Below are 56,825 nucleotides of genomic sequence, written 5' to 3'. Positions count from 1 at the left end.
CTCGTCGGCTACGACTTCGACCGCGGCCGCCTCGACGTCTCCTCGCACCCGTTCACCTCCGGCAACCAGTTCGACTGCCGCGTGACGACCCGGTTCGACGAGGAGGACCCGCTCGGCGCCGTCGGCTCGACGATCCACGAGTTCGGTCACGCGCAGTACAACCTCGGGCTCCCGCAGGAGCACTTCGGCACCCCGCTCGGGGAGTCCCGCGACCTCTCGGTCCACGAGTCGCAGTCGCGCCTCTGGGAGAACCACGTCGGCCGCAGCGAGGCGTTCTGGGAGCGGTTCCTCCCCGTGTTCCAAGAGCACTTCCCGCAGACGGAGGATGCGACGGTCCGTGACGCCTACGAGGCGTTCAACCAGGTGTACGAGGACAACTTCATCCGCGTCGAGGCCGACGAGCTCACCTACCACCTCCACATCGTCATCCGGTTCGAGATCGAGCGCGACCTGATCCGCGGCGACCTCGACGTCGAGGACGTGCCCGAGGTGTGGAACGACAAGTACGAGGAGTACCTCGGTATCCGCCCCGACACCGACAGCGAGGGGTGCCTCCAGGACATCCACTGGAGCCACGGCAACTTCGGCTACTTCCCCACCTACTCGCTCGGCTCCGTGATGGCCGCCCAGCTGTTCGACGCCGCCGAGGCCGACATCGACGACCTCGACGGGAAGATCGCCGAGGGCGAGTTCGACGACCTCCAGGACTGGCTCGGCGAGAACGTCCATCGGCACGGCTCCCGCTACGAGACGAACGAGCTCGTGAAACGGGCGACCGGCGAGGACTTCTCGGCGGACGCCTTCCTCGACTACGTCGACGAGAAGTACGGCGAACTCTACGGGATCTGAGTCGCTCCGTTCCCGCGACGTTTCATTTATATTCCCAGTCGGAACCCCGTCATCAACACGATGAGCGCGAGCATCACGGCGCCCTCGAACAGGCCGACGACGAGGTTCTGCTTCTCGATCGATTCGAGCCGCGAGGAATCCGGATCCGGCGACAGCGTCTCGTAGTACGCGCTGAGCTGGAGCCGGTGGGGAACCGCCAGCCCGAACGCGAACAGCCCCCAGCCGACGCCGAGCGCGAGCCCCGACCACGTCCCGCCGAAGCCGTACCCGAGCCCGAGGTCGGGCGTGAGGAGGACCGTCCCGGACAGCACCGTCGTCAGCGAGAAGCCGACGAGGAAGAAGACGGCCTTCGGAATCAGCGTCCTGTTCACCGCGGCCGACGCCTCCTCGTCGAGGCCGCCGAGCGTCGGACCGATGAGGGCCGGGAAGATGACCGCAAAGCCGAACCAGACCGCGCCGGCGGCGACGTGCGTGTAGAAGAGCAGTTCGGTGCTCGCGAGCGCGAGGCTCGCGGCGAAGAACGCCAGCGGCACGAGGAAGCTCCCGGCCGCGAACGCCGGGTTCGCGGCGTCTGCGAGGTGACGAACCCGGTCGACGAATCCCGACTCAGCGACGTGACGGCTACCTTCGTCAGCGACTGCCATGGACACCGGATCCGGAGTCTCCGTGAAATGCGTTCGGGTCGACACGATCCGGGCCGGTTCTCCGCGCCCCGAGCGCGATCGGAGTCGCGGCCGCGCGACCGCGACCGCCTCACTTCTCGATGATGCTCTCCTCGACGGCCTCGCCGAAGTGACGCGCGACGTCCTCGTAGAACACGAGCGCCTCGTCGCCGGGCTCCACGTCGGTGACGGCCTTGCGCCCCTCGCTCGTGGCGATCTTCACGGTCTCGGCGTTCTGGATGAGCGTCTCGATCCGGTCGGTGCCGTCGTCGGTCTCGATCTCCGCCTGGATCCGGAACATCGGGCGCTTCTCGATCTTCACCCGCCCCACCACCGCCTCGCGAGTGTGGCCGTCGGTGTCGACGACCTGGACCTCGTCGCCGCTCGACAGCTCCGCGAGGTAGTTGGTGCCGCCCTCGGGGTTGCGGACGTACGCGTGGACCGCGCCCGCGTTCACGCGGAACGGGCGCGACTCGACGTACGGCGACTCCGCGGTCTCGGCGTGGACGAAGAAGAGCCCGCGCGACATCGAACCGACGAGCATCCCCTCGCTGTCGTCCATCAGCGATCCCGTGTCGATGCAGACGCGGTCCGCCATCCCGGTCTGTTCGATCTCCGTCACCTCGGCGCGGCGGAGGTCCAGCGTCTCGCGGTCGGCCGCGTCGCGGGCCTCGACCGCGCCGCGGATCTCGTCGGGCGAGTCGGAATCGAGGAGGACGCCGTCGGCGCCGATCTCCAGCGTCTCGAACGCGGTCCGGGCCTCGGCGGCGGTCGTCGCGCCCGCGACGAGGTGCGTCTCCTCGCCGACGCGGGCGATGAGGTTCTCGAGCGGGATGATCGACCAGTCCTCGCCGACGACCACGGTGAACTCGGCGTCTTCGGCCGCCGCCTCGGCGAAGCGCTCGTACTCGGTGCCGAGGACGCGGACGTACGCCCCCTGTGCGCGGTCGTCGCGACGGCGCAGCGTTGTCAGGTCCGCCGACCCGGAGAAGTCCTCGGGCATCGATATCGTCCCGTCGCCCTCCCCGCCCTTCCCGACGAAGTACGCGTCGGCCTCGACGTCGGTCTCGGCGTCGTCGATCACGTCGGCGTCGGAGCGGAACGCCGCCACGTTCACGTCGCCCAGCTCTCGGACGCGACCCACGTCGTCCTCGTCGACGAGCACCCAGTCCGCGCCGGCCTCGATCGCGGTCGTGACCCGTCGCTTGCGCGCCTCCCAGTCGCCGACGTCGCCGTCGGCCTTGACCCAGACCGTGCGTGTCATTACCGGAACCTCACGGCGCGACGGCTTGAAAACTGCGAAAGGAACAGCGGACCGGGCCGAACCGCGGCCCCGCGGTCAAGCCCTGCCCGACCTCACGCCTCGACGAACCCGCCCGCCCGGAGCGCCTCCTCGACGCCGGCGTCGTCGTGGACGACGGCGGAGACCGCCCGAGCGATCCCCTCGGGGTCGTCGTGCTGGAAGATCGACCGCCCCATCGACACGCCGGCGGCGTCGCCGTCCATCGCGCCGCGGACCATCTCCACCGTCTCGCGGTCGGTCCCCTTGGAGCCGCCGGCGATGACCACCGGCAGGCGGGTCGACTCCGTGACGCGTTCGAAGGAGTCGCCGTCGCCGGAGTAGCCCGTCTTCACCACGTCCGCCCCGAGCTCCTCGGCGAGCCGGACGGCGTGCCCGAGGGCCTCGGGATCGGACTCGTCGACGCCCGGGCCGCGCGCGTACGCCATCGCGAGGACGGGGAGCCCGAGGCGCTCGGCGTCGGCGGTCAGCTCCGCGAGCTCCTCGATCTGGTTCGGCTCGTACTCCGAGCCGACGTTGATGTGGAAGGAGACGGCGTCGGCGCCGGCGCGGACCGCGTCCTCGGCGGTGCCGGTGACGCGCTTGTCGCTCTCGTCGGGCCCGATCGTCGTCGACCCGTTGAGGTGGACGATGTAGCCCGCGTCGTTCTTGTTCTCGTGGACGCGGGGCGCGATCCCACGCTGGGTGAGCACCGCGTCCGCCCCGCCGCCGGTGACGCCGTCGATCGTCGACTCGATGTCGACGAGTCCCTCGACGGCGCCCATCGTGATCCCGTGGTCCATCGGGACGATGAGGTATCGGTCGTTCGTGGAGATGCGGTCGAGTCGTGCCGAGAGTCCTGCTGTCATGGTGTGGTGGGTCGTTGTGTGAGAGTGTGGCAATCGGAGGTAAGTCGGTTTCGTTCGGGGACGTATTGTGTCGTTTCGGTCCGCGGGCGTCCCGGTCCGACTCAGGCGGACTCGACGGCCTCGGTCCGCGAGCGGTAGCCGCGCTCGGCGCCCGCCTTCAGCTCTCGCGAGAGCGCCTCCAGACGGTCGGCCACCTCTTCGGTCGACAGGTCCTCCGCGACGCCCTCGGCGACTACGTCGACGAGCGCCGAACCGACGATGATCCCGTCGGCGCCGCCCGCGACGATGCGCTCGGCGTGCTCGCCGGTCGAGATGCCGAACCCGACCGCCTTCGGCACGTCGTACTCGCGGAGCCGGTCGAGGCTCTCCGTGGTCTGGTCGGAGACGTCGTCGCGGGCGCCGGTGGTCCCGAGCCGTGCCTGGACGTACACGTACCCCGACACGCGCTCCATCAGCCGGTCGAGGCGGTCCGCGCGGGTCGTCGGCGCGACGATGAAGACGAGGTCGAGCCCGAACTCGTCGCACGCCTCGCGCAGCGGGTCCGCCTCCTCGGCCGGGAGGTCGGGGACGACGAGCCCCTGAATCCCCGCGGCCGCCGCCCGCTCGACGAACGGCCGGGGACCGGTGCTCGCGGCTTCGCCGCTCGCGTTCGAGGCGCTTTGCGCCTCGCCGTCACCGTACTGGTAAATCAGGTTGTAGTAGGTCATACAGACGAGCGCGGCGTCGACCTCCACCTCCTCCGCGAACGCGAAGAACCGCTCCGGCGTCATCCCCGCGTCGAGCGAGCGGACGAGCGCCTCCTGGATCGTCGACCCCTCCGCGATCGGCTCGGAGAACGGGAGGCCGAGCTCGATCACGTCGGCGCCGCCGCGGTCGAGCGCCTCGACGTACGCCTTCGACGACTCGTAGTCCGGGTCGCCCACGACGAGGTACGGGACGTAGGCGGGGCCGTCCGCGAACGCGGCGGCGACGGCGTCGGAGTTGCCCGTCTCCCCCATTCAGATCCCCCCCGTGAACATCGACATGTCCGGCGCGTTCGGCACGTCGCGCCGGTCCGTCTCCTCGATGGCGGCGTCGAGGTCCTTGTCGCCGCGCCCGGAGACGTTGACGACGACGCGGTCGCCGAGGTCCTCGTGGTGCTCTTCGAGGTAGCCGAACGCGTGGGCCGTCTCAAGTGCGGGGATGATCCCCTCGGTGTTCGAGAGCCGGTGGAACCCCTCCAGCGCGGCGTCGTCGTCGACCGCGACCGGTTCGACGCGCCCCTCGTCGACGAGGTACGCGAGCTCGGGGCCGACCCCGGCGTAGTCGAGCCCGGAGGAGACGGAGTGGCTCTCCATGATCTGCCCGTCGGAGTCTTGGAGGAGCTTCGTCCGCGCGCCGTGGAGGACGCCCTCCTCGCCGGCGTACAGCGACGCGGAGTTGGGCGCGACGCCCGCCTCCTCGTCGACTTCGAGCGTGGAGCCGCCCGCCTCGACGGCGCGGAGCGCGACGGACTCGTCGTCGACGAACTCGGCGAAGGTCCCCATCGTGTTCGAGCCGCCGCCCGCGCAGGCGACCACGTCGGTCGGAAGCCCGCCCGTCTTCTCGATCGCCTGCTCGCGGGCCTCCTCGGAGATGACCGCCTGGAAGTCGCGGACCATCACCGGGAACGGGTGCGGCCCGACGATGGACCCGATCACGTAGTGGGTGTCCTCGACGGTCGCCGCCCAGTCCCGCATCGTCTCGGAGATGGCCTCCTTGAGCGTGCCGCGCCCCGTCGTCACCGGCTTCACCTCCGAGCCGTTGAGCTTCATCCGGAACACGTTGGGGCGCTGGCGGTTGATGTCGCGCTCGCCCATGTAGATCGTACAGGGCATGTCGAGGTGCGCGGCCGCCATCGCGGTCGCGGTGCCGTGCTGCCCGGCGCCGGTCTCCGCGATGATGCGCTCCTTGCCCATGTACTTCGCGAGCAGCACCTGCCCGAGCGCGTTGTTCAGCTTGTGTGCGCCGCCGTGGAGGAGGTCCTCCCGCTTGAGGTACACCTCCGTGTCGTAGCGCTCCGAGAGCCGGCCGGCGCGCTGGAGCGGCGTCGGCCGCCCGCCGAAGTCGGCGAGGCGCTCGCGGAACTCGTCCATGAACCCGTCCTCGTTGTTCAGGACGTAGCGCTCGTAGGCGTCGGTCAGCTCCTCGATGGCGGGCATCAGCGCCTCCGGAACGTACTGGCCGCCGTAGCGGCCGAACTTCCCGTCGTCGCGGCCGCGCTCGCGGCCGGGGCGCCGCGCCCGCTCCGTTTCCTCCGTCGTCCGCGTGTCGGTCTCGCTCATGTGGGGGTCTCCGTGGTGTCTTGGGTGTCGCTCACGTCCTCCTCGTCCGCGACCGCGCCGCCCTCCGCGGCGCCGTCACCGTCCGCCTCCGTCCGCACCAACTCGCGCGTGTTCGCCTCCACGTCGCCGTCCATTATCGCGCTGCCGACGAGCAGCGCGTCGGCGCCCGCCGCCCGCATCCGGCGGACGTCCGCGGGCGATCCAATGCCGCTCTCGGCGATCAGCGTCACGTCGTCCGGGACGCCGGGCGCCACGGACTCGAAGGTTTCGAGGTCGACGACGAGCTCCGCGAGGTCGCGGTTGTTCACGCCGACCGTCGTCGCGCCCGCGTCGAGCGCGCGTTCCAGTTCCCCGCGGTCGTGGACCTCGACGAGGACCTGAAAGCCGCGGTCGCGGGCGGCCGCGAGCAGGTCCGGGAGGTCGTCGCCGACGAAGCGAGCGATCAGGAGGACGACGTCGCTCTCGACGGCGTCCAACTGTCTCTCGTCGACGACGAAGTCCTTCCGGAGGACCGGCACGTCGACGGCGTCGCGCACGCGTTCGAGCGTGTCGACGCTCCCGCCGAAGTGCTCCGGCTCGGTGAGCACGCTCAGCGCCGCCGCCCCGCCGGCGACCATCCCCTCCGCGAGCGCGACCGGGTCGTCGTCGCGAGCGCCATCGGTCGTCGGGCTCGTCGGCTTCACCTCGGCGATCACCGGGACGCGCCCGTCGGTCTCGGCCCGCTCGAACGCGGCCGAGAGGTCGCGGGAAGCGACCGAGACGCTCTCTCCCGAGCCCGCGTCGGCGCGCTCCCGAGCGGCGGACAGGATCGATCTGACCGCCGGCGCCAGCTCATCTGGATCGTCCATTACTATACACTAATGTACGTATCTGTTCATAAGGCTTGCGGGCCTCGCCGATCGACTCGGAATCGACGCGGGGCCGGGTCGGGGACCCGCGCCTGCGATCCAAACTCGGTCTCGCGGCCGGTAATTTAAGTGTTCGACCCTTCCAATGGAGGGTATGAGTATGTCGGGCACGTCCGGCGTTTTCGCCCGGGAGTTCGACGAGATCGGTCGGACCGTACAGGTCGGGTTCGCCGGCGGGCGCGTCATCTCGGTGTCGTTCCCCGCCGATCCGCCGGCGGACGCAGAGACCGATCACGAGTTACTGGACCGGATCGACGCGTACCTCAACGGCGAGCGCGACGAGTTCCACGAGGTCGCGCTCGGACTGACGGTTCCCACCGAGCAGCGGGAGGTGTTGGAGTCGCTTCGGAGCGTGCCCTACGGCGAGGACGTCTCCGTGAGTCGGCTCGCGCGGCTCGCCGGGTTCGACCCCGACGACGCCGACGACTTGGAAATCGTGACCGACGCGCTCACCGACAATCCGATACCCGTCCTGCTCCCGGACCACCGAGTGGGCGGCGGACCGCACGCGACGCCGAGCGACGTCCGGAGCGCGTTCCGGCGCGTCGAGGGCCTCTCTCAGTGACGGTGCCCCGCGTCGGCGTGCGAGACCGGAGAGCCTCGCATGAGAACTCTCTGTGATCGTTCGGTATCGGCGGCGACGAGGCGTTGCGACTCGACGCTCGGTCGCCCGCTGAACGACGGCAGACACCGGGCCGTCAAGTCCGCTGCGCTCGCGGACTCAGATCTCGAAGTCGGGGGTGTCGAACGCGCCCTCGTCGGCGTCGACGTCGTACCCCTTGATGCCGGTGAGCGCCAGGTCCAGCGTCGCCTCGGCGTCCCACCGGCCCGTGTTGACCACGAGGTCGTAGATGGAGCGGTCGCTCAGGTCGATCCCGTAGTATGACTTGTAGCGCTGCTCCTCGATGACCTCGCGGACCTGCATCTCGGAGGTCATCTCCTCGCGCTCCGCCGTGCGGTCCGCGCGGACCTCGTCGGGCGCGTCGAGCCAGATCCGAATGTCTGCGCGGTTACCGGCGATCCAGCCCGCGAGCCGCGACTCCAGCACGAACGCCTTGTTCGCGGCACCCCACTTCTCGGCGATCCGGCGGAGCCGGCGGTCGAGCGCGCGGTCGATCTCCTCGGACTCGCCGGTCTCGGCGATGAGCTGCGAGAGGCTCATGTCCCGCTCGGCCGCGATCTCGCGGAACAGCTCGCCGCCGGAGACGTAGCCGCAGTCGAGCGCCTCGGCGATCCCCTCGACGAGCGTCGTGGCCCCGCAGCCCGGCGGGCCGGAGACGGTGACGAACAGGTTCCGGTCGATCCGTCGGTCGGGCTCCGGCGAGGTGCCGCTCATGCGTGTGGCGCCACGGATGGCCGCCGGATAAACGGGTCGGTTCCGCGAACGTCCGCGGAGCCGACGCAACCGATTTCCCTTCCCGAGCCCTCGTGAACGTCGTGAGCGAGACCACGGATCGCGGCGACGAGGCCGCCGCTCGGGCGCTCCTTAGCGACGCCGTCTCTCGCGGCGCTATCCCGGATCCGAACTTCGATCCGGAAACGGTCACGATCGGTGACGCCGACGTGCTCGCTCGGCTCTCGCCGCCGGTCCGTCGCTGGTGGGTCGAGCGGTTCGGCGGGTACGTCGCCGAGAACGGCGGCTTCTTCACGCCGCCGCAGCGCGAGGCGATCCCCCACGTCGACGCCGGCCGGAACTGCCTCGTCGCCGCGCCGACGGGCAGCGGGAAGACGCTCGCCTCCTTCCTCGCGGTCCTCGACGACCTCTTCGCGCGCGACCGCGCCGGCGAGCTGGAGAACTCCGTCTACTGCCTGTACGTCTCGCCGCTGAAGTCGCTCGCGAACGACATCGAGCGCAACTTGGAGGCGCCCTTGGCGGGGATCGGCGAGGCCGTCGCCGCGGCGGAGGCGGACGGAGACGGTGCGGACGCGACCCGGGAAGCCGCTCTCGACGACGCCGGAGACCCTTACGAGCCCGGCGTCAGGCAGGCGATCCGGCACGGCGACACCTCGAAGGCGGACCGGCAGGCGATGCTCTCGGAGACGCCGCACGTCCTCAACACCACGCCCGAGACGCTTTCGATCCTGCTCAACTCGCCGAAGTTCAAGGAGAAGCTCCGCACCGTCGAGTACGTGATCGTCGACGAGATCCACTCGCTGGCCGCGAACAAGCGCGGCACCCACCTCTCGGTGTCGCTGGAGCGGCTGACCGAGCTCGCGCGGAACGGCGAGGGGGAAAGAGAGACCGCGATCACTCGGATCGGCTGCTCTGCGACCGTCGAACCGCTCGACGGGATCGCCTCGTTCCTCGTCGGGCGCGAGCGCGTCGCGGGCGAGGCGGGCGACGTCGACGGGTTCGAGACGCGCCCCTGCGAGGTGGTCGACGCGCGGTTCGCCCGCGAGTTCGACCTCGAGCTCCGGACGCCCGCCGCCGATCTGATCCACACGCCGCGGTCGGCGGTCACCGACCGCTTCTACGAGTCGCTGCGCGAGCTGATCGACTCGCACGAGAACACGCTGGTGTTCACGAACTCCCGGTCGGGCGCCGAGCGCACGCTCCAGGAGCTCCGCCAGCGGTTCGACTACGACGAGTCGGACTCGGGCTGTCACCACGGGAGCCTCGGGGAGGCCCAGCGCACCCGGGTCGAGGAGGGGCTGAAGTCGGGCGAGCTCGACGTGGTCACCACCTCGACGAGCCTCGAGCTCGGCATCGACATGCCGCACCTCGATTTGGTCGTTCAGGTCGGCTCCCCGAAGTCGGTCGCGGCGCTGCTCCAGCGCGTCGGCCGCGCGGGCCACAGCCCGGGCGAGACCGTCGAGGGGCGGGTGTTCGCGCTCGACCGCGACGAGCTGATCGAGTGCGCGACGCTGCTCGCGCGCGCCGAGGACGGGTTCGTCGACCGGGTGTTCCCGCCCGAGGGAGCCTACGACGTCGCCGCCCAGCACGTCTACGGAATGGCCATAAACCGGATCCGACCGGACCGGGAGGTCCGCGAGGTCCTCCGTCGCGCGCACCCGTACCGCGACTTCGACGGCGGGGCGTACGAGCGGCTCATGCGGTACCTCACGGGCGACTACGACGGGCTCGAAGCGAAGAACGTCTACCCGAAGGTGTGGCGCGACGCCAACGACCCGCCCGACGGCGAACACCACCATCCCGAGTACCCCGTCGGTGAGACGCTGGTCGGGAAGCGCGGGCGGCTCGCGCGGGTCATCTACATGACGAACGTGGGGACGATCCCCGACTCGTTTACCTGTGACGTGTTCACTCGCGACGACCGGTGGGTCGGCACCCTCGACGAGTCGTACCTCGACACGCTGGAGTCGGGCGACGTGTTCGCCCTCGGCGGCGAGCGGTTCGCGTTCCGCTACCGCCGCGGCTCGAAGGTGTACGTCGACCGGACGAGCGAGCGCCCGACGGTCCCGTCGTGGTTCGCGGAGCGCCTCCCCCTGTCCGCCGACCTCGCGCGGGAGGTCCTCGAGTTCCAGGCCGAACTCCTCGACCGGCTGGCCGGCGACGGCCCGAACGCGGGCCCGGCCGCGGTCCGCGCGTGGCTCCGCGAGTTCCCCCTCGACGGGAACTCGGTCCGCGCGCTCGCCCGGATGTACGACGAGCAGGTCCGGTACGCCGGACCGGAGGCCGTCTCGACGCCCGACCGCCTCGTCGTCGAGGAGGAGCTCGACCGCAACGAGTACAAGCGCCGGTTCTACGTCCACTCCGTCTACGGCCGGCGGTTCAACGACGGGCTCTCTCGGCTCGTCGCGGCCGCGGTCGCGGACCGGACCGACGCCAACGTCGCCGTCGCGGTCGCGGACCGCGGCTTCAGCCTCGCGCTCCCGCTGAACCGAAAGGTCGACGTGGCACGGATTCTGGCCGATCTCGACCCGGAGACGGTCCGCGAGGACCTCCGCGAGGCGGTTCAGGGAACGGACCTGCTTCAGCGCTACTTCCGGATCGACGCGGGGCGATCGCTGATGATCCTGAAACGGTACAAGGGGTACGAGAAGTCGGCCGCCGAACAGCAGGTGTCCGCCGAGATGCTGCTGTCGTTCGCGGCCGACTTGGAGGAGTTCGCCGTGCTGGAGGAGACGTACCGCGAACTGCTGGAAGACCGGCTCGACGTCGAGGGGATCCGCGAGATCGTCGGGCGGGTTTCGGCCGGCGACCTCGCGGTCGAACACCGCGTCGTCGACTCGCCCAGCCCCCTCGCGTTCGGCCTCGCGACCCTCGTCGACTCCGACACCGTCATCGCCGACGACGAGTCGGCCGTACTCCGCGAATTCCACGCCCGCGTGATGGAGGAGATAGGCGAGGCGCCGCCGGGCGCCGACGGCGGTGCCGGTGACGAGGGGGACCGCGACGCCGAACCGCCCGCGGACCGCGGACCAGACTGACATGTCCGGTCCCGAGTCGCCTCCGGCCGCGTCCGCGCCGCCTCGGCTCCGTCTGCGGTTCGCCGGGAGGGTCGCGCTCGGCGCCCTCGGACTCGCCGTGCTGCGGGGCCCGCTCGGGACCGCGTGGGTCCTCGCCGCGGCCGTCCCCGGCGCGTACCTCGCCGCGTACGCGCGGACCAACCTCGACGCGAACCGCTCGCCGGACGGCGGGGAGCCGTTCGCGCGGCTCGGCACGGCGAACGGGATCACCCTGTTCCGCGGCTGGCTCGCGGCGGTCCTGGCCGGCGCGCTGGTCGCGTCCCCGCCGGACCCGCGGATCCCCGTCGCGCTCTTCGCCGGCGCGGTCGGCCTCGACGCGGTCGACGGCGCGGTCGCCCGACGCACCCGCGAGACGGTCCTCGGCGCGCGGCTCGACGGCGCGACCGACGCGCTGGCCGTCCTCGTCGGCGCCGCGGTCGCCGTCGCGCTCGGGTCACTCCCGGCGTGGTACCTCCTCGCGGGCGCGGTCTGGTACGCCTACGCCGGGTCGCTGTGGCGGCGACGGCGGAACGGGGAGCCGGTGTACGATCTCCCCCCGAGCCGGATCCGCCCGTTCGTCGGCACCGCGCAGTTCGCCGTCGTCGCGCTCGCGCTCCTCCCGAGCGTCGGCGGCGCGGGCGGAACCCCCCGGCTCACCGCGCTCGCGGGGGTCGCGCTCGCGGCGCTGTTGGGGAGCTTCGCGCGCGACTGGGCGGCCGCGACGGGGCGGCTCGGCCGCGACGACCCGCCGCTCGCGTCCGGACGGGGCGGCGACTGAACGGGGCGGTGACGGACTCGGCGCGGAGTCGGCCGAGTCTACGATTCTCTCGACAACAGGACCGCGAGGACGCCGATCAGCAGGATCTGCGCGACCTTGTCGACGGCGCCGTAGATTCCGATGTCGGCCGGGAACGAGTACGTCCCGGCGACGAAGTTGATGACGTACCACAGGACGATCTGTCCGGCGGTGAACGGGATTCCGAGCGCGTACGTCAGCCGCCGCCGGTAGCCGGCGATGATCGCCGTCACGCCGGCGCCGAAGCCCAGGGTCGCGACGAAGAAGGAGATCCCCAGCGCCCCTCCGACCTGAACCCCGAGCACGGCGTGTACGATCCCGGACACGGTCGCGGCGAGGATTCCGATCCAGTGGAGGGGAGTCAGCGATTCGACATCGACGCCGGCGTCGGAGCGTGCCATGGACACGTGGAACACGGACTCGGACGGCTTATGTCTACTCCTCGTCACCGGGGTCGGCGGACGGGATTCCCGTCCCCGTTACTGCCGTGGGTTTATGCCGGATCGGTCCGTGTAATCGCTAATGACACATCGTCTCGGTCGTCGGTCGCGGACGGGTGAGTCCGCGTGAGCGACGGCGACGCGGAACGAGCGGTGGAGTTCACCGGGCCGGAGCGCGTCGAGGTCGTCCCGATCGACGACCCCGTCCCCGATCCCGACGAGGTGGTCGTCGAGGCGTCGGTGTCGGCGGTCAGCGCGGGCTCCGAACTGCTCGCGTATCGCGGGGAACTCGACCCCGAGACGGTCGCGGACGAGGAGCTGTCCTCGCTCGACGGCGACCTCTCGTACCCGCTCCGGTACGGCTACGCGGTCGTCGGTCGGGTGACGGCGGTCGGCGACGCCGTCGACCCGTCGTGGCGCGACCGGACCGTCTTCGCGTTCAACCCCCACGAGAGCCGGTTCGCCGTCTCCCCCGACGCGCTCCGCACGGTCCCGGACGGGATCGACCCGGAGACCGCGACGCTGTTCGCGAACGCGGAGACGGCGGTCACCCTGACGCTCGACGCCGCTCCCCGGATCGGCGAGCGCGTCGCGGTGTTCGGCCAGGGCGTCGTGGGCCTGCTCACGACCGCGCTGCTCGCGCGGAGCGGCGCCGAGACCGTCGTCGCGGTCGAGCCGAATGACCGCCGGCGGGAGTTGGCGGCCGAGTTCGGCGCCGACGCCGTCGTCGACCCGAGCCGGTACGACGGGCGCGAGGGCGTCGTCGACGCGGTCCGCGAGCGGGCCGGCGACGGCGTCGACCTCGCCGTAGAGGTCTCAGGGCGACCCGAGACCCTCGAAACGGCCGTCGAGACCACGCGGTTCGACGGCCGAGTAATCGTGGGCTCGTGGTACGGGACCAAGCGAGCCGACCTCGGCTTCGGCGACCACTTCCACCGGGGGCGAGTCACCGTCCGGAGCAGTCAGGTCACCACCATCGCGCCCGAGCTCCGCGGGCGCTGGGACAGCGAGCGGCGCCGCGAGACGGCCTGGCGCGAGCTCCGACAGCTCGACGCCGACCTCGACGTGGCCGACCGGCTCGTCACCGACCGCGTCCCAGTCGTGGGCGCACCGACCGCGTACCGACGGCTCGCGGACGAGGCCGAACCGACCCTCCAGGTCCTGTTCACCTACTAATGTACGAACTGACCGTCAGCGAGTCGTTCGTCGCACAGCACTACCTCACCGTCCCGAACCCGCCGGCCGACGAGGCGGAGCTCCACTCGCACACGTTCGAGGCGGAGGCGACGTTCCGCGGCCCGGAGCTCGGCGAGCACGGCTACCTGCTCGACATCGACCTCGCGCTGGAAGCGATCGCGGACGCGGCCGACCGCTACCGCGACGAGACGCTCAACGATCACTTGGAGGGGAACCCGAGCGCCGAGCGGCTGGCGCGGGCCCTGTTCGACGCGCTCGCGGACGTGGACGCCCCGGCCGCGACGGAGCTGACCGTATCGGTTCGGGAGGACGACGCCGCGAGCGTCTCGTACACCGGCGAGCTGCGGTGACCGCGGGATGCGCGTCGCGCTCGTCCTCGCCGGCGACATCGAGTCCGGGTCGGGCGGCTTCTACTACGACCGGCGGCTCCGCGACCGGCTCCGCGAGCGCGGCCACGCGGTCGAGGTCGTCTCGCTGCCGCGAGGGTCGTACCGGGAGCGCCTCGCGCCGAACCTCCGCGCCCGCGGGCTCGCCGACCGGCTCTCCGGTTTCGACGTCATCGTCGAGGACGGGTTAGCGCACCCCTCTCTGCTGTGCGCCAACCGGCGGCTCGACACGCCGACCGTCGCGCTCGTTCACATGATCGCTTGGCGTGCGCGTACGGCGGAGGCGGCGGCCCGGGCGGGGGGGACCGGACTCGGCGGGCGCCTGCGCGCCGAACTCGGGCGCCGCGGCGTCGCGGCCGTCGAGCGCCGGTTCCTCCGCGGGGTCGACGCCGCGGTGTACAACGCCGAGACGACGCGGCGCGACGCGGCCGGGCTCGGCGGGCCCGACCGCAACACCGTCGCGCCCCCGGCCGGCGATCGGTTCGACCCCGTGACCGCGGCGTCAGAGATCCGCGAGCGGGCGGAGACCGGCCCGCTCGAGGTGACCTTCCTCGGCAACGTCGTCCCCCGGAAGGGGCTCGACGCGCTCGTCGAGGGCGTCGCACGGCTGGACGGGACCGGCGTGGACTGGCGGCTGACGGTCGTGGGCGACCGGACTGTCGCGCCCGAGTACGCGGAGTCGGCCGCGGAGGCGGCCGACGCGGCCGGGATCGGCGACCGGGTCGACTTCGTCGGCCGGCTCGGCGACGAGGCGGTCGCGGCCCGGCTCCGCGAGAGCCACGTTCTGGCGGTTCCCTCCCGCTACGAGCCGTTCGGCATGGTGTACCTGGAGGCGATGGGGTTCGGCTGCGTCCCGGTGGCGACGACCGCGGGCGGGGCGGGCGAGTTCGTCCGCGACGGCGAGTCGGGGGTCCTCGTTTCCCCCGACGACCCTCGGGCCGTCGCCCGGGCGCTCCGGGACCTCGACGACCGCGACCGGCTGGCGGCGATGGGGACCGCCGCGCGCCGCGACTACGAGGCGCGGCCGGGGTGGCCCGAGACGCTCGACCGCGTCGTCGTGTTCCTCGAAGCCGAGGCGGCGCGCGGGGCGGACGACCGGGCGGCCGGCGAGCGAGGGGAGCGAGGTGAGCGCGCGTGACCGACCACGCGGCGTACCTCGACGCGAAGCGCGCGCTCGACGACCGGTCGCTGAACCGCGACGTCCTCGACCGGTTCGCGGCCGAACTCCCGCCCGAGCCGGAGGTCCTCGAAGTCGGCGCGGGCACGGCGACGATGGTCGAGCGGCTCGTCGACTGGGGTGTGATCGAAGGGGGTCGGTGGGTTGCGGTCGACGCCCACGAGGAGGCCCTCGCGGCGGGCGAGGCCCGGATCGGCGACGCGGTCGGCAATGTCGCGGTCGAGTTCCGCGCGGCCGACGCCTTCGAGTTCGCGGCGGAGGCCGCGGGCGCCGGCCGGCGGTTCGACGCGGTCGTCGGCTGCGCGTTCTTCGACGTGGTCGACGCGGCGCCCGCGGTCGACGCCCTCGGCGAGGTGACCCCCGTCGCGTACGCGCCGATCACCTACGACGGCGAGACGCGCTTCGCGCCGCCGGATCCCGACGACGACGCCGTCCTCGACCGCTACCACCGTCACATGCGGGAGTTCCGGCCCGGGGGTCCGGACGGGGCGGCGGCGCTGGCCCGGGAGGCGACCGTGATAGCGGAGGGCCCCTCGCCGTGGCGGATCGAACCGCCGTACGAGTCGGGCGAACGGACGGTCCTCGCGCACCTGCTCGACACCGTCGAGGAGGCCGTCGGGGAGACCGGCTACGACGCGAGCGACTGGGCGGACGGGCGGCGGGAGGCGCTCGGTGACGGCCGGCTGCGCTACGAGGCGGCGAACCGGGACCTGCTGGTCCGGCTGGAGTGAGACGCGACCGGGAGCGATCGTGGGCGTCCGTCGGCTACGGCCGGGGCGGCACGTCCGGTATCGGGTCCGGGAGCCCCTCCAGTAGCAGCGTCGTGTAGTAGAGGAAGACCGCGAGCGCCGCGAGCGACAGCAACAGCAGGAACAGCAGGATCAGTCGCTCGTCGCTGCGGACGACCGCGGCCGTGTCGGCGAGGAACCGCCCCCAGGCGCCGCGCTGAGTCATGGACCCGTCGTTGCGGCCGCGTCCGCTTAAAACTGGGAGGCGAGGCGGCCGGGTCCGTCGAACCGGTCCGGCCCGCTGGCTCGAACTCGGCTTGTCGGGTCGACCTCGGTCCGTAAACTCGACCCGATCCGCCGCCGGCGACCGTGCGCTGTCAGTCGTCGGAGGGGGACACGGGAGAGCGACCGAGGGGCTCGCCGTCGACGGGCTCGTCGGGGTTCGCGTCGATAGCGGCGTCGGAGAGGCCGAACTGCGCGTCGACGTCGGCCTCCTCGCGGACGTGGACGGTGCCGCGGTGGACCGCGATGGCGTCCGCGAGGTGGAGCCGGACCGCGTCGATCAGCACGTCGGCCTCGAGGGGCTGCCCGCGGCGCTTGATGGCCTCGACGTCGGCGCCCGGCGGCACGTCGAAGGCGCGCTGGGCGATGACCGGGCCCTGGTCGAGGTCGGTCGTGACGTAGTGGGCGGTGACGCCCGCGATCCGGACGCCCGCGTCCTTCGCCTGCCGGTACGCCTCCGCGCCGGGGAACGCCGGCAGCAGCGAGGGGTGGACGTTGATGATCCGCCCCTCGTACCGGAAGACGACCTCCGGCGAGAGGATGCGCATGTAGCGGGCCAGCGCGATGAGGTCGACGTCGTACTCCGCCAGGAGGTCGAGGAGGCGCCCCTCGTCGGTGTTGCCGTTGCCGTCGCCCACGTCGTAGAACGGCTTGTCGTAGCGCTCCGCGAGCGACCGGAGGTCGCCGCGGTTGCCGATGACGACCGGAATTTCCGCCTCCGCGCCGTCGTCGGCCAGCTCGTCGTTGGCCTCGGCCTCCAGGAGGGCCTCGGGCGCGTGCGTCTCCTTCGTGACGAGGATCGCGACCCGGCGGGCGTCGCGGTCGCTCGGGAAGCGGACCTGGATGTCCACGTCGAGCTCGCGGCCGAGCTCGGCGAGCGCGCGGCGCAGTTCGCCGCGGGAGGTGTCCATCTCCGACGCGTCGACGCGGGTCGTCATCCGGAAGACGCCCTCCCGGACCGCCTGGTCGAGGTCCTCGATGTTGATTCCCCGCTCGAACAGCAGGGAGGTGACCCGCGCGATGAGTCCGGTCTTGTCTCCTCCGACGACCGTGATCTCGGTCAGTTCGCGGGTCATGCGACGATCACCTCCGCGGGTTCGAGCGGCTGCATACAGATCACCCAGCAGTCGGAGGGTTTTGCCCCTTTCGTTCCGTGCGCTCTCTGCCTCCCGCACGAACGACCGGCACATATCCACAAACGTGCCCATAAACGCCGTTCCAAAACGGTTTTTACACACGACTCCGCACCGATAGGTATGACCGCGTACACGGCGACGGTGACGGTCCGGCTGAAGCGGGGCGTCCTCGACCCGGAGGCCGAGACGACCCAGCAGGCGCTCGAACGGCTCGGGTTCGACCTGTCGGATCTCCGCTCGGCGGACCGGTTCGAGGTGGACCTCGACGCCGCCGACGCCGACGAGGCCGCCGACCGCGCCGGCGAGATGGCCGAGCGGCTGCTCGCGAACCCGACGATCCACGACTACGACGTCGCGGTCGCGGAGCGATGACGGTGGCCAACGCGGGGTGGGCGGCGTGACCGTCGCCGTCGTCCAGTTCGGCGGCTCGAACTGCGACCGCGACGCCGTCCGCGCGCTGGACCACCTCGGCGTCGACGTCGAGCGCGTCTGGCACGGGGACGGCCTCCCCGACGACGCTGAGGGAATCGTCCTCCCCGGCGGCTTCTCCTACGGCGACTACCTGCGCGCCGGCGCGATGGCCGCCCGCGCCCCGATCATGGAGGAGGTCCGCGCCGCGGCCGACGACGGCGTCCCCGTGCTCGGTGTCTGTAACGGCGCGCAGATCGGCTCGGAGTCCGGGCTGACGCCCGGCGCGTTCACCACGAACGCCTCCGCGCGCTTCCAGTGCGAGCCGGTCCACCTGCGCGTCGAGCGCGCCGACACGCCGTGGACCGCGGCCTACGACCGGGGCGACGTGATCGAGGTCCCCATCGCGCACGGCGAGGGGCGCTTCGAGATAAGCGAGCCCGCCCACGCCGACCTCGTCGACGACGACCGCGTCCTCTTCCGCTACTGCGACCCGGACGGGAACGTGACCGAGGAGGCTAATCCGAACGGCTCGACCGACAGCGTCGCCGGCGTCCTCGGCGAGCGCGAGACGGTCGCCGTGCTGATGCCCCACCCCGAGCGCGCCACCCTCCCGGACCTCGGTCGCAGCACCGACGGTGCGGGAGTTCTCGAAGCGTTCGCCTAACTGTCGCCTTTTTGCGGCCGGCCGCCGAATCGGCTCCCATGCGAGCGCGACACATCGACCACGTCAACCTCCGAATCCCGGGCGACGGCGCCGACGACGCCCGCGAGTTCTACGGCGAGAAGCTCGGATTTGGCATCGAGGACGCGCTGTACGCGGCCGACGAGAAGCCGTTCCTCGACGTGCGGCTCTCGGCGACCGCCGTGATCCACCTCTGGCCGACCGACGAGTTCGAGCGGCCGACGAAGACGAACTACGACCACGTCGCGGTGGTCGTCGAAGAGTCGGTCGAGGAGATCGAGCGCGAACTCGAAGACGCGGGCGTCGCAGTCGAGAAGACGCTCGACTCGCCGCTCGGCGCGACCGGCGAGGCGGGCGCGGTGTACGTCCGCGACCCGTTCGGCTACCGGGTGGAACTGAAAGCGCGGGTGTGAACGGAGCGACGGCGGGTTGCGATCGCCGTCAGTCGTCGGCGGCGTCGCTCCCCGTCACCGCCTGTTCCTCGTCGGCGCGCAGCAGGCGTTCAGCTCGGTCTCGGTCCTCGGGGTAGCCGACGTCGACCCGCCAGCCATCCATCGGGATCGCGTCGATGCTCCGGCCGGACTCAAGCAGGAGGTCGATCGTGTCCGGGAGTTCGTACTCGCCGCGGTCGGAGGCTTGGACGAGGTGGCAGGCGTGGAATATCGCCGGAGAGAAGGTGTAGAACCCGGTCATCACCAGGTTCGACGGCGGGTCGTCCGGCTTCTCGACCACTTCGACGATCTCGCCGTCCTCGGTGGTCTCACAGACGCCGTACCGGGAGGCCTCCTCGATCGGGACCTCTTCGACCAGGAAGGCCGCGTCCACGTCCCCGCGGCGCTGACGGTCGATCACGTCTCCCAGGTTGGCGTCGAAGACGTTGTCGCCGAGCATCAGCGCGAACTCCTCGTCGACGTACGGCTTGGCCTGTAAGAGCGCGTGAGCGAGGCCGAGCTGCTCGCGCTGGTGGGCGTACGTGATCGGCACGCCCCGGAAGCTGTCGCCGTACCGGTCGATGATCTGGCTCTTCCGGTAGCCGACGACCACGACGAACTCCGAGATCCCCACCTCGACGAGCTGCTCGAAGACGTGCTCCAGCAGCGGTCGGCCGTCCACCTCGACGAGGGCCTTGGGCTGATCGTCGGTCAGCGGCTTGAGTCGCGTGCCTTTCCCCGCCGCGAGGATGACTGCCTTCATACACGCCCCTGGCCGGAACACGACCTAAAGTATGAGCGGCCTTATTTGGTCGGTAGCGGCAGTACGAAGCCGTTCGAACCGAAACGGTGCGCCCGCGACGACACCCTGAACCCGTTCCCCGGCCGTCGGCGCCTCGGTTCCGCTTAGTCGGTCGGACCCGCATCCTGCCGACGCATTCCACGGACGCGGCCGGCAGCGCCGGCCAGCGTCCCGGCGCCGTGAATCAGGCCCGATCGCAGCGGCAGCCCGATGTAGTTCGTGGGCGTGACCGCGTCGGCGAGGATCATCAACCACTGCTCTCGCTCGCTCCGCCCCTGTTTGGCCCACAGGTACGGTCGCTCGACCTCCTGACGATACGTCTTCGTGAGGTAGTCCGACACCGAGTCCGCGTATACGTGATCGACCACCAGGTCCGGGTCGTAGTATATGGGCGAGACCCTGAGGACCCGCTCCGCGAGCTCGAGCTCCTCGTGTCCCCACGGGATCTCCTCGTCCCACCCGCCGACCTCGTCGAACACCGCTCGCCTGACCCCCATGTTACAGCCCCAGAAGCGCGTGACGTAGCGCGGCTCGTCGCCGAAGTCGTAGTGTTTGGTGAGATTCCCGGCGAAGATGTCGTCGCGGGGGTGGACCGTCCTCCCAGCGACGGCCGTCTCCGTTTCGAACAGCTCGGACATCCGAGCGAGGTACCCCTCGCGCGGCCGGGAGTCGTCGTCGAGGAACACCAGTTTGTCCGACTCCGCGCGCTCGATGCCCGCGTTCCGGGCAGACGTCGCCGTGGGCTCGCTCTGGAGGCAGACCTCGTAGTCGGAAAACGAGTTGGACTCCAAGTGGTCGATACACTCGACCTCGTCTCGAGGCTTCAGCGTGGGGATAATGACACTGATGTCCGTCATACACCTTAGATCGGCGGTTCTCGCTTTCGTTATAGATTACTTACCAGTTGTTCGGACGGTCCCGCGGTCCTCCCGCTCCGAAATGGGCCGAGCCGTTTGGCCAGCGTTGACGCGTCGACGGCGCTCGCGGTCTCGTCTCGCACCGGTAACGATACGTTACTCTAGGGTACGAAGATCGTAACTAGGCCGCGGAACCGTGACGACCGAGTATGACCGTTGTGCGTGTCGCCCGGGGTCGGACCGAGACAACTGTAACTGAGCGACGCCGCGGGTCCGGCGAGACTGACCGACCCGGCGCGAACTGACATGCCGTTCGAACCGCTGTCGGACGCGAGCCGGGCCGCGAACCTGGTCAAACACCAGGCTCTCAAGCGGCTCAACCGGCGACGGAGCACGTCTGCGGTCCCGCCCGCTCGGTTCGAAGAGCTGCTCGACTACCACGGCGACGGGCACTCGAAAGCGTTCGTTCACGTCGGGCTGAGCGACGTGAAACAGGCGTTCGGGACCGACCCGTACGCGTTCCTCCGGTCGACGCTGAGCGACCGCTTCCGGAGCGTGCTCGCGCCGGGGTTCACGGACTACTTCGCCACGTCCGGGGTGTATCACAAGGAGTACTCCCGGCCGAAACACGGGACCTTCGGGCCGCTGTTCCTCCGGGACGCGGACTACCGGACCGACGACGCGATGAAGTCGATCCTGGTCGAGGGGCCGTACCGCTTCGACGGCTGCCGCCACTCGGACAGCTACCACGAGGACGGCTGCTTCGCCCGTCTCGTCGAGGAGGACACCCTGATACTGGACGTCGGGACGCCGTGGCTTACCTGCTCTCACCTCCACCACTTCGAGAGCCGGCTCGACCTCGACTACGTCGCCGAGGAGACCTTCGAGGGGGTGCGATGCTCCGAGGAGGACGGCTGCGTGCCGGTCGAGCAGACCTGCGGGGTCCGGACTTCGCCGTTCTACTCGTGGAACAAGCCGAAGCTGACCAGGCGCCTAGAGCGCGACGGCGTGCTCCACAGGTACGACCTGAACGGGCTCAAAGTCCTCTTCTTCACCCTCGGCGACCTGGAGTCGTCCCTCGTTCCGCGTCTGAAAGCGGACCCGCAGTACCTGGTGACGCTATGACCGTGATCCCCCGACATTCAGACGACACCAGGGTAGGTGAGACGGTGCGGGCCGCGCCGCCGGACCCGCTGGGAGCCCCTCGCGGCGCCGTCGTCGGTAGTCGACGGATAACAAAACTGATCTCCGTGGAGGGGGCTGACATGAACGGCGAATCCCCGCCCGGTCGGCCGCTCATCGGGCCGTGCGGTGCGGACGAGGGCGGCGGTCGACAGTTTGACGGCGCGCCCGAGGAGGAGACCGCGCGGAGGCGGTCGGTGTGCGGACGGAGGGCGAGATGAGCCTCGTCGACGGGGCGGACGCCGACGCCGCCGACGGCGAGTCGGTCTCGGCGTCGGCCGCGTCCGCGGTCCCGATGTCGACGGCGGTGCTCGTCGTCGGCCCGGCGGGGTACCGTACCGAGGGTACCGGAGGGATCGGCCAGTACATCGCCGAACAGCGGCGGCATCTCGAGGACCGCGTGTCGCTAAACGTCGTCGACACCGCCGTGCGGACTCCAGAGCGACCGATCGAGTACCTCCGGACCGTAGTGACCGTCCTCCTCGTGTGGCTCGGATTCCTCGCGCGCCGGCGACCCGACATCGTCCACGTCCACACCTCCCACTCGTTCTCGTTTTTCCTCTCGGCCCCGTACGTACTCGTCGCCGGGCTGTTGTGGCGGCGGCCGGTAATACTCCACGTCCACGGCTCCGCGTTCGACGAGTTCCTTGAGAACGCCTCGGCGGTGGCCGCTCGCTTCCAACAGGCGGTGTTCGACGCCTGTACCGCGGTCGTCGCCCTCTCGGACCACTGGCGCGAGGTCCTCGCTGCTCGCGTCCCGTCGGAACGCATCGTCGTGATCCCCAACGCCGTCAACCCGGACGAGTACGACCCGGACCCCGGAGCCGACCCGCCGCATCTCGTGTTCGTCTCTAACCACATCGAGCGGAAGGGGATAGTAGAGGTGACGAGGGCCATCGACGAGCTCAGAGACGCCGGGGTCCGGTTCCGGGCGACAATCGCCGGAAGCGGTCCGCTGTCCGACCACGCTGAGGCCGTCGCCGACGCGCACGACGGTGTGGAATACGTCGGCTTCGTGTCCGAAGAGCGGAAGCGCGACCTCCTCGGTGAGGGGAGCGTCTACGTCCTCCCCACGAGGGCCGAGGGGCTGCCGATCGCCGTCCTCGAGGCGATGGCCGGAGCGAACGCGATCGTCTCGACCGACGTCGGGGGGATCCCTTCCCTCGTCGACGAGGCGAACGGTGCGCTCGTCGTTCCCGGGGACGGTCGGGCTCTAACAGACGCCCTCGAGGAGGTACTCGCGGACCCGGAGGCGACCGAACGGATGGGCCGAGTCAGTCGCCGCCGCATTGAGGAGTCCTATGCGTGGCCCGACGTGGTCGAAGAACTGCTCTCGCTGTACGCTCGCGCGCTGGACGACGACGCTGCGACCACCCCCCCCGAGGAGTGAACCGGTCCTCCCCGCGGCCGCTGCGTCCGGTGGACCTCGGTCAGAAGGCTGTACCTGTGCCGAGGTATGAGCCGTATAATAATCAACACGGGTCCTGTCGGTAGGGAGTATGCGAAATCACCCTTCCGAAGGCGTCGTCCGGTGGGTACGCGATGAGCGAGGGGCTCCGTCCCCTCCGAACGTGTCGGAGGGTGAACCCGAGCGCCGGAAGCTCCGGTTCGGAGCGAAAGCCCTCGTCACGAACGACGACGGGGTCCTGCTCGTCAGGGAGCGCCACGACGACGGCTCGCCGTTCTGGACGCTCCCGGGCGGCGGCGTCGAGCCCGGGGAATCCCTCTCGGAGTGTCTCAGCCGGGAGATCGCCGAGGAGATCCGGTGCCGCGCCGCCGTCGGCAAGCGGGTCGGCCGCCTTGTTTACCGGCACACGAGTCGCCCCGCGACGACCGTCTACACGATATTCGACGCGACGCTCGAGTCGGAGCCAGCGCCGAACCCGTCAGAGCGAATCCTCGACTACGACTGGCTGAAGCCCACTGAGCTGCTGTCGACGACTCTCGAACCCGTCGAGCGCTTCATCGAGCGGTCGGTGGCGGAACCGGACGGAGAGCGGTGACACCGCCACCGAGCCACACGATGACGGAAACTCAGGAAAACGGACTGAGCCAGGACGAGCTGTTCAGCCTCCTCAGCAATCCGCGACGGCGGTTCATCCTTCAGTACCTGAATAAGAACCCGGGTGGGATCCGACTACAGGACCTCGCGACCGAGGTCGCGGCGTGGGAAAACGAGACGGACCCCGAGGAGCTGACCGACAAAGAGGAGAAGCGGCTCTACGTCTCCCTCCATCAGACGCACATTCCGAAGCTCGAAGCGGCCGGGATCGTCGAACACGACAGCGACACGGGCGAGATACGGCTCACTGACCGCGGCACCGACGTCAACCGCTACCTCGACGCGGACGCCCCCGACGGCGACGACTCGCGACCGTGGGGACGCTACTACCTCTTGATCGCGCTGTTCGGTGTCGCGGTGTACGGCCTGGTCACGCTCAGCGGCGGATCGGTCGACCAGACCGAGGTCGTGGCGATCGGTGTCGCCTGGGCTCTGCTCGTCGCGATCGCGCTGTTCCAATATATCGAGACCGAACGGGGCGGTCGGGACTGAGCCGCACCGTCGGGGGGACCCGTCCGTCACTCCGAGCGCCAGACCGCCCGCGGCAGGGCGAAACCCGGTTTTCCGTCGCGGAGCCAGAGCGCCGCGGTCCCGCAGAGGAAGAGCCCCTGTGCCAGGAAGTACGTCCGACCTACTTCGCCGCCGAGGAGAGCCCGGCTGTCCAGCAGCAGCTGTAGCGTCTTCGCGCCGAGCCCCGGCGGGGCGGAGGCGGACACGGGGGGCGCGTAGACCGGCCAGAGGAACGAGGGGAGGACCGGCGGCCGACCGAACAGGCCGGCGAAGAGGATGTCTCCCAACACGTGGATCACGTGGCCGATCGCGACCGCGGCGCCGAACTCGGCCTGGCCCCTGAACCGGAGGCCGACGGCGACGGCGAGCGCGACGGGAACGCCGACTATCAGGGAGTGCGCGGCGCCGACGCCGTTGCTCAGCAGTCCGAACTGCCAGGCCAGTGGCTTGTCGATGAGGTCCGGAAGTTGGGTGGCGACCGCGAGGACGACCGCGGCCCGGTCGCTCGGCCGACGCCGTAACGCGATCCGGACAAACGCCGAGAACGCGACGTACCCGACCGCCAGGTGACTCCACGGCCACATCGCTTACTCACCGCTCGCCGCGGACGGCTGGATGTCCAACCAAACGTAGGTGGTCCTGTACGCCGTGTCGGCCGTCGGGTTCTCGGGCGGATCCCCTCGGTAGAGATACGTCACGAAGCGCACGTTCTCACCGGCGAGCGACGCCCGGAACTCCTCGGACTCGCGCCAGCTCTCACCCTGCGCCAGCTCGAAGGCGTGTTGGTCTATCCGACGCTTGTCGGTGACGACGACTGACCGCCCGCTGAGCTGAACTCGTTGAAGCTCAGTGACGACGGTGTACTCGACCGGCCGATGCTCGTCGTTGGTCACGCCGACGGTGATGGCAGCCGACTCGCCCTGGGTCAGCGCGTTCGGGTAGTCGTTCGCGACCAGCCGTCCCCCCTGTTCGGTCAGGAGGTGGAGGTCCGTCGCCGTCTCTCCGTCGGCTGGGACGGTCACCGCCGTGCCCAGCGTTCCGACCGCGAGGATCACGCTCACCGCGAGGATGACCGTGGAGGGAGTTAGACCGCCGGAGAGGAGGCCGGATGACGATATCTCGGTCCCGGATCGCGCCGGTCCGGTCCGGTGACCGCCGCCTCCGGAGTGGCCGGTGCGACGGACGACCGTGGCGGCGGCGACGACGACGACGTACCCGGAGACGAGCCCGACGAGCCCCCACGTGGTCAGCGCCCCGACCGCGAGGTAGACGATGATCGCGAGCAGGGGGAGTATCGCCAGACTGCCGCCGAGCGAGAGCGCGAACCGCTCGACGACGGTTGTGAACGTCCATGGCGCGCGCTCGCGCCCGGCGTACGCGAACGCCGCGGTCACGTACCCGGGGAGCACGAGGAGCAGGAGGACGGCGGGCGGGAGTCGGGCCACACCAGTCGTACCGATCGCGATGGTCACGACCGAGATCGCGACCGACACCCCCACCGCCAGAAGGTCGCGGCTCTCGAAGAGCTCGTCGGCTATCGAACTCATCGCCGTCCGGGGCGCGAGCGGTCGGGCCCGCTACGGCGGGTTCCTACGGCGACCGGGACTGGACGACGGTCACGCGGTGCGGGGTGACGCTCGCCGGACGAGGGGGCACGGCCGCGTGAGACGAGACGGCGGTCACTCATTCGGACATCTCTCCGTCGGGTCGCCATATCGTTATGGAGAACATATTCCGGTCCTCTGACGCGATGGCCGATCGCTCGCAGCCGGTAAGATTTCGTTACCGCCTGACTCCGCGCGGATCGCCGACAGCCGGACCGCGGGAACCGAGTCGTCGTCGCGGCGCTCGGGTCGTCGTAAACAATCTCCACGCCTTATGCCCGTACGGCAGGTAGGGAGCCCGATGGAGAACGAGCGGAACGAAGACTCCACTGACTGGGATCAGATCGGGTTCATCATCAGCTCCAAGTACCGAACGGCGGTGCTCGAACAGCTCGTCGACGGCCCGTCGATCCCCTCGTCTATCGCGTCCCGAACTAGTCTCCCGATCACGCACGTCTCGCGGGCGCTGCGCTCCCTCCGGGAGCGCTCGCTCGTCGAACTGCTCGTCTCGAAAGAGAAGCGAAAGGGCCGCATCTACGGCGTCACTGAGGAAGGGAAGCGGCTCTGGGAACGGATCGAGGCCGAGGGGTTGGCCGACTGAGCCTCGACGCGGCCGCGACGGGAACGCTCGGCGCCGTTCTCCGCGCTCTCCCGGAGGCGATCCGCTCGCGGTCGTCGACCGCGTTCGCGGACGGGTCCTCCTCGATGTCGACGAAGTAGACCGTCAACTCGCCGTTATCCCTGACTTTCCCGACGTTCGGCTGGGCAGCAACGGCCTCGAAGCTCTCCGCGGAGTACCGCAGTTCCCGGTACGCCTCGACCTCCCGCTGGCGGTCGGCCTCCGCGACCACGAAGTAGTGGTCACGCCTGACGACTTCCTCCGGGTGGTTCGCGTAAAACGTCGGCAACCCGTCCAACATCGCCTGCTCCGGGACCGGTGCGCTCTTTTTGACGGCCGGTTTTACCTGTCGGTCCCACGGCGCCCCCGCCGCGCCGTACAGCGCGATCTCGTAGCGATCGGACGTGTGACGCACTCCGCTGAACCACACCGGCGACCCGCTCGACTGGCTCGCGAACGCCCGCTCGTAACCGTCCATCTCGCCCTCCGGGACGTGCGAGCCAGACAGGTAGACGAACGGAGAGGGGAAAATCGTCGCCAGCGACAGCGACAGGACGATCACGACGGCCGCGACCGTCGCGACTGTTCTGGCGTCGGGGAGCGACGCCGCGATCCGTCGCCCGGTCGACCGGCCCTCGGGCTCGGTCCACGGGTAATCGACGTCGCTCACGGACGATTCCTCGTCGAGCAGGTACCGGACGCCGACCGCCCCGAATATCGTGGCGAGCATCATGAGGAACCCGACGTGTCGGAAGAGGTACGTCGAGATGGACCCCACGAGGTGGGCCGCGAAGAACGGGAACAGCAGCAGACACCCGGCGAAAAACAACGCGGTGACGTCCCTGGCGGTGTCCGGCGTGGACCGCATCGATCCGGCCCCGGCCGGCGGGCCGAGGTAGCCGGTCAGTCGCCCCGCCACGACCCCCGCCGCGAGCAGCGAGTAGACCGCCGCGACCCCGAACAGCTTGACGAACAGCACCTGGATGCTCGCCCCGACCGACGACGCGGACTCCCTCTGGCTCGCCACGCGGGGAGTCGCGCTACCGTCGCCGGTGACGAAGTCGCTCACCGACTGGATCATCGCCTCCGCCGTGTTGATGAACTGCCACTCGTGGGTGGCGATCCAGGCCGCGAACGCCACCGTGAGAAAGATCGTCTGAAGCGTGACCAGCCGGTACCCGGCGATCGGGTCGTTCGGGCGGAACCATCGGAACGCGTGCTGTGCGACCGCCATCCCACCGAGCAGCAACATGACGTTCAACGCGACCTGAGGGTGAACCAGCAGGAGGGCGAACAGGACCGGCGGCAGGAGGTAGGTCGTCGGGGCCGGCCGCCGCAGTCCCACGTCGAACGCCGCACCGTCGTCGTACCCCAACCCGGCACGGTCGATCGCTCCCCGTCCGTCCGCGACCCGTTCGACGAGGCGCTCACGTCCGTCCCCGCCGATCAGGTGCGAGAACACGAGGTACAACACGAAGGGAACGAACAGCATCCCGATCGAGTAGGTGTGGAAGTGGAGGTACGTGCTGACGTTGTTTACCGGGAGGAGGAGGAACGCGGAGAACGCCCCGACCCCGAGCGCCCGGCGGTCGGGGACCAGAAACCAGACGCAGAGCGCGACGCTCGCGAAGAACAGGAGCGTGTACGCCCACATAACGAGCATCATGGCCCGTGGGACGTCCACGGCCGCGACCTTCGCGAGCCCGGTCGCGACGAGGTGGCTCCCCGGATAAAACAGCTGGAGCGGGTCGTTTCCAATCTTTATCGACCGGACGAGTCCGAGGTGAACGAGCGAGTCGCTCCGGCCGTAGAAGTGGTAGCCCCGGATCAGCGGGAGCCCGGCGACCGACCCGGCCCCGAGCCCCCCGAGCAGCACCGCCGGTGCGAGGTACCGCTCGGCGGTGAGAAAGACGGCGACCGAGATCGCGGCTACGACGGCGAGCGCCGCCCACGTCGCCGTCGGCGTCGACGCGTATATCGACAGCTCGTAGCCCGTCGCCGGGGCGGTGTACGCGGCGCCGACCGCGGCCGCGAGGGCGAGGTAGCCGACCGCCAGTCCCGTTTCGACCACTTCCTCTCTGCCGAGTCTGACCGGCTTCCTCACGTCGTCTCACTCCGTGTTCGATCTCGCGGACCGCGACTCGTCCGCGTTGTCGCGGGCCTGACGCGCTGGTGAACGAGCACTACCCTATCGAACCCGGTGGCGTGTTTTGTTATACATCGGTTACCGGTCCCGGAAGCCCCCCGTTTCCCCGCCCGCCGGGGGTCAGGGCGGTAAGCGAGCCATTACAATTAGATCGGGTCTCCGAAATCGAGCACATGCGATTCGTCTTCTTCACGAACACGCCCGCCCACGTACATCTGTACAAACACGCCGTCGACCGACTGGAGCGGGCCGGTCACGACGTGCTCGTCTTGGGCCGGGACTACGGCTGTACGGTCGCGCTGCTCGACCGGTACGACCTTCCCTATCGGATCTACGGCGCCTGCGGAACGACGAAGGAGTCGCTGTTCCGGAACCTCCCCTGGCACTACGCCCGCCTCGTTCCCGCGGTCCGGTCGTTCGCTCCCGACGTGATATTCGGGGTCGGCGCGTACGCTGCCCACGCCGGGTTGGTCAGCGGCGCCCCCGCGGTGTTGGTCCTCGACTCGGAGCCGACCTCTCTCGATCACGCCGTCTCCCGACCGTTCGCCGCGGCGTTCCTCACGCCGCACACCTTCGGGAAGGATCTCGGGGAATCCCATTACCAGTTCCACGGCTTCTGCGAGACGGCGTACCTCCACCCGGACGCCTACCGGCCAAACCCGGAGATACGCGATGCCCTCGACCTCGCCGACGACGAGGCGTTCGTCCTCCTGCGGTTCAACGCGTTCGGGTCGCACCACGACGTGGGGCACTCCGGATTCGCGCCGGAACAGCGCGAACGGCTGGTCGAGACGTTCGCGGACCACGCCGCGGTGTTCGTCTCCGACGAGGGCGGGACGCTGGACCTCGACTCGCTTCCCGCCCGCGAGTTCGACGTCCACCCCGCGCTACTTCACGACGCGCTGTCGGCGGCGCGGCTCGTCGTCACGGACACGCAGACGGTCTGTACCGAGGCCGCGCTGCTCGGGACGCCGGTCGTCCGATCCAACTCCTTCGTCGGCGACGGCGACATGGGGAACTTCACAGAGCTGGAGCGACGGGGTCTAGTGGTCAACACTCCCGAGTTCGAGGAGGTCGTCTCTACGGGCGTCGACGTCCTGCGCGACGAATCGATCGGCGAGGACTGGCGGCGCCGACGCGACGAGTACGTCGGCGGACTCGTGGATCTCACGGACGTGATCGTCGCGGTCGCTGAAGCGGACGGCGGGACCGCGGTCCCGGGCCTCGAACGGTGGCGCGGCGGGACCGAGCGACACACACCCGACCGGTCGACGCCCCTCACGGAGGAGTCGACGTGACGGCCTCCGACATCGGGGCGGCCGACGAAGACGGCGTGGACCGCGCGGAGGGGGCCGGCGGTGAGCCGGGTCGGCCTCTCGCAGACCGCGGGACCGACGACGCTCTTCCCGCGCTCGAGACCGGCGGACACGACGACGCACACTGGGTCGCGGACGACGCCGTCGCGGAGATTCTGACGGAGACGCTCCGCTATGCGAGGGAGCGCGACTACACCGGCTGGGACTACTTCGACGGCATGAGCAGCCGCATCAGGCGGGCGCTGCCCTTCGAGACCAAGTGGACGAACATCCTGATACAAGAGGTCATAAAGCGGGCGCCGGTCAACGTCCGGCGGCTCATGTCGGTGGAACAGCGGCAGAGCTTCAAGGGGACCGCGCTGTTCGTGCTGGCAAATCGGCGGGCGTACGACCGCCTCGGCGACGCCTGCTACCGCCGCGAGGCCGACCGGCTGTCGACGTGGCTCGTCGAGAACCGGACGCGCGGCTACGGGGGGTTCTGTGGCGGGCACCAGCACGCGACGCAGGGGCTCGACAAGCGGTTGCCGGCGAAACACCCCGGCATCGTCTCGACCGGTTACGCGGTGCGAGCGCTGCTGTCCCAGAGCGACGGCACCGGAGACGTCGAGAACGACGCGGATCCCCTCGACGGAGCTGCCGGCGGAAGCCTCGCGGCGGTCGCCGAGTCCGCGCTCCCGTTCGTGTTCGAGGCGCTCAACTACCGGGAGTCGGACGGGACGGCCAGGATCGACTACCACGCCGGCGCCGAGGCGGGCGAGGCGACGGTCATCAACGCGAACGCGCTCGGCGCGCGGCTGCTCCTCGACCTCCACGATCGCCACCCTCGTCCCGAACTCCGCGAGCGAGCGGAGCGGATCTTAGACTACGTCGCGAGCCAGCAGGCCGACGTCGGCGGGTGGACGTACACCGACCCGCCGTCCGCCTCGCACCTCTCGATGGACAACCACCACAACGGGTTCGTCTTGGAGTCGCTCCTCCGGCATCGAGAGGTGACGGGGGCGACCCGGTACGACGACACGCTAGAGCGCGGGATCGAGTTCTACCGCCGGACGCTGTTCGAGCCCTCCGGGGCGCCCAACTGGGACGAGGAGAGCGCCTATCCGAAGGACGTCCACGCCGCGGCGGAGGGGATCGTGCTGTTCAGCGCGGCCGGCGACACGGCGTTCGCGTCCCGGATCATCGACTGGACGCTCTCGGAGCTGTACGCCGGCGACGGGCAGTTCTACTACCAGAAACGCCGGTTCTACACGAAGCGGTTCACGCTGATGCGCTGGTGTCAGGCGTGGATGGCTTTCGCCCTCGGCGAGTACCTGAACGCCCGTGAGCGAGGGCGCGAACGGAACGGGCAGTAGCGGTCGGCGGCGCGACCGCGCTTCTCCTCCGCTCAGTCGTCCGGCGCGTCGGCGAGCCTCGTCTCGATGGCCGAGACGGTCAGATCGGCCGCGTTGCCGCCGCCGTACAGCTCGGGTTTCGGCGGGAGCTCCGATCGGTCGAACAGCGCCCGGGAGATGCGGTCCGGGTCGCTCCCGACCAGCACGTTCCATCCCGCCTCGACGGTCTCGACCCACTCCGTCTCGTCGCGGAGCGTGACGCAGGGCGTGTCGAGGTAGAACGCCTCCTTCTGGACCCCGCCGGAGTCGGTGGCGACCTTCGACGCGTTCGCGAGCAGTTGAAGGAACTCGACGTAGCCGACCGGGTCGACGAGGCGGACCTCCGCAGCCGCGCGGTCGTACAGGCCGTGCTCCCGGAGCGCGTTCTCCGTCCGCGGGTGGAGCGGCAGGACGACCGGGATGTCGACCCCGGTCAAACCGTCGAGGATCCCTGCCAGTCGGTCCGGATCGTCGGTGTTCGACGCCCGGTGGACCGTCGCTAAAGCGTACGCGTCGGGGCGGAGCCCCGGAACCGGGAGGGGAGCGTCCCCGTCGAGCACCCGGTCGCGAACGGCGAGGACGGCGTCGTACATCACGTCGCCGGTCACGACCACGTCGCCCCTGATCCCGCCGTCGTGGAGATTCTCCGCGGCGTTTTCTCCGGGCGTCAACAGCAGGTCCGAGCAGTGGTCGGTGAGGACGCGGTTCACCTCCTCGGGCATCGACCACTTGCCGCTCCGGAGGCCGGCCTCGACGTGCGCCAGGATCGGTTCCCGTTTCGCCGCGACCAGCGCGGCCGCGAGCGTCGAGTTCGTGTCGCCGTAGACGAGCACGGCGTCCGGCGACTCCGCCTCGATCACCTCGTCTATCAGGCGCATCATCTCGGCCGTCTGCGGGGCGTGATCCGCCGATCCCACACCGAGGTTGTACTCCGGTTCCGGGATGTCGAGCTCCTCGAAGAAGACCCCGGACAGCGACTCGTCGTAGTGCTGTCCGGTGTGGATCAGGACCTCCTCGTGGTTCGCGCGCAGCCGCCGAGAGACCGGGAACGCCTTGACGAACTGGGGGCGCGCGCCGACCACCGAACAGATCCGCACGGGTCAGTCCTCCCTCGCGGTCGACTCGTCCGTCGTCGGTGCGATCCCCGAGCGCTCGTCCCCGGTAGCCCCCTCGGACGCGGCGAAGTCGAACTCCCCGGAGAGGTCGCCGGGCTCGACGTGGACCTCGAGGCCCGCGTCGGCCCGCCGCTCGGCCGCGACGCCGGTGAGAAACGATGCGAGCCCGAACAGCCCGAAGACGCCGGTGGCGACGGTCGTTCCGCCCGCTCCGGTGAAGACAGACCCGGCCGCGAGCGCGGCCCCGCCGACGAGCAGTCCCATCCCGAGCAGCTGTGCGACGGCGGTCGGCGACCCCATCCCGCGGTCGCCATCGTCGAGCAGCCGACCGAGGTAGCTCCGAAACAGCAGCAGCGAGAGTCTCGGGACGAACGAAGCGTACCGGATATTGCTGGTCTCGTCGCCGTACACCGCCCGCATCGGCACGTCGGCGATCCGAAGCCCCTGTTTGTTCAAGCGGACGAGCAGGTGGTTACAGAACCCGTAGTCCTCGTAGAGCGACTCGAATTCGACGCGGTCGAGCGCCCGGCTGGAGATCGCGGTGTACCCATTCTGGGGGTCCGCCATCCGCCAGTAGCCGCTGGCGATCCGGGTAAGCCCCGTCAGCAGCACGTTGCCGAACATCCGCCACGTCGACATCTGCCGCCGGTACTCCGCGTGTCGCAGGCGGTTGCCCTTGGCGTAGTCGGCCTCGCCCCGGACGACGGGACCGATTATCCGGTCGAGTATCGCCGGGTCCATCTGGCCGTCGCCGTTCATCACCGCCACGATGTCGACGTCGGCGTCGTCGGCCATCGCGTTGCGGTAGCCCGTCTTGATGGCGCCGCCGACCCCAGCGTTCTCGCGGTGGCGGAGCGCGACGACGATGCGGTCAGGCAGCACCGTCCCGGTGCGCGCGTCGCGGGCAACGATCCGGTCGCGCCAGGCCGGCCCCGCCGCGACTTCGGTCCCGTCGGGACCGTTCGTCACTGATCCCGACCCGTCCGCCAGCGGTCCCGATCCCTCCGCGGGCGACTCGTCGGCGATCGGTCGCAGGCTACCGCCGGGTCGCTCCGACCCTTCGAGCCCGGTGAGCGTCTCGCGTATCTCCGTCCACGTGCCGTCGGTCGAACAGTCGTCGACGACATACACGCGGTCGACGAACCCGGGGACGGTCTCGATGACCTCGCCGACGAACCCCGCCTCGTTGTACGCTGGGATCACGACGGCGACGGTGGCGCCCCCGTACATCAGTGCCACCCCCGGCCGACGGTGTAGACGCTGTGTGCCGTCTCCGAGAGGTCAAGCGCCTGTCGCCCGTCGACGACGGTGATGCCGCGCCGGCTCCCGTCCGGTCCCTCGCATTCGAAGGCGCGCCAGTCGAGGTGCCCGAACTCCTCGTGAGCCGTGACGAGGGCGGCCGCGTCGACGTCGCGCTCCGTTATCTCGTCGACTCCGACGCGCTCGGCGGGCATTTCGGGCAGTTCGTCGAGGATCGGGTCCACCGCGAGGACGGTCACACCCAGCCGGTCCAACCGGTGAGCGACGTCGATCGCGGGCGAAGCCCGCGCCTCGGGAACGCCCGCGCGGTAGGCCACGCCGAACAGCGCGACCGTCGCGCCCTCGACGGGGCCGTCGGTCGCCAGCCCGTCGACCAGCGTCTCGACGACGAATCCCGGCATCAGCTCGTTGACGGACCTCGCCGTCCGGATCAGCGGCGCGGGGTCCGCCACCCCGTCGAGCAGGAAGTACGGGTAGTACGGGATGCAGTGCCCGCCGACGCCGGCGCCAGGGGTGAGGATATCACAGTACGGCTGCGTGTTCGCGGCCTCGATGGCCTCGATCACGTCGACGCCGAACGCGTCGGTGAGCGTCGCCAGCTCGTTGGCGAGCGCGATGTTGACGTCGCGGTAGACGCCCTCGAAGAGCTTGACGCACGCCGCCGTCCTCGCGCTGTCGGTCCTGACGACCTCGTTGTCGCTCACCTCGTCGTAGACCAGCGCCGCGACCCGCCCGCTCTCCGCGTCGACACCCCCGACGACCTTCGGATACGACCCGCGGATGTCGCGGAGCGCGCGGCCGCTGGCGGTCCGTTCGGGGGTGTGCGCGAGCCCGAACTCCCCCGACTCTCGGTCGCCGGCGGTGAGGATCGGCTGGATGACCTCCGCGCACGTCCCCGGCGGGACCGTCGATTCCACGAATACCGCGTCGCCCGGGTCGAGACCGGACCGCACGGTCTCTGTGACCGCCTCCAGCGCCCCGAGGTCCGGGTCGTCGTCGCCGTCGATCACGGTCGGCACGACGATCACGTGGACCCGAGCCGTCGCCGCCGCGGCCTCCCCGTCGGTCGTGGAGGTGAACCGGCCGTCGGCGACCAGCTCCGACAGCAGCCCGGACACACCCGGCTCGTGGTCGAAGGGGCTGTTCCCGTCCGCCAGCGCGGCGACGCGCTCGGGGTCGACGTCGACGCCGGTCACCGCACCGGTCGTCTCGCCGTACACCAGCGCCAGCGGCAGCCCGATCTTTCCCATCCCGTACACCGCGACGGGGGCGCGCCCCTCGCGGAGGGCCGCGCGCTGTTCGTCCGGAGACGAGTCGGCGCCGTACAGCCCGACGGTCTCCGTCGAGGGAGCGTTCGTCGTCATCGGCCACCCGACTTCGCGACCGGCGCTTCGGGACCGTCGAGCGCCTCGCTGATCTCGCGGATCAGCTCGATCACCCGGAGCCCGTCCTGCCCGGTGACCTCGGGGGCGGTCCCCTCGTTCACGGCCGAGACGAACGACGCGATCTCGCCGCGGAGGGGCTCGCCGTTTTTGACCTGCGGTCGCTCGACGACGCTCTCTGAGCGGTACCTGACGTCGCCGTTCGACTCGACGTAGCCGGGCAGCGAGTGCCGGTGGATCTTCACCGACTGGGTCAGGTAGTCTACCGTCACCCGACAGTCCCGACCGGTGACCGCGAGTTCGCGGACCTTCTGGTGGGTGATCCGACTCGCTGTCAGCGTGCCTAACACGCCGTTGTCGAGCCGGAGCGTCGCCGTGACGTGGGGGTCCGAGCGGATCCCCGCCGCGAACGTCTCGTCGACCTCGGCGTCGAACAGCGACAGGAGGATATCGAGGTCGTGGATCATCAGGTCCTCGACCACGCCGTCGGCGGTATCGCGGTCTATCGGTGGCCCGAGCCGACGGGCGTCGACCGCGAGGACGTTCATCTCCGGAAGAACGTCTCCGAGGGCCCGCACCGCCGGGTTGAACCGCTCGATGTGGCCGACCTGCAGCCGGAGGTCCTTCCGGTCGGCGAGCGAGATCAGCTCCCGGCCGGTCGCAATGTCGTCGACGAACGGCTTCTCGACGAGGACGTGCGTGTCGGCCTCCAGCGCCTCCCGCACGACCGACGCGTGGAACTGCGTGGGCACGACCACCGAGACGGCGTCGACCGCCTGAAGCAGCGTCCCCCGATTGAGCGCCCGCGTCCCGTGTTTCTCGGCGATCTCTTTCGCCCGGTCCCAGTCGTCGTCGGCGACGCCGACCAGGTCGACCGCGGACGACCCGGCGTACACGCGGGCGTGGTGGGCGCCCATGCTCCCGACGCCGATGACCCCGACGCGGAGCGGCGCGTCGTCAGTCATTCGCGATCACCTCCGCCTCCGGCAGGCCGTAGTGGTCGCGGACGGCGTCGGCGATCCGGGTGAGGTCCTCGTCGGTGACACCGGGGTGGACGGGCACCGACACGACCTCGTCGACGATCCGACTCGCCGTCGGAACCGACGCTTCGTACCCGTCGTACGCCGGCTGGTCCGGGATCAGCGTCGGGTAGTAGACGGCCGTGTCGACGCCGCGATCGTCGAGGTGCTCCCGGAGCGCCGCCCGGTCCGGACAGCGGATCGTGTACTGGTGGTAGACGTGACGGCGCTCCGGCGGCTCCACCGGCAGCGTCAGCGCCGAGACGTTCTCGAGCGCCGCCGAGAGCCCCGCCGCGTTCTCCCGGCGGCGCGCGTTGTACGCCGGGAGCTTCCGGAGCTGTTCCACCCCGATAGCGGCCGAGAGGCTCGTCAGTCGGAGGTTGTGCCCGACCGAGACGTGATCGTAGCCGTGGTCGGCGGAGTCCGACCGCCCGTGGTTGACGAAGCGGGCGGCGCGCTCGGCGACCCCCTGATCGTCGGTGACGACCATCCCGCCCTCGCCGGTCGTCATGTTCTTCGTGGGGTAAAACGAGAAGCAGGCGGCGTCACCGAACGTGCCGACGGCCGTCCCGTCGTAGGCAGCTCCGTGCGCCTGCGCCGCGTCCTCTATCAGCGCGACGTCGTGTTCCTCGGCGATGTCGGTCAGCCGGTCCATCTCCGCGGCCAGCCCGTACAGGTGGACCGGGAGAATCGCAGCGACGTCGTCGGTCGCCTCGACGACGGCCTCGACCGAATCGGGGTCGAGCGTGTACGTCGCCGGGTCGATGTCGGCGAACACCGGGCGCGCGCCGCAGAGCCGGACGGCGTTCGCGCTCGCGACGAACGAGAAGGGCGTGGTGACGACCGCGTCGCCGTCGCCGATCCCGACGGCTTCGAGCGCGGTCTGTAAGGCGGCGGTCCCGTTGGCGACCGCGACCCCGTGGTCGGCGCCGCAGAAGTCAGCGAACTCGCGTTCGAACTCGCGGACGACGGGGCCGTCCGCCAGTCGGCCGCTCGCTAACACCTCGCGGACGCGCTCGAGTTCCCGTTCGCCGACGTCGGGGTCGGCGATGGCGACCCGGCTCATGCTATCGTGTTGGAGCCGTCGAGCGGTTCCGGGAGGTCTCGGTGTTCGGCGGGGACGCCGGCGGCGAGCGTCTCGGGCGGCACGTCGTCGGTGACGACGGCGCCGGCGGCCACGAACGCCCGTTCGCCGACGGAGACGCCGGGGAGGACGGTCGCGTTGGCGCCGATAGAGACCGAGTCGGCGAGCGTGGGCCCCTCGAGGTCGACGTCCCGGCGGACGGGGTAGGGGTCGTTCGTCAGCACCGCGCCCGGTCCGACGAACACGCCGTCGCCTATCGCGGTCTCCCGGGGGACGTACACGTTCGTCTGGAGGCTCACGTGCGAGCCGACCGTCGTCTCCCCGTCGATGACGCTGTTGGTGCCGACGAGGACGTCGTCGCCGAGCTCGGTCCCTTCCCTGACGAGGGCGTTGTGTCCGGTCGTGAACCCGTCTCCCGCACGCACGTCCGCGTACACGATCGAACCGGACCGCACCGTCGCGTCGGCGCCGAGGACGGTCGCACCGGCGCCCTCGGCGTACTCGTACCCGACCGTCGCGCGCTCGCTCACCGTCGACCGCGGACCGAGTTCGACGTTCGTGACCGTCGAGGCCGGGGCGTTCCGTTGTAAATCGTCCATGACTGACTCGTGTGGCGATGCGGCCGGTCCGGTCATTGTTATGGAGAGGCTTGTCGGGGTACGATCTGCATACTCGGTCGGCCCCGACCGGCGACCGAATCCACGCTGAAGCGGGCGAAATCGGGCGAGAGGACCATTCGAAAGGCGCTCGGCGCGGATCTGGATCGACGGCCGGTCCGCCGAGCGGAACGCTGACGAGGGCCCGCGTCGACGGAGCCACGGACGCGACCGGGGCAGAATGCCGTGAACCCGACGACGGAGTAAGGAGTGGGCACGCGGCTCACGTCTCGCGTTACTCGCCTCGCCTCCGGCGTTACTCACCTGTCCCCCGGCGTTACTCGGCTCGCGCCAGCGGGGGATCGCTATCGCGCCGCTCCCCCTGTTCGAGCCCGCTCTCCCGAGGTATGCCCATCGTAACAAAGTCGACATTCGCGGACACCCACGTATGGAGATAACCGGTATCCACGCGGTGGCTGCGGTGCTGCTCGTCGTCGGCGGGACCGTCGGTGCCGCGTCCGTCGCGGATCTCGGAGGCGGTGCGTCGGTGACCGTCGATGACACGGAGACGGTGAAGCCGACCACCGGCGACACCGCCTTCGAGGTGCGGACCACGCTCAACAACAGCGACGCCGCGAACGCGACGCGATCGTACGACCTGGTCGTCGAAGGCGGGAGCGGCTCCGCCGTCACCGTCGACGAGCGGACGGTGACCCTGTCGGCCGGGGAGACGCGCCGGCTCACCCTCTCGGCCCCGAGGGACGCGCTGAGACCGGGACGGTACAACTTCACGCTGAGCGACGGCTCGGAGGCGTTGGCGACGGGCAACGTCACCCTCGATCCGCCCGCGTTCGTCCTCTCCGACGCCGGCGCGGGCGAGGTCGTTCGCGGCGATCTAGGGACCGTCGACGTGACCGTTCGCAACCGCGGCGACTTCCGCGGGCTGCGGAACGTTGATCTTCTCCTCGACCGCGACCGCGACGGCGCGTTCGAGGTCGGGGAAGCCGTCGCCACGAGGGCGCCGACACTCGGGGCCGGAGCCGACACGACCGTGCGGTTTTCGGTCGGGACCGACGGGCTCGATCCGGGGACCTACGCGTACCGCGTCGAAACGGCGGATGGAGGTCGGGAGGGGACACTCGTCGTCCTCCGCCCGGCGACGTTCCGCGTCGCGGGAGCGACGATGACCACCGACGCCGTCAGGGGCGACCGGTTCAACGGGTCGGTGACGCTGACGAACGCGGGCGACGTCCCCGGCACGGAGACGGTCTGGCTCGACGGCCCGGCCGAGTCGTTCGACTGGAACCGGTCGGTGACGCTCGACGGGAACGAGACGAGGACGTTCGAGTTCGCGGCGGCGACGGCGAACCTCACCCGCGGGAACTACTCGGTCGCCGTCGCGACGGCGAACGACTCGGCCACGGCGACGCTCCGCGTCCGCGAGAGCTTCTTCAAAGTCGACGACGTCGACGGACCGGAGTCGGCCGACGTGGACGGCGACGTCGAGTTCACCGCGCGGGTGTCGAACATCGGCGACGCGGCCGCGAACGAGACCGTCGAACACCGCATCGATCTGAACGGCGACGACGACCCGGAGACAGTGACCGGGAACCGGACCGTGACCCTCGCTCCGGGCGAGCGGACGACCGTTGAGTTCGTGATTCCCGCCGACAGCGACCGGTTCACCGACGACGACCTGCTCGGCACGCACGTCTTCGGCGTGTACACCGGAGACACCAACGCGACCAGCGTCGTGGTCGTCCGGGACTACTACTCGGGCGGTGGTGGTGGGTCCGCCTCATCGTCGTCATCTTCCTCGTCGAACGACGAGACCGAGACGGTCTCGAAGGACGTGATCACCCAGGAGAAGTACGGGCTCGACTACGACGAGGTCAGCAGCGAGACGCAGTCGCAGGTCGACGAGATCTACGAGCGGCAGCCGTTCGCGGACGGGCTCGTGATCACCGAGGTCCTGACCCGCGAGGAGATCGCGCGACAGGAGTTCGGCCTCGACGTCGAGCGGAACGACGACTTCGATTTCACCTCGATCGACGTCGAGACCCAACAGGAGATCGAGGCCGCCTTCGACGAGCAGTTCGAGTCCGACGACGGCGACCGGATCGAGTCGTGGGACGAACTGGCCAGGGCGGAGTTCGACAGCGAGTACGAGGCGCTTAACGAGGAGCAAAAAGAGACGATCCGCGAGCGGTACCGAGCGCAGTTCGACTCCTGAAGCCGCACGTGTTTGCGCCCGTCGCGGGCGTCAAGTCGCCCGCCGACGCCTACGGCGGGCCGTCGGGGAACTGGGCGCGATAGAGCGTCGTTATTTCTCCCTTCGTCTCCCCGCTCAGTTCCGAGAAGGGCATCTCGTAGCGCATCCGCGAGAGCTCGTCTTTCGTGAGCTTCGTCTCGGCGTCCTGCCGGTCGTGGACCGACCGGACGAGCCGAGCAGTCGGCTCGCTCAACTCGTCGAAGGGTATCCCGTACGCGACTCGTGAGATCTGGTCGAGCGACTGCGTCCCGTTTTCCGGCACCGGTTCCGCGGTGACCGCCGACTCGTCGACGGTCACGTTCAGCTCGTAGGGCCCCGAGCTGTCCGCTACGTCCGCCACGGCGACGAAGTACCACTCGCTCTCCTCGGCGCTGAACCGGATGGTGGCGGGAGCCCCGCTGCCGACGTACCGCGTCGCGGTGTCGGTCGGCTCCCCCGCGGGGGCGGTGTCCACGTTCAGCACCGAGACACCGTCCGCCGACTCCCGGTCGACCGTGACGGTGACCGGGACCGTCACCGACCGCGGCTGCTCGGGCGTCTCGTAGTCGGGGAGCGTGAACGCGTAGTAGTCGACGTCGGCGCCCTCGAGGTCAGCCGAGACCGTCGCGTTGCGTCCGGCGTCGGTGGCGGTGAGTTCGAGCCGCGTCGCGTTCTCCCGGTCGTCGTTCGGCTCGTCCGGCACGTCGGCGGTCTGCGCTATCTCGAGCGAGAGTTCGAACGTCCCGGTGGCGCGGACGGTGGTGCTCTCGACTCTGACCGCCGCTCGGCCCGGCGCCTTCGTCGTCGCGTTGAATCGCCTCGTCTCCCCGCTCTGAACGCCGAGACCGGCGCTGTCGGGGGCCACACTGCCGTCGGGCATCTCGGCCCGAACCGACGCCGTGTAGACCATCGACGTGTCTGTCGGTTCCTCAAGCGAGAACTCGATCGTGGCCCGCTCGCCGGGCTCGATGTCGAACGCGTAGACCGGGAACGCCGACAGGGTCCCGGTCACCGTCTCGCCCGGTTCGACCACCGCGGGACCCCCCTCGGTCTGGCGCCGGACGTCCCCGGGCGACGCCCGTCCGCGGTCCGGCTCGTCGGCGACCGCCGTTCCGTTACCGGCGTCCGAGACGGGGGCGCTCGCCCCGTAGACGCCGGCGGCTATCCCGCCCGCTGCGACCAAGCAGACGGCGATCAGTACGACGGTTCGCTCCATGTGTCTCTTGGACATAAGCGGGCGAGCGCGTGACCGCACCGCCGCATTGTAATTCAGAGAGTAATACGGGTAGGGACGCCGTAGCGCGACCGGTCGGGCGGTACCCGGGTCTCACCCGCCGGGCCGGTCGAACACGACCCGTCGCACGGATTTGACCGTCGAGCCCGCGGCGAGGACGCCCGCTACCGGTCGGGAGCCGACGCGTCCACCGCGGGCGCTTCGTCGGCGACCCGGGACACCGCTTCGGGCGGGACGCGCATCACTGATCCGCCGTCGCTCCGCGCGTTGAACGGGTTAACGAACAGTCCGAGTCGCTCGTCGGCGGCGAGGAACACGTACGCGCTCGCGGTGGGGACCCCCGGAACGCACTCACCGACCGGCCGGCGGCGGCGGAACGCGGCCAGCTCGTACCACGTCTCGTACGACGACGACGAGGAGGCGACCAGCACCCGCGCCGCGTCGCCGCTGCGGTTCCGCCGACCCGCGGGCGCGGTGCTGTCATCGCCGATCTCTGCCGCCGTCGCGACGGCGACCCAGAGGTCACCGTCGACCGTCAGCGTCGCCGCGTAGTACGCCGACGCGTCCGTGCGTCCGACCGTTTCGGGCTCTGCGGGCCCGTCGCGGCGCAGCCGAAGGAGCTCCACGTCCGCCGCGTACGAGCAGTCCATCCCCCACAGCACGGCCGTCGGCGTGAACGCGAGCCCGACCGCCCGCCACCGCTGGCTCCCGCTCCCGACGCGGACGAACTCGCCGTCGACGAGGCGACCGACCGCGCTCTCGTCGTCGGTGTCGCCCGCCGTCGCCCACAGGGCGTCCCGGTACGGGTCGTAGAAGACGCCGTGGAAGTGACGGACTTCGGTCGTCTCGACGCGAATCTCCCACGTCCGCCCGTCGTCATCGCTGCGGAGGATCCGAGCCGGGTCGTCCCCGAGCGTGTACTCCGCGAGGTAGACGTCGCCGCCGTGGAGACAGACCGAGGTCGGGAGCGTGCCCATCGGTCCCGACGAGTCGGGGAGCCGATGGACCGGCGCCCACGACCGCCCGGAGTCGCCGGAGCGGAACACCCGCCGCCCGACCGTCGCGAGCAGCGTGCCGTCGCGGAGCGGCCAGAGGTTCGTCGTCGTCCACGAGCCGACGACGGGACGTAAGGCCGCCTTCGCGAACCGGCCGTGTCGCAGGCGAAAGGCCGCGTCAAGCCGCCCGTCCCCCGGCGTCGGGAGGGTACCGAGCGAGACGCCTCCCTCGGACCGCGTCCAGACGCCGACCGTCCGCCCGCGCGTCCAGTAGAGGCGTCCGTCTCTCACCCCGCCGATCCGCGCCTCCGGACCGAGGTCAAGCGGTTCGCTCCGCATCCCAACGACGCCGCGCTCGGTCGCCCGCTCGAGGTGGCGTCGGGTCATCGGGGACGGGTCACCGTTCGGCGGCCGACCCGTCGCCGGACCCGTCCGCGGGGGTGTCGGCGGCGGACGCCGCGCGGTCGGCCGCGGGACCGAGCCACCCGGTGTCGATCATCGCGACGAGCGGGTTGTCCTCGATTTCGAGCGGGAGGTCGACTCGCCCGCGCCGTCTGGCCGACTCCCACGCGGCGAAGACCACCTCCGTCGACCGGAGCGCGTCCCGTCCGGACAGTTCGGGCTCCGACCCCGTCTTCAGCCCCTTGACCGCGTCCGCGATGGCCCGCTCGATGAACACCGGTCGCTTCTGAACCTCGGTCGAGACCAGCGGCAGTCGCGCCCGCACACCGCGCAGCGCGGCGCCGAGGTATCCCTGGAAACCGAGGCCGTGGAGGTTCTCGCCGTCCGTCTCGACCGACTGCCACGTCCCGCCGTCGGTCCGGTAGCGGAGCGTCGGTCCGCCGTCGACGCCGAGTTCGATGGCGCCGTCCGTGCCGGCCAACCGGAGGTAACACGCCCCCTCCGGGGCCGACTCGCCGGTGGTCGCGATCCCCACCGTCCCGTCGGCGTCGCGCCACTGAACGAGCGCCTGCGTGGCGTTCGGCGTCCCGAACCACCGGTTCTCCTCCCGGTAGTCGACCTGCGCCAGCACCCACTCCACGTCGACGCCGTCGGTGAAGTACCGGGAGAGGTCGACCTGGTGGATCCCGGCGTCGAACAGCGTCTCGTCGGCGAACTCGATCCGCGTGAGCGAACCGATCGCGCCGTCGTCGAGGAGCTCCTTGGCCCTCCGGAACGGCGCGCCGAACCGGCGCTGGTGGTTGACGGTGAGTTGGACCCGGTTCCGGTCGCAGGTCCGGACCATCGACTTACAGTCGCCCCAGGTGTCGGCCATCGGTTTCTCGCAGTGGATCGCCGAGACGTTCCCGCTCTCGGCGCAGTCCTCGACGATCGCGGCGTGGATCCCCGGCGGCACGCAGACGCTCACGAGGTCCGGCTCGACCGCGTCGAGCATCGTCTCGTAGTCCTCGTAGACGGTTCCCTCGCGCAGGTCGAACTCGCGGGCGAAGGCCCGTCCGTTCTCGAGGACGATGTCCGCGCACGCGACGAGCTCGCAGTCGTCGTTGCTCTCGTAGGCGCGCCCGTGACGATACCCCATCGCGTATCCGTCTCGGTCGGGGTCGGAGGGGTCGGGGCCCGTGCCGATGACCGCGACGTCGTAGACCATTTCGAGCGGAGAAGGCCACCCCCGACCAAAGAGTATAGACCGCCTACCGCACGCGGTCGAATCGAACCGCCGGGCTGCGGGCCGATTCGACGGGCGACGTTCGAACGAGCGTCGAGCGGGGGCGGCGGTACGATTCCCATAACAATACCGCCGCTCTCGGATACCCCGTTGTGGCTCCCACTCCCAGCCCCTCGACCGGCGAGACCCGCCTCGGCGAGGCGAGCGACGGCACCGACGCATCGGGTGACGGACTGCCGTTCGTCTCGGTGGTGATCCCGGTGTACAACGACCCGGCCGGAATCGAGGCGACGCTCGACTCGCTCCGGCGACAGACCGCGACCACCGACCGGTACGAGGTGATCGTCGTGGACAACGGGTCGACGGACGAGACGCGCGACGTCGTCCGCGAGTACCTCGGGGACGAGACGTTCGAGGGGCTGCGGTTGTTCGTCGAGGACGACGTTCAGGGCTCGTACGCCGCCCGGAACGTCGGTATCTCCGCCGCGACGGGGTCGGTGGTCGCCTTCATCGACGCCGACATGGTCGTCGATCCCGGGTGGGTCGAGGCCGTCGCGCGGGAGATGGCCCTGACGGACGCGGCGTACCTCGCCTGCGACGTGCGGCTGTTCACGACCGGCGACGAAGGGACGGTGGCCAAGTACAACCGGCTGAAGGACCTCAACGTCCAGCGGTTTGTCGAGGAACTCTCGTTCGGGCCGACCTGTTCGCTGGTCGTCACGCGGACGCTCCTCGAGGACGTCGGCGGGTTCGACGCGCGGCTCCGGTCGAGCGGGGACGTCGAGTTCGGGAACCGCGTTGCGGCGAGCGGCCGCGAACTCCGATACACCCCAGACATCGTGGTGTATCACCCGACCCGGACGACCCTCGGCGCGCTCCTCCGGAAGTCTAGGCGGGTCGGACGCGGGAAAACTCAGCTGCGGCGGTACTACCCCGAGCGCTACGGGCCGCCGGTTCTCGCCGCGCTCAACCCCGCCGCCTTCCTCCCGCCGCGGCCGAGTTTCATGCGCCGGTCGGTGCGCGACTGGACGGAGCTACCCGTCCGCCAGCAGTTCGCGTTCCTCTTTTTGAGCTACGTCGCGTCGCTCGCGAAGGCGTACGGCCAGCTGCTCGAACTCGCGTCGCCGACGGACACGGGCGCCGAGAAACCGTCCAGTCGCTGACACGCTCGGGCCGGGTCACCGCCGACGCGGTCGCCGTCGCGTCAGGAGTCGTCGGTCTCCTCGAACGCCTCGACGGCCGGCAGGTCGGAGACGCCCTCGTGTTGGCCGACGTACGCCGCCGACTCCGTCTCCGACTCGAAGGTCTCCTCGTCCGGGTACTCGCGGACGGTCAGGACACGTCCGTCGTCGACGGCGAACACGATCTCCACCGACCCGTCGGCGTGTCGGTACTCCGCGGCATTTCTCGCCGAGTCGCCAGAGTCTGCCATCCGCTCGTGTTCGTGTCTCAACGGCTTAGCCGTTTCGCCCGTGATCGGTGTCGCGACCCGGTTTCGACCGGGAGATCGGTCGATCCCTCGTCGCCCCTATCTGTTGTCGAGCAGGTCCGCGACGGCCGTCGGCTCGGCGACGATGAACGCCTCCTCTCGGAGCATCTCCTCGTCGTCCGGGAGGTACAGGAACTTCTCCGACTCGGTCCCCGTCGCCCGGATCCGTTCCCAGTCGTCGAGATCGTATCCGAGGTCCTCGCTGCCCGGGTCGTCCGGCTGGTCCTCCCACTCGACCTCGAGCGAACTCCGCGTCATGCTCCCTCCGCCGTGCGGTCGCTCCCCGTCGCGAGGCTCCCTGCGGGACGGTGTCGACGCGGACCGAGCGGCGGCTCTCCGAGAGGGCTGCGGCGTGGCGCCATCAGTTCACCTCCGGAAGGTGAGCGACGCGTTGCCGTCGATCCGTAGCCGCGTGACGTCGCCGGAGAAACCGAACGTGTCGCAGTCCTCCGCGACGGTCCCGCTGGCGACGCCGCCCGTCGCGGCGTCCGACGCCTCGGCGCCCCAGCCGCCGTCGCGCTTCGCGACCGAGCCGGTCGTCTCGACGAGGTAGCTCGCCTCGGCGCCGTCGCCGTCGACGACGAGCTCGTGCGGCAGGTCGTGACCACCGTTCAGGGTCGACGGGTCGACGGGCTCACCGTCCACGCGGACGACGAGGTCGCTCTCGACCTGGAAGTTCGTGAACGCACCGGTGACCGCGTAGGCGCTGGTGTCCCCCTCGACGCGTCCGGTGACCGTACCGTCGGTCACGTCCGCGTCGGTCGCGCCGTCACCGGCCGTCACGCTCCCGTCCACCGTGAACGTGTACGCGAGCGGGTCGTCCGTCTGGCTGCCGTCGACCTCGACCGTTCGGGCGGGTTCGACGCCCAGCTCCGAGGGCTCGACCGTCTCGCCGTCCAGGCGAACGGGGATGTCGCCGTCGAGTTGGAAGTCGGTGAACGCGCCGGTGACGAGGAACGAGTCGATCCCGCCCTCGACGTGGCCGGTGACGGTCGAGCCGTCGATCACGTCGCTCCCGTTCGCTCGCGGCCCGGGCTCGACGCTCCCGTCCATCACGAACGCGTACTCGACGCGGTCGGACGTGCCGCTCCCGTCGACGACGAGTTTGCGCTCTTTCGTCGTCTCCGTCGCAGAGCCGTCGGACATCGTGTCGTCGCCGGTCGAGCCGTCGCCGGTCGAGTCGTCGCCGGTCGAGTCCACTAACTCCGAGGGGTCGACCGTCTCGCCGTCCAGGCGAACGGGGACGTCGCCTCCGAGTTGGAAGTCGGTGAACGAACCGGTGACGATGAACGAATCGATTCCGCCCTCGACGTGGCCGGTGACGGTCGAGCCGTCGATCACGTCGCTCCCGTTCGCTCGCGCGCCGGGCTCGACGCTCCCGTCCACCGCGAACGTGTACTCGACGCGGTCGGACGTGACGCCCCCGTCGATGACGAGCTTCGCCTCATCGACCGTCGAGTCGGTGTCGCTGGTGGAATCGGTGTCGCCGGTCGAGTCGCCGTCGTCAGTCGTCCCGTCGGTCGAGCCGGTGCCGTCGGTTGAATCGCTGGTCGAGTCGGTCGTCTCCGAGACGACCAGCTCGGACGGGTCGACCGTCTCGCCGTCCAGACGGACTTCGGGGTTGCCGTCGACCTGGAAGTCGGTGAACTCGCCGGAGACCCAGAAGGAGTCGATCCCGCCCTCGACCTGCCCGGAGACGGTCGTCCCGTCGATCTCGTCGCTGGCGTTCGCTCGCGGCCCGGGCTCGACGCTGCCGTCCACCGTGAACGTGTACGTGAGCCGGTCGGTGGTTTGGCTGCCGTCGACGACGAGCTCCTGTGTTCCGTCGGGAGCGGTCGACGTCGAGCCGTCGGTCGAGTCCTCCGTGCCGGTAGACTCCGTGTCGTCCGTCGAGTCCGTGGACGCCGCCTCCGGATTCGGGAACGGACACGACCCGTCCTTGGTTATCGACGAGCTCGACGCCGTCGAGTTCTCGAGGGTGACCTCCCTGCCGGTCACGTCGACGGTGGAGTCCTCGACGACGCCGCCGCTCGAGTCCACGAAGTTGACACCGTCGCGGCTCGACCCCGTCTGGTGGACACAGCAGTTCCGGACGATCGAGTCGTCGGCCTCGACGAGGCGGATCGCCTCTCGACCCGACGCCGACCCGGTGATGCTGACGTTCTCCATCCGGATCCAGTGCGGTTTCGGTGGCGTCCGCTGCCACTCGCGCCACGGGATGACGCCGGGGCGGCCCCGCCGGACGGCCCACATGTCGTCGATGTCTACCCGGACGCGGGTGTTCTCGACGCGCACGCTCCGTCCCTGCGGCGAGAGGTTGATCATCGCGATGCCGTTCGGGGCGTCCGCGCCGACGAGTTCGCAGTCGCGGACCTCCGCACCCGCCGGGATCGACTCGGCGCCCTCGAGTTGAACGCCCTGATCGATGTGGATCCCGCGCATCCCGAACCCGGTCGAGATGTCGCCGAGCGCCGGTCCGGTGTACTTCTCGAAGTCGATTTCCACCGTACAGTTCTCGATGTAACTCCCCTCCCCGCCGATGCGGACGTTTGCGGCGTTGTTGTTGAGGAAGTAGCAGTCGACGATCTCGACCTGTCCGGGCGTCCGGGAGGTGTACGTGCCGTTGTTGCCGAACTCGCGGAAGTCACACCCCTCGATCCGGACCGTTCCCTTGTTCGACCAGCCGACCCAGACACCGATCCGTCCGTTACCCCTCGCGTACCCGTCGATGCGAGAGCCCTTCTTCGCCACTGCGTCCCGCAGCACCCCGCGGCCGCTCTCGCTCGTGATCCCGAGCAGGAAGGCGCTGACCTGCCCGGAGTTATCCGTGAGCCCGCGGCCGAGGAACTCGACGTCTTGGATGTGGAAGTGGTTCCGGCAGCGCAGCCGGATCCCGGTCGTGGTGTCATCCGCCCGCATGTCCACGTCGACGTTCTCGATGAGCACGTCGTCGGGCACCGGGTCGTAGTTGAACAGGAATCCGGAGTAGCCGGTCGGCGGAACGAACCGGACGTCGCCGTCGCCGAGCACGCCGACGCGGTCGGCGTCGATCTCGACCACTCCGTCGAAGCTGTACTCGCCCTGGGGGAACCGCACCAGCGTCCCGTCCGAGAGCGCGTCTTCCAGGCGGTCGTTCACCGGGTCGTTCCCGCTCGGGTCCAGTCCCAGGTCGTCGACCGCGTCCAGCACCCGATCGAACTCGATCCCGTGGCGGGTCGTTCCCCCCGCGGCGGCGCCGCCCGTCGAGACGGTGGCGACCGTGGCGGCGGCCACGCCCGCCATCTTCAGGTAGCCGCGCCGGTCGAGCAGCGACGTGTCGTCACCCCCCTCCGTCTCGATCTCCCGTTCGCCGTCGGCCCCTGTTTCGGACTCGTAATCACGGCCTACCGGACGATCGGCGCGATAATCGGTTCCTACTGACTCGTCGTCGGGTGCCCGTTCTTTGGACATGCCCCGGCGTTCCGGGGTCACCATAATATTCGTTTTCGCCAGTAACTGACCGGAAGCGTGCGGATGGGATGGATTGGTTACCAGATGAAGCCCGATTGGTGGCGATACGGTTCATCTCACGTTAGGAACAGATTACTTTCATAATTTTACAGGACGTATCCGATAACCGGTGAGTAACGGGTCGTAGGACGTGCTTACCGATCCAGACGACGACCAGATCGCCGCGAGTCGCGATCCGGGGCTCGGCTGGCGCGCGGAGCGCAGCCGCGGGGCGAGCCTCACGGTCGGTACAGCACCCGTCCGATCGGCACGTCCCCGTCCAGCGCGTCGACGCTGATCCGGAGCGAGTTCGAGACCGACTCGGCGTCCGGGAGGGACGGCACCGCCGGACCGAGCCCGAGGCAGATTCGCTCGGTCCCGGCGGTGCGACCGAGCGTCCGGAGGAAGGGCACGGCCGCGGTGAGATCGACGCCGGACCCGTCGTCGCCGAACCGCTCCAAGACGGTCTCGACGCCGAGACACAGGAGGTGATCGTCGAGCGGTGTCGTCAGGTCGGCGTCGACGACGATCGGGTGACCGTCGGTCCGGATCTCGCTCCCGCTCACCGCGCTCCGCGGCGAGTGATCCAGGAACACCCCGTCTCGGTCCCGCCCGGGACAGTCGATGTCGCAGTCGATCACCGCCGACCCGGGCGCCAGTCTGAGGTCGACGGCGACGCCGCCCGCCGCGTCCCCGTCGACGGTGACGTTCCGCAGTTCCGTCCAGTGTGGCGGCGGCGGGCGCCGTCGGTCCGGGCGGTAGGGGAGCGCTCCTACCGGGCCGCGGCGCACCGCCGGTGTCCCGTCGATGTCGCATCGGATCTCCGTGTCGCGGACGACGAGACTCCGCGCCACCGGCGACTGTTCGACGACGGACTGGGACAGCGGCGACGACCGGGCACGGATCGTGCAGTCGCGGATCTCCGCGCCCGCGGGTAACGGCGGCGCGCCCTCGCGTTGGACGCCCTGTTCGACGACGACCGCCCGCGTGTTGAACTCATCCGACGCGTCCACCGCGCCGCCGGTGTAGCGACTGAGATCGATCTCGATCGTGCAGTTCTCGACGTAGCTCCCAGCGCCGCTGATGCGGGCGCTCGTCGCGTTGTTGTTGAGGAAGTAGCAGTCGACGATCTCGACGTTTCCCGGCGTCCGGGAGCCGTAGACGCCGTTGTTGCCGAACTCGCGGAAGTCACACCCCTCGATCCGGACCGTTCCCTTGTTCGACCAGCCGACCCAGACACCGATCCGCCCGTTCCCTTCCTTGTACCCGTCGATGCGAGAGCCCTTCTTCGCCACCGCGTCCCGCAGCACCCCCCGTCCGTCCTCGTCGTTGACCGCGAGGGCGAACGCGCTCGGCGTTCCGCCGTCCGATTCGCTCGTCCCGCGGCCGAGGAACTCGACGTCTTGGATGTGGAAGTGGTTCCGGCAGCGCAGCCGGATCCCGGTCGTGGTGTCGTCGGGGCGGACATCGACATCGACGTTCTCGATGAGCACGTCGTCGGGCACCGGGTCGTAGTTGAACAGGAGCCGCGTGTAGCCGGCCGGGAGAACGAACCGGGCGTCGCCGTCGCCGAGCACGCCGACGCGGTCGGCGTCGATGACGACCTCGCCGAGGAGTAAATACTCGCCCTGGGGGAACCGCACCAGCGTCCCGTCCGAGAGCGCGTCTTCCAGGCGGTCGTCCACCGGGTCGTTCCCGCTCGGGTCCAGTCCCAGGTCGTCGACCGCGTCCAGCACCCGATCGAACTCGATCCCGTGACGCGTTCCGAGGTCTCCGTCGTCGGGCTCGTCCGCGGACCCGCCGTCGGGGCCGTCGTCCGCGCCCGGATCGTCGGGAGCGGCGTTCGCCGCCCCGTCCGACCCCAGACCGAGACAGCCGGCCGCCGAGGCCACCGCGGCACCGACGACCCCGAGATAGGGGCGCCTGCCGCAGGAGCCGGGCCCGCCGCCGACGCCACGCGAACCGTCGCCCCGATCCGAGCCATCGTCGTCGGGTGAACCGTCGTCGCTCTCGGAACGGTGGTCGTCGTCCCGGCCGGCGTTCATAAGTAACCCAGGCCGCGAAGGCGCTCTTCGACCGCTTCGTCGCTCCCGGGACCGTCGGTCGCCGCGTCCGAGGAGGCGTGGTCCCGCTCGACTACATCCCGGGTTGCCGGCGGCGACCCGGGCTCGAACAGCTCCGTCAGCACGCGGCCATGGGCGGCCGCGGGAACGGGCTCGCCGAGCCCGTGGAGCAGGGTCGGCGCCACGTCGACGACCGTCGCCCCTTCGACCGCGATGTCGGCGGCTATCGGGGGGCCGCGGGCGAAGAGGACGCCCTCGGGCCGGTGATAGCCGGCGATCCCGTCAGCGTCGACGACGGTCTCGTCGGCGAGTCCGGGCTTGACATGATACCCCTCGACGCCCTCAACGACCACGTCGGGCGCGAACTCGTCTTCGGGGTTGAGGTCGTCGCCGTCGCGGACGGAGAGCACCCGCTCTCCGGTCTCGGGGTCGGTCACCGCCGCGAGCGCGGACATCACCTCCGACTTGACTCGGTCGCGCTCGCCGGGGGCGACGGCCCCGTCGTCGAACCGCGACGTGTCGTTGACGTAGACGCTGCCGAGCCCGTGGAGGAACGCCCGCGTCCGCGCGGAGTCGACGTCGTAGAGGGCGTGGTCGCCGGGCACCGCCCGCGCGACGCTGTCGACGACCGACGCCGGAAGCCGCTCGACGAGCGTCTCGTCGTCGATGCCGATCCGTGCTAACGCGTTCAACACGGTCGACTTCGACACCCCGGCGCGCGAGAGCACGCCCCGGGCCCCCGTCGAGCGCTTCGGCGTCAACAGCCCCGCGTCCGCCAGCGCTCGGTTGATGTTGACGACCCGCGATATCGGCCCGAACCCGTGGTCGGAGACGACGTACAGCGTCGCGCCCAGCCGGTCGCAGTAGGTCATCACCTCGGCGAGGACCGCGTCCAGCTCCCGGTAGTGTTCCAGGATCACCTCCTCGTCCCAGATCAGATGCTGGAGCCTGTCGGGCGCCGTGAAGATGAAGAAGAACAGTCGCCAGTCTTCCCGCTCCGTGAGCGACCGCAACAGCTCGCGGCGCGCCTCGAACAGCGACGCGAAGTCCGCGAGGAACTCGTCGCGCCGGTCCTCGCCGTACTCGTGCCACCTGAGGCCGACTCGGTAGTCGGGAATCTCTTCGCGGATCGCCTCGCCCAGCCGGGCCGGCTGCGTGAACCCCGCCGCGTCGGTCGAGCTCGTCATCATTCCGGCGACCATCGCTCCGTCGTCGCCGACCCCGCCGGCCGGGTACGTCATCGGCACGTTCGCGACGACGGCGGGCGAGAGCAGCTCCCAAAGCGGCGGCTGTCGGAGGTCCTCGCGGTTGTAGGGCCGCTGACTGTAATCGCTCCCCAGTTTCATGAACTCGTAGAGTCCGTGTCGGTCGGGCCAGGTACCGGTCGCGATGGAGGGCCACGCGACCGGCGTGTTCGCTGGCGTCGTGTTCCGGAGGGGACCGGCGGCTCCCGTCTCGATCAGCTCGGCGAACGCGGGGAGCTCCCCAGCTTCGATCCACGGCCGGACGAGCGGCCACGGGACGCCGTCAAGCCCCAACACGAACGCGCGGTTACCGTCGTCGCTCACCGCGACCGCCCCCGTCGACGCCGCTCGGTCCGAATCATTGAGCCTCGTTTGGGGAAAGACGAAATTTGTTATGACTGCCGTACCCGAGTAAGACGGCCTTACCCTCGAAAACGGGGTTCGCGAGCGGTCTCAGTCGACGTCGAGCTCGAAGCGACTGGCGTGCGTCAGCGTTGTCCACCCGAGGATCCGCCGGTCGTACAGCGGTCGTCCGATCGACTCGAGCACCTCGCGGAATTCTGAGCGGTCCCACCGGGAGTACGCGAGCTCGTACACCGACCCTGCCGCCGTTCGGTCCGCGTCGGTGTATCCGTTCTCGCCGGTGCCCCACTCCCACTTCTCGGCGTCGATGACGTACGGACAGAGGCCTTCGAAGGCCCGTAGGAGCGCGCTCACGTCGTCTTCGGGGAGCGTGTGTCCGTAGAGGTCGACGCCGTAGTGCCGGGCTATCTCCGCGGTGAACGCGAGCGCCTTGAGCCCGTACACCGAGTACTCCAGCCCGTCGACCCGCTGCCGCTCGTGCCGCAGGAGGCCGTTCGGTTCGAGCTGGTCGAAGCCGTGCTCGCGCCAGTCGTCGAACGCGCGCGTCAGCGCCTCGCGGTCGTCGAGGTACGCCGCCGCGGTCGCTCTCGCGAGGATCCACCAGGCGTAGATGTTGTTCTTGACCACGCCGGTGTAGCGCTGCTTCCCCCGTCCGTCCTCGAGGTCCGCGAGGTACGTCTCCACCCACGAGCGGAGCGCCTCGCGGTCCGCCCCGACGGTCGACCACCGCGGGGAATCGCGGACGAGCGCAGCCCCGTAGATGAGCGTCGGCAGCGTGATGTGAAGTTCGATGGAGAAGTACGTCTCGCCGAAGTTCCGGCCGGAGGGGTACATCCGCGTCTCGGGGTCGAGAAACCAGTGATCGAGCAGCCGGATCGCCTTGCTCGCGAACCGCTCTCGGCCGGTGAACACGTAGCCGATCCCCAGGTCCCGGACCCACGTTCCCATCTCGATGGCCGCCCGGTAGTCAGGGCGGTCCTCGCCCGTGGCGAACCGATGCTCGTCGACGCCCGCGGGCGACCCGTCGTCGACGACGCTCCTCGGCGTCGCCGCCAGGGCTCGATTCGCGTCCCTGATCTGGGCGTCGTAGGCCGTCTTCCACGGGTCCTGACCGTCCTCGACACGTTCGCGAATCGCGACGACCTCGTTGGCGTCGAGGAACCCGGCGTACACCGCGGGGTCGTCGCGCAGTTCCCGGGGTGATCCGGAGCCGGCCCGGTCCGAGTCGGAGCCGCAGCCGGCAATGATCCCGGCGACCCCGAGCGAGGCGGCGCCGCGCAGGAGGTCGCGCCGGCGCTTGCCGTCCTCGTCGCGTTCAGTCACGCCCAGCGTCCGGCCCCCGTCGCCGGAGTTCCGATCGATCCGCGCTGCGTCACCGGTCGCCGCCCCCCTCGTTGTGCCAGATGTCCACGTGGTGGTCCGGCGTGTAGGACTTCCCGACCACGTCCGGGAGGCCTGTCCCCGAGATGTCGACCGCCTTCGCCTCGTGGGTCTCGGCCCCCTCCGCGACGACGGTCCGCTCGAACCGACCGTCCCCCTCGTTCGTGAACAGGTAGTGGCGCGGAGTCTCGTTCTCGCCGAGGCTCATCTCCGCCGCGTACACGTCGAGCCGCCCGTTCCCGTCGAAGTCCGCGAGCTGGAGGGTATGCGGACAGAACAGGTCCTCGCCGATGACGGTCTCCGCCCAGCCGTCGGCCTGCCGATCGAACAACCCTACTCGACCGGGGTGGGTGCCGTAGGTGGGGGAGTCGCCCTCCGCCAGCACGACCTCGTGTTCGCCGTCGCCGTCGACGTCACCGACCGCGACGCGGACGTCATCCCAGCCGGTGACGATCGGCTCGCGGTCCCACTCGTGGGTCCCCTCGCGGCGCCGATAGATGCCCGTGCCGACGACGAGTTCGGTCCGACCGTCCCCGTCGACATCGCCGATCCACACGCCCTCGGCGTCGCTGTCGCCGTCCACGACGTGACAGTTCTCGTCGGGCCACGGCCCGCCGGTCGGGCCGTCGGGGATGTCGTAGTAGAACACCACCCCCGACCGCTGTGACAGCCCGACCACCTCGGGCTCGCCGTCGTCGTCCACGTCGCCGAAGGCGAGGTCGTGGTACTTCTCGAATCGCTCGGTCACCAGGTGCGGCTCCCACCGCGACCGCGGGTCCGGGGGTTGTTCGAACCAGTATACCCCGTTATAATGAATGCCCTGTCCGGCGAGGACGTCGACCCGGCCGTCGCCGTCGATGTCGCCGAGCGCGCAGCCGACCCCCAGCTGGGGAACGTCGGCGATCGCGTGTCGCTCCCACCCGGGGTTCTCGTACCAGAACAGTGTCGGCCCGGCGAGCCCCGCCACCTGCTTGATCCCCTCTAGGCTCGGCAGTCGGGTGCGGCCGCCGCCCACGAACAGCTTCGTCTCCGGGCCGGCCCCGCCGACGATGACGTCCGGGCGACCGTTGCCGGTGAGGTCGGTCGTCAGACAGATCCCGAGCTTCGTCGTCGGGGGAGCGGGGTCGATGACCTCATGGCGAAAGCGAAGTCGCCGTGTCTGCATGGGCCCACACTAGGCGGTAGTCGGGTTTGTTATCAACCGCCTACGATGCGGGCTCGACGGTCAGATCGCGCCGGCGAAGTTCCGGAGCGTCTCCCGTAGCCCCCAGTTCAGTTGCGTCTCGAACACCAAGACGGCGGTCCCGTACACCGCGCCCCCGGCCGCGACGAGGACGAGCAGCTCGAGGAACACCCACGGGAGCGACAGCGTCGCCTGTAACCAGAGGACGACGCCACCCATGAGGAGGCTCGCGACGGCCGGGTACGACACCTCTCGGAGCAGCCGACCGAGGCTCGTCTCCACCGACTTGATCACCAGGTACACGTCGATCGGCATCACCGGGAACACGTAGACGCCGAGGACGGCCGCGGCGGCGCCGACGATGCCGAACTCGCGGGTGACGGGGACGATGATCAGCGCGGTCACCACGAGCCGGAAGGCGCCGAGTTTTACCATGTAGTCTGGGCGCCCCAGGGCCTTCCACACCGGGGAGTACGTCGACCCGAGCGCGATGAGGAGCCCGTACACCGCGACCAGTTGTATCACCGGCACCATCGGCAGCCAGTCGGTGCCGAAGACTGCCTTGACGAAGGTCGGAGCCACCACCGCGATGCCGACCGAGGCGGGAAACGCGATCACTATCGTCACCTGGAGGGTTTGGTAAAACGCCGACCGGAGGGCGGGGATGTCGTCCTGGAGCTTCGAGTACGCCGGGAAGGCGACGCTCGAGATGATCTGCGAGATCTCCGTCGCCGGCGCCTTGGCGAACTGGTAGGCGACCTGATACAGCCCGAGCGACGCGGCCGACAGCAGCCAGCCGATGACCGCGTCGTCGCCCTGATTGATGAGGAAGTAGACGCTCTCGGAGCCGGTGATCCACTTCCCGAACCCGAAGAGGTCGCGGGCGATCTCGACGTCGAAGTCCGGCCACGGACGGTAGCCGTGGACGGCGTACGACGCCAGCATGCGGGCGGCGTCGGAGGCGACGTAGCCGAGCACGAGCGCCCAGACGCTCTGGGTCGCGAGCGCGACGGAGAGCGCGACGGCGAAGTTCGTCACCGATCCGCTCATCGTGTAGACGAACTGCTTGTGGAACTCGAGGTTCTTCTTGAAGTAGACGATACCGGGGTTTCGCAGCCCGAGGAGCAGCGGCGTGAGCGCGATGACCCGGAGGACCGGAGTGGCGCGCGGTTCCCCGAAGAATCCGGCGACCAGCGGGGCGATGAGCGCGAGGATCCCGGCCAGCAGGAGGCCGCGGAGGATCTCGATGCTCCAGTAGGTGTTGAGGTAGTCGTCGACGTTGCCTGACGCATTCTGGATGAGCGCCTGGTCGAATCCGATGTTGGAGAAGCGCTTGAACGCCGTCAGCGTCAGCAGGGCGATACCGAGCAGCCCGAAGTCGGCCGGCGTGAGCATCCGGGCGAGGATCGCGATCATCAGCAGTTGGAGGCCGCGGTCGAGGATATTGGTGATCGTGGCCCAGATACCGCTTTTCACCGTCTGTTCGGTGAGATCGCCGCCCGGCGTCAGGCGGACGAGGAGTCGACGAACCGAGGAGAGAGCGGACATTGTGCGGTGTTCCGTCTCGAAAAACCCTCGTTTCTGCTGTGTTGAATAGATGCTGAGTCACGGTTACAGCGGCTCACACAGTGGTTCTA

Annotated in this window: 52 protein-coding genes (1 of these 52 running past the window's edge); 20 read left to right on the top strand and 32 right to left on the bottom strand. The window is 69.9% G+C overall.

Annotated elements, in window-relative coordinates:
• Positions 1-849 carry the 3' portion of a carboxypeptidase M32 gene (locus EXE42_RS05400; protein WP_092922388.1) on the top strand. Its footprint begins 678 nt before the window's first position, so the window shows 849 of its 1,527 coding nt (coding positions 679-1,527); its start codon lies off the left edge, out of view; it ends in the stop codon at positions 847-849.
• Between the two features lie 26 nt (positions 850-875).
• Here the strand turns inward: EXE42_RS05400 and EXE42_RS05395 are convergent, their stop codons facing one another.
• The 6 genes from EXE42_RS05395 to trpC form a co-directional block, all read right to left on the bottom strand.
• Positions 876-1,493, bottom strand: coding sequence for a hypothetical protein (locus EXE42_RS05395; RefSeq protein ID WP_092922391.1), 618 nt, complete (start codon positions 1,491-1,493; stop codon positions 876-878).
• A 109-nt stretch (positions 1,494-1,602) separates the two neighbouring features.
• On the bottom strand, positions 1,603-2,775 hold the full coding sequence (locus tag EXE42_RS05390) for a 3-dehydroquinate synthase II (RefSeq protein WP_137693324.1): 1,173 nt from the start codon (positions 2,773-2,775) through the stop codon (positions 1,603-1,605).
• A 92-nt stretch (positions 2,776-2,867) separates the two neighbouring features.
• Positions 2,868-3,659 (bottom strand): 2-amino-3,7-dideoxy-D-threo-hept-6-ulosonate synthase, encoded by a 792-nt coding sequence (locus EXE42_RS05385; RefSeq protein ID WP_092922397.1) that lies wholly within the window; start codon positions 3,657-3,659, stop codon positions 2,868-2,870.
• Positions 3,660-3,760: 101 nt separating this feature from the next.
• Positions 3,761-4,657 carry a tryptophan synthase subunit alpha gene (gene trpA / locus EXE42_RS05380; protein WP_137706043.1) on the bottom strand — a complete coding sequence of 299 codons (897 nt, stop codon included), beginning with the start codon at positions 4,655-4,657 and terminating at the stop codon, positions 3,761-3,763.
• A complete protein-coding gene (gene trpB / locus EXE42_RS05375; protein WP_092922403.1) occupies positions 4,658-5,962 on the bottom strand; it encodes a tryptophan synthase subunit beta in 1,305 nt (434 codons plus the stop codon). It lies immediately after the preceding gene.
• Complete coding sequence (trpC, locus tag EXE42_RS05370; protein WP_137706042.1) at positions 5,959-6,810, bottom strand: indole-3-glycerol phosphate synthase; 852 nt, start codon at positions 6,808-6,810, stop codon at positions 5,959-5,961. Before trpC ends, trpB begins: the two co-directional genes overlap by 4 nt.
• Before the next feature lie 154 nt (positions 6,811-6,964).
• Here trpC and EXE42_RS05365 point away from each other — a divergent pair, with 154 nt between their 5' ends.
• On the top strand, positions 6,965-7,435 hold the full coding sequence (locus tag EXE42_RS05365) for an MGMT family protein (RefSeq protein ID WP_137706041.1): 471 nt from the start codon (positions 6,965-6,967) through the stop codon (positions 7,433-7,435).
• Positions 7,436-7,591: 156 nt separating this feature from the next.
• Here EXE42_RS05365 and cmk read toward each other — a convergent pair whose 3' ends face one another.
• Positions 7,592-8,206, bottom strand: coding sequence for a (d)CMP kinase (gene cmk, locus EXE42_RS05360; RefSeq protein ID WP_092922412.1), 615 nt, complete (start codon positions 8,204-8,206; stop codon positions 7,592-7,594).
• Between the two features lie 92 nt (positions 8,207-8,298).
• On the opposite strand from cmk, the gene EXE42_RS05355 reads away from it, so the two are divergent.
• Entirely contained in the window at positions 8,299-11,262 is a 2,964-nt protein-coding gene (locus tag EXE42_RS05355) for an ATP-dependent helicase (RefSeq protein ID WP_137706040.1), read from the top strand.
• On the top strand, positions 11,210-12,058 hold the full coding sequence (locus tag EXE42_RS05350) for a CDP-alcohol phosphatidyltransferase family protein (protein WP_241988337.1): 849 nt from the start codon (positions 11,210-11,212) through the stop codon (positions 12,056-12,058). Before EXE42_RS05355 ends, EXE42_RS05350 begins: the two co-directional genes overlap by 53 nt.
• A 38-nt stretch (positions 12,059-12,096) precedes the next feature.
• On the opposite strand, the gene EXE42_RS05345 is transcribed toward EXE42_RS05350, so the two are convergent.
• A complete protein-coding gene (locus EXE42_RS05345) occupies positions 12,097-12,477 on the bottom strand; it encodes a hypothetical protein (RefSeq protein ID WP_137706039.1) in 381 nt (126 codons plus the stop codon).
• 165 nt (positions 12,478-12,642) lie between these two features.
• Between EXE42_RS05345 and EXE42_RS05340 the strand changes: the two genes are divergently transcribed.
• The 4 genes from EXE42_RS05340 to EXE42_RS05325 are packed head-to-tail and all read left to right on the top strand — an operon-like array spanning position 12,643 to position 16,007.
• Positions 12,643-13,692, top strand: coding sequence for a zinc-binding alcohol dehydrogenase (locus tag EXE42_RS05340; RefSeq protein ID WP_137706038.1), 1,050 nt, complete (start codon positions 12,643-12,645; stop codon positions 13,690-13,692).
• Positions 13,692-14,063, top strand: coding sequence for a 6-carboxytetrahydropterin synthase (locus EXE42_RS05335; protein ID WP_092922424.1), 372 nt, complete (start codon positions 13,692-13,694; stop codon positions 14,061-14,063). The genes EXE42_RS05340 and EXE42_RS05335 overlap by 1 nt, the downstream gene beginning before the upstream one ends.
• A 7-nt stretch (positions 14,064-14,070) precedes the next feature.
• Complete coding sequence (locus tag EXE42_RS05330) at positions 14,071-15,237, top strand: glycosyltransferase family 4 protein (protein ID WP_137706037.1); 1,167 nt, start codon at positions 14,071-14,073, stop codon at positions 15,235-15,237.
• Positions 15,234-16,007: a class I SAM-dependent methyltransferase gene (locus EXE42_RS05325; protein ID WP_092922430.1), complete on the top strand. Its 774-nt coding sequence runs from the start codon at positions 15,234-15,236 to the stop codon at positions 16,005-16,007. The genes EXE42_RS05330 and EXE42_RS05325 overlap by 4 nt, the downstream gene beginning before the upstream one ends.
• Positions 16,008-16,041: 34 nt before the next feature.
• Here the strand turns inward: EXE42_RS05325 and EXE42_RS05320 are convergent, their stop codons facing one another.
• Positions 16,042-16,230 carry a hypothetical protein gene (locus EXE42_RS05320; RefSeq protein ID WP_092922433.1) on the bottom strand — a complete coding sequence of 63 codons (189 nt, stop codon included), beginning with the start codon at positions 16,228-16,230 and terminating at the stop codon, positions 16,042-16,044.
• Between the two features lie 151 nt (positions 16,231-16,381).
• The gene (locus EXE42_RS05315) at positions 16,382-17,362 is read right to left on the bottom strand and encodes a formyltransferase family protein (protein ID WP_137693318.1); all 981 of its coding nucleotides are present in this window, start codon (positions 17,360-17,362) and stop codon (positions 16,382-16,384) included.
• Positions 17,363-17,542: 180 nt separating this feature from the next.
• Between EXE42_RS05315 and purS the strand changes: the two genes are divergently transcribed.
• From purS to EXE42_RS05300, 3 genes are read left to right on the top strand one after another with little or no spacing between them, the layout of a single operon-like run.
• Positions 17,543-17,794 carry a phosphoribosylformylglycinamidine synthase subunit PurS gene (purS, locus tag EXE42_RS05310; RefSeq protein ID WP_092922439.1) on the top strand — a complete coding sequence of 84 codons (252 nt, stop codon included), beginning with the start codon at positions 17,543-17,545 and terminating at the stop codon, positions 17,792-17,794.
• A gap of 25 nt (positions 17,795-17,819) precedes the next feature.
• Positions 17,820-18,497 (top strand): phosphoribosylformylglycinamidine synthase I, encoded by a 678-nt coding sequence (gene purQ, locus EXE42_RS05305; protein WP_137693317.1) that lies wholly within the window; start codon positions 17,820-17,822, stop codon positions 18,495-18,497.
• A gap of 38 nt (positions 18,498-18,535) precedes the next feature.
• Positions 18,536-18,928, top strand: coding sequence for a VOC family protein (locus EXE42_RS05300; protein WP_092922450.1), 393 nt, complete (start codon positions 18,536-18,538; stop codon positions 18,926-18,928).
• A 28-nt stretch (positions 18,929-18,956) separates the two neighbouring features.
• Here EXE42_RS05300 and aglF read toward each other — a convergent pair whose 3' ends face one another.
• Both aglF and EXE42_RS05290 read right to left on the bottom strand, forming a co-directional pair.
• On the bottom strand, positions 18,957-19,709 hold the full coding sequence (aglF, locus tag EXE42_RS05295) for a UTP--glucose-1-phosphate uridylyltransferase AglF (RefSeq protein WP_092922453.1): 753 nt from the start codon (positions 19,707-19,709) through the stop codon (positions 18,957-18,959).
• Positions 19,710-19,852: 143 nt separating this feature from the next.
• A complete protein-coding gene (locus tag EXE42_RS05290; RefSeq protein WP_137693316.1) occupies positions 19,853-20,605 on the bottom strand; it encodes a glycosyltransferase family 2 protein in 753 nt (250 codons plus the stop codon).
• A gap of 306 nt (positions 20,606-20,911) precedes the next feature.
• Here EXE42_RS05290 and EXE42_RS05285 point away from each other — a divergent pair, with 306 nt between their 5' ends.
• From EXE42_RS05285 to EXE42_RS05270, 4 genes are all read left to right on the top strand, one after another.
• Positions 20,912-21,730: an AAC(3) family N-acetyltransferase gene (locus tag EXE42_RS05285; RefSeq protein ID WP_092922459.1), complete on the top strand. Its 819-nt coding sequence runs from the start codon at positions 20,912-20,914 to the stop codon at positions 21,728-21,730.
• Between the two features lie 256 nt (positions 21,731-21,986).
• The gene (locus tag EXE42_RS05280) at positions 21,987-23,177 is read left to right on the top strand and encodes a glycosyltransferase family 4 protein (RefSeq protein WP_241988336.1); all 1,191 of its coding nucleotides are present in this window, start codon (positions 21,987-21,989) and stop codon (positions 23,175-23,177) included.
• 181 nt (positions 23,178-23,358) lie between these two features.
• Positions 23,359-23,790 (top strand): NUDIX hydrolase, encoded by a 432-nt coding sequence (locus EXE42_RS05275; RefSeq protein ID WP_394327279.1) that lies wholly within the window; start codon positions 23,359-23,361, stop codon positions 23,788-23,790.
• A gap of 20 nt (positions 23,791-23,810) precedes the next feature.
• Positions 23,811-24,341, top strand: a complete 531-nt coding sequence (locus EXE42_RS05270; RefSeq protein WP_137693315.1) for a hypothetical protein — start codon at positions 23,811-23,813, stop codon at positions 24,339-24,341.
• Positions 24,342-24,367: 26 nt separating this feature from the next.
• Here EXE42_RS05270 and EXE42_RS05265 read toward each other — a convergent pair whose 3' ends face one another.
• Complete coding sequence (locus EXE42_RS05265) at positions 24,368-24,943, bottom strand: metal-dependent hydrolase (RefSeq protein ID WP_137706036.1); 576 nt, start codon at positions 24,941-24,943, stop codon at positions 24,368-24,370.
• A gap of 3 nt (positions 24,944-24,946) precedes the next feature.
• Positions 24,947-25,906, bottom strand: coding sequence for a DUF1616 domain-containing protein (locus tag EXE42_RS05260; protein WP_137706035.1), 960 nt, complete (start codon positions 25,904-25,906; stop codon positions 24,947-24,949).
• 358 nt (positions 25,907-26,264) lie between these two features.
• On the opposite strand from EXE42_RS05260, the gene EXE42_RS05255 reads away from it, so the two are divergent.
• Complete coding sequence (locus EXE42_RS05255) at positions 26,265-26,564, top strand: transcriptional regulator (protein WP_092922471.1); 300 nt, start codon at positions 26,265-26,267, stop codon at positions 26,562-26,564.
• Here the strand turns inward: EXE42_RS05255 and EXE42_RS05250 are convergent.
• The gene (locus EXE42_RS05250; protein ID WP_199240734.1) at positions 26,506-28,686 is read right to left on the bottom strand and encodes a hypothetical protein; all 2,181 of its coding nucleotides are present in this window, start codon (positions 28,684-28,686) and stop codon (positions 26,506-26,508) included. The two genes, EXE42_RS05255 and EXE42_RS05250, sit on opposite strands and share 59 nt — an antisense overlap.
• Positions 28,687-28,901: 215 nt before the next feature.
• Here EXE42_RS05250 and EXE42_RS05245 point away from each other — a divergent pair, with 215 nt between their 5' ends.
• Both EXE42_RS05245 and EXE42_RS05240 read left to right on the top strand, forming a co-directional pair.
• Positions 28,902-30,026, top strand: coding sequence for a DUF354 domain-containing protein (locus tag EXE42_RS05245; RefSeq protein WP_092922474.1), 1,125 nt, complete (start codon positions 28,902-28,904; stop codon positions 30,024-30,026).
• Positions 30,023-31,396, top strand: a complete 1,374-nt coding sequence (locus EXE42_RS05240; RefSeq protein ID WP_241988335.1) for an antibiotic ABC transporter permease — start codon at positions 30,023-30,025, stop codon at positions 31,394-31,396. Before EXE42_RS05245 ends, EXE42_RS05240 begins: the two co-directional genes overlap by 4 nt.
• A 32-nt stretch (positions 31,397-31,428) precedes the next feature.
• Here EXE42_RS05240 and wecB read toward each other — a convergent pair whose 3' ends face one another.
• From wecB to EXE42_RS05210, 6 genes are read right to left on the bottom strand one after another with little or no spacing between them, the layout of a single operon-like run.
• Positions 31,429-32,511, bottom strand: a complete 1,083-nt coding sequence (wecB, locus tag EXE42_RS05235) for a non-hydrolyzing UDP-N-acetylglucosamine 2-epimerase (RefSeq protein ID WP_137706034.1) — start codon at positions 32,509-32,511, stop codon at positions 31,429-31,431.
• A gap of 3 nt (positions 32,512-32,514) precedes the next feature.
• Entirely contained in the window at positions 32,515-33,759 is a 1,245-nt protein-coding gene (locus EXE42_RS05230; protein WP_137706033.1) for a glycosyltransferase family 2 protein, read from the bottom strand.
• On the bottom strand, positions 33,759-35,153 hold the full coding sequence (locus EXE42_RS05225; protein ID WP_137706032.1) for a nucleotide sugar dehydrogenase: 1,395 nt from the start codon (positions 35,151-35,153) through the stop codon (positions 33,759-33,761). Before EXE42_RS05225 ends, EXE42_RS05230 begins: the two co-directional genes overlap by 1 nt.
• Entirely contained in the window at positions 35,150-36,136 is a 987-nt protein-coding gene (locus tag EXE42_RS05220; RefSeq protein WP_092922487.1) for a Gfo/Idh/MocA family protein, read from the bottom strand. Before EXE42_RS05220 ends, EXE42_RS05225 begins: the two co-directional genes overlap by 4 nt.
• Entirely contained in the window at positions 36,129-37,256 is a 1,128-nt protein-coding gene (locus EXE42_RS05215; RefSeq protein WP_137693309.1) for a DegT/DnrJ/EryC1/StrS aminotransferase family protein, read from the bottom strand. The genes EXE42_RS05220 and EXE42_RS05215 overlap by 8 nt, the downstream gene beginning before the upstream one ends.
• A complete protein-coding gene (locus EXE42_RS05210) occupies positions 37,253-37,873 on the bottom strand; it encodes an acyltransferase (RefSeq protein WP_199240733.1) in 621 nt (206 codons plus the stop codon). The genes EXE42_RS05215 and EXE42_RS05210 overlap by 4 nt, the downstream gene beginning before the upstream one ends.
• Before the next feature lie 445 nt (positions 37,874-38,318).
• Here EXE42_RS05210 and EXE42_RS05205 point away from each other — a divergent pair, with 445 nt between their 5' ends.
• Complete coding sequence (locus tag EXE42_RS05205) at positions 38,319-40,103, top strand: hypothetical protein (RefSeq protein WP_137706031.1); 1,785 nt, start codon at positions 38,319-38,321, stop codon at positions 40,101-40,103.
• 49 nt (positions 40,104-40,152) lie between these two features.
• Here EXE42_RS05205 and EXE42_RS05200 read toward each other — a convergent pair whose 3' ends face one another.
• From EXE42_RS05200 to EXE42_RS05190, 3 genes are all read right to left on the bottom strand, one after another.
• A complete protein-coding gene (locus EXE42_RS05200; protein WP_137693307.1) occupies positions 40,153-41,337 on the bottom strand; it encodes a hypothetical protein in 1,185 nt (394 codons plus the stop codon).
• Positions 41,338-41,519: 182 nt separating this feature from the next.
• A complete protein-coding gene (locus EXE42_RS05195; RefSeq protein WP_137706030.1) occupies positions 41,520-42,737 on the bottom strand; it encodes a glycosyl hydrolase in 1,218 nt (405 codons plus the stop codon).
• Positions 42,738-42,747: 10 nt separating this feature from the next.
• The gene (locus EXE42_RS05190; RefSeq protein WP_137706029.1) at positions 42,748-43,959 is read right to left on the bottom strand and encodes a Gfo/Idh/MocA family protein; all 1,212 of its coding nucleotides are present in this window, start codon (positions 43,957-43,959) and stop codon (positions 42,748-42,750) included.
• Between the two features lie 170 nt (positions 43,960-44,129).
• Between EXE42_RS05190 and EXE42_RS05185 the strand changes: the two genes are divergently transcribed.
• A complete protein-coding gene (locus EXE42_RS05185; protein WP_137693304.1) occupies positions 44,130-45,140 on the top strand; it encodes a glycosyltransferase family 2 protein in 1,011 nt (336 codons plus the stop codon).
• 41 nt (positions 45,141-45,181) lie between these two features.
• On the opposite strand, the gene EXE42_RS05180 is transcribed toward EXE42_RS05185, so the two are convergent.
• The 8 genes from EXE42_RS05180 to EXE42_RS05145 form a co-directional block, all read right to left on the bottom strand.
• A complete protein-coding gene (locus tag EXE42_RS05180; protein ID WP_137706028.1) occupies positions 45,182-45,409 on the bottom strand; it encodes a hypothetical protein in 228 nt (75 codons plus the stop codon).
• A 96-nt stretch (positions 45,410-45,505) separates the two neighbouring features.
• Positions 45,506-45,724, bottom strand: a complete 219-nt coding sequence (locus tag EXE42_RS05175; RefSeq protein ID WP_137693303.1) for a hypothetical protein — start codon at positions 45,722-45,724, stop codon at positions 45,506-45,508.
• Positions 45,725-45,832: 108 nt separating this feature from the next.
• On the bottom strand, positions 45,833-48,916 hold the full coding sequence (locus tag EXE42_RS05170; protein ID WP_241988334.1) for a hypothetical protein: 3,084 nt from the start codon (positions 48,914-48,916) through the stop codon (positions 45,833-45,835).
• A gap of 278 nt (positions 48,917-49,194) precedes the next feature.
• Positions 49,195-51,000: a right-handed parallel beta-helix repeat-containing protein gene (locus tag EXE42_RS05165; protein ID WP_137706027.1), complete on the bottom strand. Its 1,806-nt coding sequence runs from the start codon at positions 50,998-51,000 to the stop codon at positions 49,195-49,197.
• Positions 50,997-52,586, bottom strand: coding sequence for an alkaline phosphatase family protein (locus tag EXE42_RS05160; RefSeq protein ID WP_137706026.1), 1,590 nt, complete (start codon positions 52,584-52,586; stop codon positions 50,997-50,999). Before EXE42_RS05160 ends, EXE42_RS05165 begins: the two co-directional genes overlap by 4 nt.
• Positions 52,587-52,715: 129 nt before the next feature.
• On the bottom strand, positions 52,716-53,948 hold the full coding sequence (locus EXE42_RS05155) for an alginate lyase family protein (protein ID WP_158293694.1): 1,233 nt from the start codon (positions 53,946-53,948) through the stop codon (positions 52,716-52,718).
• A gap of 49 nt (positions 53,949-53,997) precedes the next feature.
• Positions 53,998-55,170: a VCBS repeat-containing protein gene (locus EXE42_RS05150; protein WP_137706025.1), complete on the bottom strand. Its 1,173-nt coding sequence runs from the start codon at positions 55,168-55,170 to the stop codon at positions 53,998-54,000.
• A gap of 60 nt (positions 55,171-55,230) precedes the next feature.
• Complete coding sequence (locus EXE42_RS05145) at positions 55,231-56,736, bottom strand: lipopolysaccharide biosynthesis protein (protein ID WP_137706024.1); 1,506 nt, start codon at positions 56,734-56,736, stop codon at positions 55,231-55,233.
• Positions 56,737-56,825: the final 89 nt, after the last annotated feature.

The organism is Halorubrum sp. SP3 (assembly GCF_005435195.1).
Classification (GTDB): Archaea; Halobacteriota; Halobacteria; order Halobacteriales; family Haloferacaceae; genus Halorubrum; species Halorubrum sodomense.
The sequence above is the reverse complement of the archived record's forward strand: the minus strand, read 5'-3'. Positions and strand labels throughout refer to the sequence as shown.

Coding starts and splice junctions, on each gene's coding strand:
- EXE42_RS05395 (WP_092922391.1), bottom strand. CDS start 1,493: ATGGCAGTCGCTGACGAAGGTAGCCGTCACGTCGCTGAGTCGGGATTC.
- EXE42_RS05390 (WP_137693324.1), bottom strand. CDS start 2,775: ATGACACGCACGGTCTGGGTCAAGGCCGACGGCGACGTCGGCGACTGG.
- EXE42_RS05385 (WP_092922397.1), bottom strand. CDS start 3,659: ATGACAGCAGGACTCTCGGCACGACTCGACCGCATCTCCACGAACGAC.
- trpA (WP_137706043.1), bottom strand. CDS start 4,657: ATGGGGGAGACGGGCAACTCCGACGCCGTCGCCGCCGCGTTCGCGGAC.
- trpB (WP_092922403.1), bottom strand. CDS start 5,962: ATGAGCGAGACCGACACGCGGACGACGGAGGAAACGGAGCGGGCGCGG.
- trpC (WP_137706042.1), bottom strand. CDS start 6,810: ATGGACGATCCAGATGAGCTGGCGCCGGCGGTCAGATCGATCCTGTCC.
- EXE42_RS05365 (WP_137706041.1), top strand. CDS start 6,965: ATGAGTATGTCGGGCACGTCCGGCGTTTTCGCCCGGGAGTTCGACGAG.
- cmk (WP_092922412.1), bottom strand. CDS start 8,206: ATGAGCGGCACCTCGCCGGAGCCCGACCGACGGATCGACCGGAACCTG.
- EXE42_RS05345 (WP_137706039.1), bottom strand. CDS start 12,477: ATGGCACGCTCCGACGCCGGCGTCGATGTCGAATCGCTGACTCCCCTC.
- EXE42_RS05335 (WP_092922424.1), top strand. CDS start 13,692: ATGTACGAACTGACCGTCAGCGAGTCGTTCGTCGCACAGCACTACCTC.
- EXE42_RS05330 (WP_137706037.1), top strand. CDS start 14,071: ATGCGCGTCGCGCTCGTCCTCGCCGGCGACATCGAGTCCGGGTCGGGC.
- EXE42_RS05320 (WP_092922433.1), bottom strand. CDS start 16,230: ATGACTCAGCGCGGCGCCTGGGGGCGGTTCCTCGCCGACACGGCCGCG.
- EXE42_RS05315 (WP_137693318.1), bottom strand. CDS start 17,362: ATGACCCGCGAACTGACCGAGATCACGGTCGTCGGAGGAGACAAGACC.
- purS (WP_092922439.1), top strand. CDS start 17,543: ATGACCGCGTACACGGCGACGGTGACGGTCCGGCTGAAGCGGGGCGTC.
- EXE42_RS05300 (WP_092922450.1), top strand. CDS start 18,536: ATGCGAGCGCGACACATCGACCACGTCAACCTCCGAATCCCGGGCGAC.
- aglF (WP_092922453.1), bottom strand. CDS start 19,709: ATGAAGGCAGTCATCCTCGCGGCGGGGAAAGGCACGCGACTCAAGCCG.
- EXE42_RS05290 (WP_137693316.1), bottom strand. CDS start 20,605: ATGACGGACATCAGTGTCATTATCCCCACGCTGAAGCCTCGAGACGAG.
- EXE42_RS05285 (WP_092922459.1), top strand. CDS start 20,912: ATGCCGTTCGAACCGCTGTCGGACGCGAGCCGGGCCGCGAACCTGGTC.
- EXE42_RS05270 (WP_137693315.1), top strand. CDS start 23,811: ATGACGGAAACTCAGGAAAACGGACTGAGCCAGGACGAGCTGTTCAGC.
- EXE42_RS05265 (WP_137706036.1), bottom strand. CDS start 24,943: ATGTGGCCGTGGAGTCACCTGGCGGTCGGGTACGTCGCGTTCTCGGCG.
- EXE42_RS05260 (WP_137706035.1), bottom strand. CDS start 25,906: ATGAGTTCGATAGCCGACGAGCTCTTCGAGAGCCGCGACCTTCTGGCG.
- EXE42_RS05255 (WP_092922471.1), top strand. CDS start 26,265: ATGGAGAACGAGCGGAACGAAGACTCCACTGACTGGGATCAGATCGGG.
- EXE42_RS05245 (WP_092922474.1), top strand. CDS start 28,902: ATGCGATTCGTCTTCTTCACGAACACGCCCGCCCACGTACATCTGTAC.
- EXE42_RS05230 (WP_137706033.1), bottom strand. CDS start 33,759: ATGTACGGGGGCGCCACCGTCGCCGTCGTGATCCCAGCGTACAACGAG.
- EXE42_RS05225 (WP_137706032.1), bottom strand. CDS start 35,153: ATGACGACGAACGCTCCCTCGACGGAGACCGTCGGGCTGTACGGCGCC.
- EXE42_RS05220 (WP_092922487.1), bottom strand. CDS start 36,136: ATGACTGACGACGCGCCGCTCCGCGTCGGGGTCATCGGCGTCGGGAGC.
- EXE42_RS05215 (WP_137693309.1), bottom strand. CDS start 37,256: ATGAGCCGGGTCGCCATCGCCGACCCCGACGTCGGCGAACGGGAACTC.
- EXE42_RS05210 (WP_199240733.1), bottom strand. CDS start 37,873: ATGGACGATTTACAACGGAACGCCCCGGCCTCGACGGTCACGAACGTC.
- EXE42_RS05205 (WP_137706031.1), top strand. CDS start 38,319: ATGGAGATAACCGGTATCCACGCGGTGGCTGCGGTGCTGCTCGTCGTC.
- EXE42_RS05200 (WP_137693307.1), bottom strand. CDS start 41,337: ATGGAGCGAACCGTCGTACTGATCGCCGTCTGCTTGGTCGCAGCGGGC.
- EXE42_RS05195 (WP_137706030.1), bottom strand. CDS start 42,737: ATGACCCGACGCCACCTCGAGCGGGCGACCGAGCGCGGCGTCGTTGGG.
- EXE42_RS05190 (WP_137706029.1), bottom strand. CDS start 43,959: ATGGTCTACGACGTCGCGGTCATCGGCACGGGCCCCGACCCCTCCGAC.
- EXE42_RS05180 (WP_137706028.1), bottom strand. CDS start 45,409: ATGGCAGACTCTGGCGACTCGGCGAGAAATGCCGCGGAGTACCGACAC.
- EXE42_RS05175 (WP_137693303.1), bottom strand. CDS start 45,724: ATGACGCGGAGTTCGCTCGAGGTCGAGTGGGAGGACCAGCCGGACGAC.
- EXE42_RS05170 (WP_241988334.1), bottom strand. CDS start 48,916: ATGTCCAAAGAACGGGCACCCGACGACGAGTCAGTAGGAACCGATTAT.
- EXE42_RS05165 (WP_137706027.1), bottom strand. CDS start 51,000: ATGAACGCCGGCCGGGACGACGACCACCGTTCCGAGAGCGACGACGGT.
- EXE42_RS05150 (WP_137706025.1), bottom strand. CDS start 55,170: ATGCAGACACGGCGACTTCGCTTTCGCCATGAGGTCATCGACCCCGCT.
- EXE42_RS05145 (WP_137706024.1), bottom strand. CDS start 56,736: ATGTCCGCTCTCTCCTCGGTTCGTCGACTCCTCGTCCGCCTGACGCCG.